Source organism: Methanobrevibacter smithii ATCC 35061, assembly GCF_000016525.1.
Lineage (GTDB): Archaea > Methanobacteriota > Methanobacteria > Methanobacteriales > Methanobacteriaceae > Methanocatella > Methanocatella smithii.
On record NC_009515.1, the window covers coordinates 1675929 to 1732073 of the forward strand.

At 30.4% G+C, this 56145-nt stretch carries 79 protein-coding genes and 1 tRNA gene (1 of these 80 cut by a window edge); 75 read left to right on the forward strand and 5 right to left on the reverse strand.

Features of this window, described 5'->3' with window-relative positions:
* The 3 genes in view from MSM_RS08090 to MSM_RS08100 are tightly spaced (at most 22 nt apart) and all read left to right on the forward strand, a layout consistent with a single transcriptional unit that may run on beyond the window.
* Positions 1-413, forward strand: the 3' portion of a protein-coding gene (locus MSM_RS08090) for a CBS domain-containing protein (protein WP_004033598.1). The gene continues 490 nt to the left of window position 1, outside the view; 413 of the gene's 903 nt are visible here — the last part of the coding sequence; its start codon lies beyond the left edge, outside the window; its stop codon occupies positions 411-413.
* Positions 414-434: 21 nt separating this feature from the next.
* Positions 435-1349: a deoxyhypusine synthase gene (locus MSM_RS08095; protein ID WP_004033600.1), complete on the forward strand. Its 915-nt coding sequence runs from the start codon at positions 435-437 to the stop codon at positions 1347-1349.
* 22 nt (positions 1350-1371) lie between these two features.
* A complete protein-coding gene (locus tag MSM_RS08100; protein ID WP_011954636.1) occupies positions 1372-1917 on the forward strand; it encodes a hypothetical protein in 546 nt (181 codons plus the stop codon).
* 10 nt (positions 1918-1927) lie between these two features.
* On the opposite strand, the gene pyrF is transcribed toward MSM_RS08100, so the two are convergent.
* Positions 1928-2569 (reverse strand): orotidine-5'-phosphate decarboxylase, encoded by a 642-nt coding sequence (pyrF, locus tag MSM_RS08105; RefSeq protein WP_004033605.1) that lies wholly within the window; start codon positions 2567-2569, stop codon positions 1928-1930.
* Between the two features lie 310 nt (positions 2570-2879).
* Between pyrF and MSM_RS08110 the strand changes: the two genes are divergently transcribed.
* From MSM_RS08110 to MSM_RS08150, 9 genes are all read left to right on the forward strand, one after another.
* Positions 2880-3545, forward strand: a complete 666-nt coding sequence (locus tag MSM_RS08110; protein WP_011954637.1) for an energy-coupling factor ABC transporter permease — start codon at positions 2880-2882, stop codon at positions 3543-3545.
* 9 nt (positions 3546-3554) lie between these two features.
* Entirely contained in the window at positions 3555-3845 is a 291-nt protein-coding gene (locus MSM_RS08115) for an energy-coupling factor ABC transporter substrate-binding protein (protein WP_011954638.1), read from the forward strand.
* A gap of 32 nt (positions 3846-3877) precedes the next feature.
* On the forward strand, positions 3878-4576 hold the full coding sequence (gene cbiQ, locus MSM_RS08120) for a cobalt ECF transporter T component CbiQ (RefSeq protein ID WP_004033611.1): 699 nt from the start codon (positions 3878-3880) through the stop codon (positions 4574-4576).
* Positions 4576-5412, forward strand: coding sequence for an ATP-binding cassette domain-containing protein (locus MSM_RS08125; RefSeq protein WP_011954639.1), 837 nt, complete (start codon positions 4576-4578; stop codon positions 5410-5412). The genes cbiQ and MSM_RS08125 overlap by 1 nt, the downstream gene beginning before the upstream one ends.
* Positions 5413-5460: 48 nt before the next feature.
* The gene (gene ribC, locus MSM_RS08130) at positions 5461-5919 is read left to right on the forward strand and encodes a riboflavin synthase (RefSeq protein WP_004033615.1); all 459 of its coding nucleotides are present in this window, start codon (positions 5461-5463) and stop codon (positions 5917-5919) included.
* A gap of 13 nt (positions 5920-5932) precedes the next feature.
* On the forward strand, positions 5933-6655 hold the full coding sequence (locus MSM_RS08135; RefSeq protein ID WP_011954640.1) for a glycosyltransferase family 2 protein: 723 nt from the start codon (positions 5933-5935) through the stop codon (positions 6653-6655).
* A gap of 14 nt (positions 6656-6669) precedes the next feature.
* The gene (locus MSM_RS08140; protein WP_004033622.1) at positions 6670-7017 is read left to right on the forward strand and encodes a DUF2304 domain-containing protein; all 348 of its coding nucleotides are present in this window, start codon (positions 6670-6672) and stop codon (positions 7015-7017) included.
* 119 nt (positions 7018-7136) lie between these two features.
* Complete coding sequence (locus tag MSM_RS08145) at positions 7137-7796, forward strand: (Fe-S)-binding protein (RefSeq protein ID WP_004033623.1); 660 nt, start codon at positions 7137-7139, stop codon at positions 7794-7796.
* Positions 7796-8989 carry an LUD domain-containing protein gene (locus tag MSM_RS08150; RefSeq protein WP_011954641.1) on the forward strand — a complete coding sequence of 398 codons (1194 nt, stop codon included), beginning with the start codon at positions 7796-7798 and terminating at the stop codon, positions 8987-8989. The genes MSM_RS08145 and MSM_RS08150 overlap by 1 nt, the downstream gene beginning before the upstream one ends.
* Here MSM_RS08150 and MSM_RS08155 read toward each other — a convergent pair.
* On the reverse strand, positions 8986-9897 hold the full coding sequence (locus MSM_RS08155) for a glycosyltransferase family 2 protein (protein ID WP_011954642.1): 912 nt from the start codon (positions 9895-9897) through the stop codon (positions 8986-8988). The two genes, MSM_RS08150 and MSM_RS08155, sit on opposite strands and share 4 nt — an antisense overlap.
* Before the next feature lie 144 nt (positions 9898-10041).
* On the opposite strand from MSM_RS08155, the gene MSM_RS08160 reads away from it, so the two are divergent.
* The 10 genes from MSM_RS08160 to MSM_RS08205 all read left to right on the forward strand — a co-directional run bounded on the left by MSM_RS08160 (position 10042) and on the right by MSM_RS08205 (position 16148).
* A complete protein-coding gene (locus MSM_RS08160) occupies positions 10042-10755 on the forward strand; it encodes a (5-formylfuran-3-yl)methyl phosphate synthase (protein WP_011954643.1) in 714 nt (237 codons plus the stop codon).
* Between the two features lie 18 nt (positions 10756-10773).
* Complete coding sequence (gene guaB, locus MSM_RS08165; RefSeq protein WP_004033627.1) at positions 10774-12255, forward strand: IMP dehydrogenase; 1482 nt, start codon at positions 10774-10776, stop codon at positions 12253-12255.
* A gap of 207 nt (positions 12256-12462) precedes the next feature.
* On the forward strand, positions 12463-12732 hold the full coding sequence (rpl37A, locus tag MSM_RS08170) for a 50S ribosomal protein L37Ae (RefSeq protein ID WP_004033629.1): 270 nt from the start codon (positions 12463-12465) through the stop codon (positions 12730-12732).
* Between the two features lie 3 nt (positions 12733-12735).
* The gene (locus MSM_RS08175; protein ID WP_011954644.1) at positions 12736-12867 is read left to right on the forward strand and encodes a DNA-directed RNA polymerase subunit P; all 132 of its coding nucleotides are present in this window, start codon (positions 12736-12738) and stop codon (positions 12865-12867) included.
* A 51-nt stretch (positions 12868-12918) separates the two neighbouring features.
* The gene (locus MSM_RS08180; RefSeq protein ID WP_004035195.1) at positions 12919-13401 is read left to right on the forward strand and encodes a Brix domain-containing protein; all 483 of its coding nucleotides are present in this window, start codon (positions 12919-12921) and stop codon (positions 13399-13401) included.
* Positions 13398-13664 carry a KEOPS complex subunit Pcc1 gene (locus tag MSM_RS08185; protein ID WP_011954645.1) on the forward strand — a complete coding sequence of 89 codons (267 nt, stop codon included), beginning with the start codon at positions 13398-13400 and terminating at the stop codon, positions 13662-13664. Before MSM_RS08180 ends, MSM_RS08185 begins: the two co-directional genes overlap by 4 nt.
* 62 nt (positions 13665-13726) lie before the next feature.
* Positions 13727-14077, forward strand: coding sequence for a prefoldin subunit beta (locus MSM_RS08190; protein ID WP_004033636.1), 351 nt, complete (start codon positions 13727-13729; stop codon positions 14075-14077).
* Between the two features lie 34 nt (positions 14078-14111).
* Positions 14112-14396, forward strand: coding sequence for a DUF3194 domain-containing protein (locus MSM_RS08195; protein WP_011954646.1), 285 nt, complete (start codon positions 14112-14114; stop codon positions 14394-14396).
* Between the two features lie 648 nt (positions 14397-15044).
* Positions 15045-15734 (forward strand): HisA/HisF family protein, encoded by a 690-nt coding sequence (locus MSM_RS08200; protein ID WP_011954647.1) that lies wholly within the window; start codon positions 15045-15047, stop codon positions 15732-15734.
* Positions 15735-15752: 18 nt separating this feature from the next.
* A complete protein-coding gene (locus MSM_RS08205) occupies positions 15753-16148 on the forward strand; it encodes a hypothetical protein (protein WP_011954648.1) in 396 nt (131 codons plus the stop codon).
* A 53-nt stretch (positions 16149-16201) separates the two neighbouring features.
* On the opposite strand, the gene MSM_RS08210 is transcribed toward MSM_RS08205, so the two are convergent.
* On the reverse strand, positions 16202-16384 hold the full coding sequence (locus tag MSM_RS08210) for a hypothetical protein (RefSeq protein WP_004035192.1): 183 nt from the start codon (positions 16382-16384) through the stop codon (positions 16202-16204).
* 97 nt (positions 16385-16481) lie between these two features.
* Between MSM_RS08210 and MSM_RS08215 the strand changes: the two genes are divergently transcribed.
* The 5 genes from MSM_RS08215 to MSM_RS08235 all read left to right on the forward strand — a co-directional run bounded on the left by MSM_RS08215 (position 16482) and on the right by MSM_RS08235 (position 19701).
* Entirely contained in the window at positions 16482-17381 is a 900-nt protein-coding gene (locus MSM_RS08215) for a cation diffusion facilitator family transporter (RefSeq protein WP_011954649.1), read from the forward strand.
* Positions 17382-17392: 11 nt separating this feature from the next.
* Positions 17393-18547, forward strand: coding sequence for a tyrosine-type recombinase/integrase (locus tag MSM_RS08220; protein ID WP_011954650.1), 1155 nt, complete (start codon positions 17393-17395; stop codon positions 18545-18547).
* A gap of 69 nt (positions 18548-18616) precedes the next feature.
* Complete coding sequence (locus tag MSM_RS08225; protein WP_011954651.1) at positions 18617-18892, forward strand: hypothetical protein; 276 nt, start codon at positions 18617-18619, stop codon at positions 18890-18892.
* Positions 18893-18911: 19 nt separating this feature from the next.
* Positions 18912-19271: a hypothetical protein gene (locus tag MSM_RS08230; RefSeq protein WP_011954652.1), complete on the forward strand. Its 360-nt coding sequence runs from the start codon at positions 18912-18914 to the stop codon at positions 19269-19271.
* Positions 19272-19392: 121 nt separating this feature from the next.
* Positions 19393-19701: a hypothetical protein gene (locus tag MSM_RS08235; protein WP_187146473.1), complete on the forward strand. Its 309-nt coding sequence runs from the start codon at positions 19393-19395 to the stop codon at positions 19699-19701.
* Between the two features lie 41 nt (positions 19702-19742).
* On the opposite strand, the gene MSM_RS08240 is transcribed toward MSM_RS08235, so the two are convergent.
* Positions 19743-20075 (reverse strand): hypothetical protein, encoded by a 333-nt coding sequence (locus tag MSM_RS08240; RefSeq protein ID WP_011954654.1) that lies wholly within the window; start codon positions 20073-20075, stop codon positions 19743-19745.
* A 725-nt stretch (positions 20076-20800) separates the two neighbouring features.
* On the opposite strand from MSM_RS08240, the gene rhuM reads away from it, so the two are divergent.
* Both rhuM and MSM_RS08250 read left to right on the forward strand, forming a co-directional pair.
* Positions 20801-21232 (forward strand): RhuM family protein, encoded by a 432-nt coding sequence (gene rhuM / locus MSM_RS08245; protein ID WP_011954655.1) that lies wholly within the window; start codon positions 20801-20803, stop codon positions 21230-21232.
* Between the two features lie 60 nt (positions 21233-21292).
* Entirely contained in the window at positions 21293-22516 is a 1224-nt protein-coding gene (locus tag MSM_RS08250; protein WP_011954656.1) for an AAA family ATPase, read from the forward strand.
* A gap of 178 nt (positions 22517-22694) precedes the next feature.
* Here MSM_RS08250 and MSM_RS09240 read toward each other — a convergent pair whose 3' ends face one another.
* The gene (locus MSM_RS09240; RefSeq protein WP_011954657.1) at positions 22695-22868 is read right to left on the reverse strand and encodes a hypothetical protein; all 174 of its coding nucleotides are present in this window, start codon (positions 22866-22868) and stop codon (positions 22695-22697) included.
* Positions 22869-23046: 178 nt separating this feature from the next.
* Here MSM_RS09240 and MSM_RS09245 point away from each other — a divergent pair, with 178 nt between their 5' ends.
* The 46 genes from MSM_RS09245 (at position 23047) to MSM_RS08460 (ending at position 56006) form a co-directional block, all read left to right on the forward strand.
* Complete coding sequence (locus tag MSM_RS09245; protein ID WP_011954658.1) at positions 23047-23190, forward strand: hypothetical protein; 144 nt, start codon at positions 23047-23049, stop codon at positions 23188-23190.
* The gene (locus MSM_RS08255) at positions 23187-23411 is read left to right on the forward strand and encodes a hypothetical protein (RefSeq protein ID WP_011954659.1); all 225 of its coding nucleotides are present in this window, start codon (positions 23187-23189) and stop codon (positions 23409-23411) included. Before MSM_RS09245 ends, MSM_RS08255 begins: the two co-directional genes overlap by 4 nt.
* Positions 23412-23687, forward strand: a complete 276-nt coding sequence (locus MSM_RS08260; protein ID WP_011954660.1) for a hypothetical protein — start codon at positions 23412-23414, stop codon at positions 23685-23687.
* Entirely contained in the window at positions 23684-23863 is a 180-nt protein-coding gene (locus MSM_RS08265) for a hypothetical protein (RefSeq protein WP_011954661.1), read from the forward strand. The genes MSM_RS08260 and MSM_RS08265 overlap by 4 nt, the downstream gene beginning before the upstream one ends.
* Positions 23860-24159, forward strand: a complete 300-nt coding sequence (locus tag MSM_RS08270; RefSeq protein WP_011954662.1) for a hypothetical protein — start codon at positions 23860-23862, stop codon at positions 24157-24159. The genes MSM_RS08265 and MSM_RS08270 overlap by 4 nt, the downstream gene beginning before the upstream one ends.
* Positions 24159-24476 (forward strand): hypothetical protein, encoded by a 318-nt coding sequence (locus MSM_RS09250; protein ID WP_011954663.1) that lies wholly within the window; start codon positions 24159-24161, stop codon positions 24474-24476. Before MSM_RS08270 ends, MSM_RS09250 begins: the two co-directional genes overlap by 1 nt.
* 19 nt (positions 24477-24495) lie before the next feature.
* Positions 24496-25107 (forward strand): ERF family protein, encoded by a 612-nt coding sequence (locus MSM_RS08280; RefSeq protein WP_011954664.1) that lies wholly within the window; start codon positions 24496-24498, stop codon positions 25105-25107.
* A 2-nt stretch (positions 25108-25109) separates the two neighbouring features.
* Complete coding sequence (locus MSM_RS08285) at positions 25110-25304, forward strand: hypothetical protein (RefSeq protein WP_011954665.1); 195 nt, start codon at positions 25110-25112, stop codon at positions 25302-25304.
* Positions 25301-25555 (forward strand): hypothetical protein, encoded by a 255-nt coding sequence (locus MSM_RS08290; protein ID WP_011954666.1) that lies wholly within the window; start codon positions 25301-25303, stop codon positions 25553-25555. The genes MSM_RS08285 and MSM_RS08290 overlap by 4 nt, the downstream gene beginning before the upstream one ends.
* Positions 25552-25971, forward strand: a complete 420-nt coding sequence (locus MSM_RS08295) for a hypothetical protein (protein ID WP_011954667.1) — start codon at positions 25552-25554, stop codon at positions 25969-25971. Before MSM_RS08290 ends, MSM_RS08295 begins: the two co-directional genes overlap by 4 nt.
* A 151-nt stretch (positions 25972-26122) precedes the next feature.
* Complete coding sequence (locus MSM_RS08300; protein ID WP_011954668.1) at positions 26123-26368, forward strand: hypothetical protein; 246 nt, start codon at positions 26123-26125, stop codon at positions 26366-26368.
* A 41-nt stretch (positions 26369-26409) separates the two neighbouring features.
* The gene (locus MSM_RS09405; RefSeq protein ID WP_255359953.1) at positions 26410-26538 is read left to right on the forward strand and encodes a hypothetical protein; all 129 of its coding nucleotides are present in this window, start codon (positions 26410-26412) and stop codon (positions 26536-26538) included.
* Positions 26535-26720, forward strand: a complete 186-nt coding sequence (locus MSM_RS08305) for a hypothetical protein (protein WP_011954670.1) — start codon at positions 26535-26537, stop codon at positions 26718-26720. The genes MSM_RS09405 and MSM_RS08305 overlap by 4 nt, the downstream gene beginning before the upstream one ends.
* A gap of 5 nt (positions 26721-26725) precedes the next feature.
* Positions 26726-27067, forward strand: coding sequence for an ASCH domain-containing protein (locus tag MSM_RS08310; protein ID WP_011954671.1), 342 nt, complete (start codon positions 26726-26728; stop codon positions 27065-27067).
* A 13-nt stretch (positions 27068-27080) separates the two neighbouring features.
* Positions 27081-27227, forward strand: a complete 147-nt coding sequence (locus tag MSM_RS09255; protein WP_011954672.1) for a hypothetical protein — start codon at positions 27081-27083, stop codon at positions 27225-27227.
* A 171-nt stretch (positions 27228-27398) separates the two neighbouring features.
* Entirely contained in the window at positions 27399-27662 is a 264-nt protein-coding gene (locus tag MSM_RS08315; RefSeq protein WP_011954673.1) for a hypothetical protein, read from the forward strand.
* Positions 27649-27879 carry a hypothetical protein gene (locus tag MSM_RS08320; protein WP_011954674.1) on the forward strand — a complete coding sequence of 77 codons (231 nt, stop codon included), beginning with the start codon at positions 27649-27651 and terminating at the stop codon, positions 27877-27879. Before MSM_RS08315 ends, MSM_RS08320 begins: the two co-directional genes overlap by 14 nt.
* 4 nt (positions 27880-27883) lie before the next feature.
* Complete coding sequence (locus MSM_RS08325; protein WP_011954675.1) at positions 27884-28198, forward strand: hypothetical protein; 315 nt, start codon at positions 27884-27886, stop codon at positions 28196-28198.
* Positions 28195-28539, forward strand: coding sequence for a hypothetical protein (locus tag MSM_RS08330; protein ID WP_011954676.1), 345 nt, complete (start codon positions 28195-28197; stop codon positions 28537-28539). The genes MSM_RS08325 and MSM_RS08330 overlap by 4 nt, the downstream gene beginning before the upstream one ends.
* Before the next feature lie 858 nt (positions 28540-29397).
* Positions 29398-29483 (forward strand) — tRNA-Ser (locus MSM_RS08340).
* Between the two features lie 41 nt (positions 29484-29524).
* On the forward strand, positions 29525-29698 hold the full coding sequence (locus MSM_RS09260) for a hypothetical protein (RefSeq protein ID WP_011954678.1): 174 nt from the start codon (positions 29525-29527) through the stop codon (positions 29696-29698).
* Positions 29688-29987 (forward strand): hypothetical protein, encoded by a 300-nt coding sequence (locus MSM_RS08345; protein ID WP_011954679.1) that lies wholly within the window; start codon positions 29688-29690, stop codon positions 29985-29987. Before MSM_RS09260 ends, MSM_RS08345 begins: the two co-directional genes overlap by 11 nt.
* Before the next feature lie 158 nt (positions 29988-30145).
* The gene (locus MSM_RS08350) at positions 30146-30739 is read left to right on the forward strand and encodes a hypothetical protein (RefSeq protein ID WP_011954680.1); all 594 of its coding nucleotides are present in this window, start codon (positions 30146-30148) and stop codon (positions 30737-30739) included.
* Positions 30736-32094, forward strand: coding sequence for a phage terminase large subunit family protein (locus tag MSM_RS08355; RefSeq protein WP_011954681.1), 1359 nt, complete (start codon positions 30736-30738; stop codon positions 32092-32094). The genes MSM_RS08350 and MSM_RS08355 overlap by 4 nt, the downstream gene beginning before the upstream one ends.
* Positions 32095-32096: 2 nt before the next feature.
* Entirely contained in the window at positions 32097-33503 is a 1407-nt protein-coding gene (locus MSM_RS08360; protein WP_011954682.1) for a phage portal family protein, read from the forward strand.
* An 86-nt stretch (positions 33504-33589) separates the two neighbouring features.
* A complete protein-coding gene (locus MSM_RS08995) occupies positions 33590-35128 on the forward strand; it encodes an ADP-ribosyltransferase (protein ID WP_187146474.1) in 1539 nt (512 codons plus the stop codon).
* A 56-nt stretch (positions 35129-35184) separates the two neighbouring features.
* Entirely contained in the window at positions 35185-35511 is a 327-nt protein-coding gene (locus MSM_RS08375; RefSeq protein ID WP_011954684.1) for a hypothetical protein, read from the forward strand.
* Between the two features lie 190 nt (positions 35512-35701).
* The gene (locus MSM_RS08380; RefSeq protein WP_011954685.1) at positions 35702-36049 is read left to right on the forward strand and encodes an XkdF-like putative serine protease domain-containing protein; all 348 of its coding nucleotides are present in this window, start codon (positions 35702-35704) and stop codon (positions 36047-36049) included.
* A gap of 2 nt (positions 36050-36051) precedes the next feature.
* Positions 36052-36666, forward strand: a complete 615-nt coding sequence (locus tag MSM_RS08385; protein WP_011954686.1) for a hypothetical protein — start codon at positions 36052-36054, stop codon at positions 36664-36666.
* A 58-nt stretch (positions 36667-36724) separates the two neighbouring features.
* Positions 36725-37735 carry a phage major capsid protein gene (locus MSM_RS08390; protein WP_011954687.1) on the forward strand — a complete coding sequence of 337 codons (1011 nt, stop codon included), beginning with the start codon at positions 36725-36727 and terminating at the stop codon, positions 37733-37735.
* Between the two features lie 92 nt (positions 37736-37827).
* Positions 37828-38016, forward strand: coding sequence for a hypothetical protein (locus MSM_RS09470; RefSeq protein WP_394295871.1), 189 nt, complete (start codon positions 37828-37830; stop codon positions 38014-38016).
* A 9-nt stretch (positions 38017-38025) separates the two neighbouring features.
* On the forward strand, positions 38026-38391 hold the full coding sequence (locus tag MSM_RS08395) for a hypothetical protein (RefSeq protein ID WP_011954688.1): 366 nt from the start codon (positions 38026-38028) through the stop codon (positions 38389-38391).
* Positions 38392-38430: 39 nt separating this feature from the next.
* Positions 38431-38874: a hypothetical protein gene (locus tag MSM_RS08400; protein WP_011954689.1), complete on the forward strand. Its 444-nt coding sequence runs from the start codon at positions 38431-38433 to the stop codon at positions 38872-38874.
* On the forward strand, positions 38871-39332 hold the full coding sequence (locus MSM_RS08405; protein WP_011954690.1) for a hypothetical protein: 462 nt from the start codon (positions 38871-38873) through the stop codon (positions 39330-39332). The genes MSM_RS08400 and MSM_RS08405 overlap by 4 nt, the downstream gene beginning before the upstream one ends.
* Before the next feature lie 5 nt (positions 39333-39337).
* Entirely contained in the window at positions 39338-40579 is a 1242-nt protein-coding gene (locus MSM_RS08410) for a hypothetical protein (protein WP_011954691.1), read from the forward strand.
* An 82-nt stretch (positions 40580-40661) separates the two neighbouring features.
* Positions 40662-41096: a hypothetical protein gene (locus MSM_RS08415; protein WP_011954692.1), complete on the forward strand. Its 435-nt coding sequence runs from the start codon at positions 40662-40664 to the stop codon at positions 41094-41096.
* Positions 41083-41316: a hypothetical protein gene (locus MSM_RS08420; RefSeq protein WP_011954693.1), complete on the forward strand. Its 234-nt coding sequence runs from the start codon at positions 41083-41085 to the stop codon at positions 41314-41316. The genes MSM_RS08415 and MSM_RS08420 overlap by 14 nt, the downstream gene beginning before the upstream one ends.
* Positions 41316-45797 carry a phage tail protein gene (locus tag MSM_RS08425; protein ID WP_011954694.1) on the forward strand — a complete coding sequence of 1494 codons (4482 nt, stop codon included), beginning with the start codon at positions 41316-41318 and terminating at the stop codon, positions 45795-45797. Before MSM_RS08420 ends, MSM_RS08425 begins: the two co-directional genes overlap by 1 nt.
* A gap of 6 nt (positions 45798-45803) precedes the next feature.
* Positions 45804-46541 (forward strand): hypothetical protein, encoded by a 738-nt coding sequence (locus tag MSM_RS08430; RefSeq protein ID WP_011954695.1) that lies wholly within the window; start codon positions 45804-45806, stop codon positions 46539-46541.
* A gap of 25 nt (positions 46542-46566) precedes the next feature.
* Positions 46567-49389, forward strand: coding sequence for a phage tail family protein (locus MSM_RS08435; RefSeq protein WP_233144506.1), 2823 nt, complete (start codon positions 46567-46569; stop codon positions 49387-49389).
* 5 nt (positions 49390-49394) lie between these two features.
* Positions 49395-51938 carry a hypothetical protein gene (locus MSM_RS08440; protein WP_011954697.1) on the forward strand — a complete coding sequence of 848 codons (2544 nt, stop codon included), beginning with the start codon at positions 49395-49397 and terminating at the stop codon, positions 51936-51938.
* Positions 51935-53584: a phage tail fiber repeat family protein gene (locus MSM_RS09265; RefSeq protein WP_011954698.1), complete on the forward strand. Its 1650-nt coding sequence runs from the start codon at positions 51935-51937 to the stop codon at positions 53582-53584. The genes MSM_RS08440 and MSM_RS09265 overlap by 4 nt, the downstream gene beginning before the upstream one ends.
* 26 nt (positions 53585-53610) lie before the next feature.
* Entirely contained in the window at positions 53611-54204 is a 594-nt protein-coding gene (locus MSM_RS09410) for a collagen-like triple helix repeat-containing protein (RefSeq protein ID WP_048058649.1), read from the forward strand.
* Positions 54205-54229: 25 nt separating this feature from the next.
* Positions 54230-54382 (forward strand): hypothetical protein, encoded by a 153-nt coding sequence (locus tag MSM_RS09270; protein ID WP_011954700.1) that lies wholly within the window; start codon positions 54230-54232, stop codon positions 54380-54382.
* Entirely contained in the window at positions 54375-55193 is an 819-nt protein-coding gene (locus MSM_RS08455) for a PeiW-related protein (phage psiM100) (protein WP_011954701.1), read from the forward strand. Before MSM_RS09270 ends, MSM_RS08455 begins: the two co-directional genes overlap by 8 nt.
* A 471-nt stretch (positions 55194-55664) precedes the next feature.
* On the forward strand, positions 55665-56006 hold the full coding sequence (locus MSM_RS08460) for a hypothetical protein (RefSeq protein WP_011954702.1): 342 nt from the start codon (positions 55665-55667) through the stop codon (positions 56004-56006).
* Positions 56007-56145 lie beyond the last annotated feature (139 nt).

A 56145-nucleotide genomic window follows, 5' to 3' on the forward strand; every position in this document is an offset into this window, starting at 1 on the left:
CAATTAGAAGTATTCCTAAAAATACTGTTGGCGATATAGCCAGCCGTGATGTAGTATCTTTAAAAGTCAGTTCTACTTTAAAGGAAGCTGCAGAAGTTTTTGCGTTTAATGATATTAAAGGAGCTCCTGTAATGGAGGATGGTAAAGCAGTAGGAGTATTTACTGTAACTGACCTTGTTAGAGCAATAGCTAATAATAAAGAGGATTTGCTTGTTGGAGATTTAATGACTACGAATATTGTAATCGTTAATGAAGACATGAGAATAGCTAATGCTATTGAAATAATGCTTAAAAAAGCAATAAGTAGGGTGCTTATTGCTGATAACGATAATAATTTACTTGGAATTGTTACAAGAACAGATTTAATTAATTCCATAACAAATTTAAGTCAATTCCCTATTATTACCCAATAATTATTTTTTACAAGTGATTTAATGAAAGTAAATCAGATAGACATTTCTAAAGATATGAAAGTAAGTGATTTGGTGGCTCAATTTGAAGCATCAGATGTTTTAGGTGCTGGCAGAGTTGCAAGGGCTACTAATATTCTGGCAAATATGATTAAAGATGAAGATACAAATGTATTTATGAGCCTTGGAGGTCCTTTAATTCCTGGGGGGATGAGAAATATTGTTTCTCAAATGATAAGGGAAGGTCATGTGGATTTAATCGTATCAAGCGGAGCTAATCTTACTCATGATTTACTTGAAGCATTTGGTGGAGCTCATTACAGGGATGAAGGAAAAGATGATGAGGAACTTAATGCTGAAGGAATTGGCAGAATAGCTGATATTAATGTGGGATCCAATGATTTTGAAGTTTTTGAAAAGGAAATAAATAGATTATTTGAAATAATATCTGCTAAAAAACCTGTAATATCTATTCAGGAATTAATTTATGAAATTGGAATGTTGATTGATGATGAAAATTCTTTTATAGCTACTGCAGCAAGAAATAATGTTCCAATTTTCGCTCCAGGTATTATTGATTGTATGATTGGTTTGCAGTTATGGATTTTTTCACAGGACCATGATTTTACAATAAGTGCAGCTGGAGATATGCCTTATTTGTCAGATATTGTATTTGGCAGCGAAAAGGTAGGTGGAATCTTACTTGGAGGAGGCCTTACAAAACATTATACTTTAGCTTCAAATATTTTAAACGGTGGTCTTGACTGTGCAGTTCAGATAACAATGGATAGGCCGGAAGCAGGTAGTTTAGGTGGAGCTCCATTAGAAGAAGCTAAATCATGGTCAAAAGCAAAATGCGGATCTAATTTAGCTACTGTTGTTGGAGATGTTACAATTATCTTCCCGTTAATCTATGCTGCTGCATTAGATAAGATCTGATTTATTTTTATGGTGATTTTAAGTGAGTTATATTATTTTGGCTGTTTTATTTTTCTTAAGTGGATTTTTCATGAAATTGTCCGATGATGCCTGTGATGTAGGTGATGACAAGTCATTAGCTATTGCACTGGGACTGTTATGTGCAATAACTTCAGCATTTGCAACAGTATCAAGTGCATCTGCAGCATACATATTTATCGGAATTTTAATTGGTAATTTGCTTGCCTTAAAAGTTGACGGAATTCATCATATTATAACTTTGGTATTGTTTGTATTGATTTCATTAGTTATGGGCATTCCGGAGTTAAGTGTGGTTATTTTATTAATATGTATATTTTCAGCACTTTTAGATGAAATAGGACATGAATTAATAAGTAATTTAACTGAAAACAAATTTTTAAATTACTTTTTTGAATATAGGTGTGCAATGAAAGTAGCAATATTCTTACTGGCTGTTTGCGGTGTATTCAATATATTTTTCTTTGTATTGTTTATATTATTTGAGTTCGCATACCTAGTTGCAGGTTCAATATCTGAAAATGGTTTATTTAAAAAAAGTAGAATTTAAAAAGGATTTTTTAATCCTTTATTATTTTTTCACAGGCCAGTGCAGGATTATCTGATTCATAAATGCTTCTTCCAACAATAATGGCACTTGCAAATTCAAGAGTTTTTTTAGCATCTCCACCCTGTTTTCCGACACCTGGAGAAATAATGCAGGCATCATCACCTACAATGTTTCTTATTTCACTTAATCTGTCTAATCTTGTAGCCGGTGCAACATAATTGGTAATTCCCATATCAACTCCCATTTTAGCTATAGCTTCAGCATCTTTTTGTAAAAACATTTTAGCTCCCGGATGTGACATTTCAGTAAGTAAAAATATTTCTTTTTCGTGTTTATTTGCACTGTCTAGACAAGCCTGAACACTGTCGGAACCTACAAAACCGTGACAGATTATTGCATCTGCTCCTGCATCAAATGTTAAATCGCAGATTTTGGAATTGGTAGCGTCAATGTCTGCAACTTTATAATCGCAGATTATATTTGCACCAAATTCATCTTTTATAATTTTAATGATTTCTAATCCTTCAGCTAATGTCAATGGATATCCTATTTTTATTGTATTGATATAGGGGCTTACTTCTTTACATATTTCAATTGCTTTGTCTTTATTGGTTACATCAAGTGCTAATATTAAGTTATTTTTAATATTCATTTGGAATCGCCTTTAGTAATTTGTAGTTGGTTTATATTTATTGTATTTTAACAGTTATATAAATTAGGAATTATTTTTTGGTGTACTTAATTTAGTAATACTTTTCATACTATCTTTGTCTAATTCGAATTTTATTTTTAATTTTATTATATTTTTTTTATTTTTTGCCTTGAATTTTTATAATTAGTTCATTATTCAAGTAAAATTTATATATGATAAACATAAAAATAATGTAATACCAATTTGATTTTTTGTTGGATTGGTTAAAGAGAATGAGTATGTTTTTGGCTTATTTTGGAGGAATATAATTATGCATATTATGGAAGGTTTTTTACCTGCAGAGTGGTGTGCTGTTTGGTTTATTATATCAATACCAATAGTGCTCTACGGTGTATATCAGATAAAGAAGATTACAGAAACCACACCGGAATCTAAAGCTTTGATTGCTGTAAGTGGTGCATTTATGTTTATTTTATCTTCATTGAAATTACCGTCTGTTACTGGAAGTTGTTCACATCCGACTGGTAACGGATTTGGCGCAGTATTATTTGGACCTGCAGTTACTGCAGTGTTAGCTTCAATTGTTTTAATTTTCCAAGCATTATTACTTGCTCATGGTGGAATTACAACTTTAGGAGCAAATATATTTTCAATGGGTATTGTAGGTCCTGTTGTCGCATGGATTGTATATAAAGCTTTAATAAAAGCAGATGTTCCATCTATTGTTGGAGTTTTCTTTGCAGCATTTTTAGGAGATTTATTAACTTATGTTGCTACATCATTCCAGTTAGCTCTTGCTTTCCCACTTCCTACTTTTGGAGCAGCTTTATACAAATTTTTAATAATATTTGCTGTTACTCAAATTCCTTTGGCAATTGGTGAAGGTATTTTGACTGTGATTATTTGGGATAGATTGAAAGCATATAAACCAAAATTGTTGAAAAAACTTGATGTATTAAGTGCTAAGGAAAACTAGGTGGTTATTATGAAAAAATCAACATCAATCATTTTATTAGCAGTTGTAATTATTTTGTTTATTGCACCGTTAGTAATGTATAACGGCTATGGTGAAGACGAAGGATACTTTGGCGGAGCTGATGACCAAGCTGGAGAAGCTATTGAAGAAACAGGTTATGAACCATGGTTCTCATCTATATGGGAACCACCAAGCGGTGAAATTGAAAGTTTACTTTTCGCACTTCAAGCAGCTATCGGGGCATTGATAATCGGATATGCCTTTGGTTATTGGAGAGGCCAATCTAAAAAAGAGGATTAATTTCCTCATTTTATTTTTTTTTAGTGATTTTTATGAAATTTGACATGGACTACATTGCTCATCATAACAGATTAACTTTAATGAATTCCTATTATAAGATAGCTATAGCTATGGGATTAATGATAATTACATTAATTTTGAATAATTTATATTTTGATGTTATTATCTTTGCTTTAATGTTAATTTTAATAGTGGCAGTAGCTGGAATTTCATTTAAATCCTATTTAAAGTTTATTTCAATTCCTGCAGTTTTTACAATACTGACATGCGTATTTTTATTATTTTTCTTTGGAACTGGAAATATTGTTTGGGACAGTCATTTTTATGGAATTGCAATAAGGCAGGATGCAGTTGATTTGGCAATTTATACTTTTTTTAGAATTTTTGCATGTTTTTCATGTTTGGGATTTTTAGGTTTAACTACCCCAATAGCAGAGGTTTTACATTCTTTGGAAGTTATAAAAGTACCTAAAATAGTAATAGAAATTGCATTGCTTATGTATAATACAATATTCATATTTTTAAATGAAATTGATATAATGAAAAAAGCACAGGAAACAAGATTAGGTTATAATGGATATAAAACTTCATTTAAATCTGTAGCAATGTTGGGGAGCAATATATTTTTAAGATCTATGGATAAAGCAGAATCACTGCAGCATTCTCTAGATTCTAGAGGATATGATGGTGAGATTCCAATGTACAAACCTCAAAATAGGAGTGATGATTAGTGTTAGAAGCAAGAAATATTAGTTATTCTTATGATGATGATTCACAAGCTCTGAAAAATGTGAGCCTAAAAATAAACGATGGAGAAATGGCGGCAATACTTGGTAAAAATGGGGCAGGAAAATCAACATTATTCTTGCATTTCAATGGAATTCACGAACCTGATGACGGTGAAATTTTAATTGATGGTGAAAAATTAAAGTATAACAAAAAAGCATTAATTAAATGCAGGCAGAAAGTAGGAATAGTTTTTCAAAATCCTGACAACCAGATATTTGCACCAAGTGTAGAGGAAGATGTTGCATTCGGACCGTTAAATTTGAAATTGCCGATGGATGAAGTTCAAAACAGGGTAGAAGAAGCTTTAAAAAGAGTTGGAATGGAAGGATTTGAGAAAAAAGCACCACATCATTTAAGTGGCGGACAGAAAAAAAGAGTAGCTATTGCAGGAATATTGGCTATGAGGCCTGAAATAATGATTTTGGATGAACCTACAGCAGGTTTGGATCCTCAGGGTGCGATAAAAATCATGAATTTATTATCTGAACTTAACAGGGAAGGAATTACAATTGTAATTTCAACTCATGATGTTGACTTGGTTTCCAAATATGTAAATAAAATATTTGTCATGGCTGACGGTGAAATCATAGGTGAGGGAACACCTAAGGAAATATTTTCCAATGAAGATTTAATTGAAAAAGCTAATTTGAAGCTTCCAATAATATCTGAACTTTTTAAAGCATTGAATGATGAAAATCAGATAAATATTGAAAATAATGATTATCCTTTAACAATCAGTGAAGCCAAAGATAAAATTTTTGAACTGATGAAAAATTAATAAAAAGTTATATATTAAAAATAACAGATTTTAGCTTAAGGTGAACTTATGAGGATTGGAATTTGTGATACAACTTTTGCTCGTTTTGATATGGGAGCTGCGGCTATTGATGAATTAAAGAATAATGCTACAGATTTAACTATTATTCGCCAAACAGTTCCTGGAGTTAAAGATTTGCCTGTTACAGCTAAAATTCTAATTGAAGAAGAAAATTGTGATATTGTAATGGCACTTGGAATGCCCGGGCCTATGGAAAAAGATAAAGTGTGTGCCCATGAAGCATCTACAGGTCTTATTAATGCACAGTTGATGACTAATAAACATATTTTAGAAGTATTTGTCCATGAAGATGAAGAGGACAATCCTGAAGATCTTAAGGTATTGGCTGAAAACAGAGCACGTGAACATGCAAAAAATCTTATTAAAATGATGTATCATCCAAAAGCTATGAGAAAAGAAGCTGGAACAGGGGTCCGTGAAGGAAAGCCTAATGTAGGTCCATTATAAAAAGTGTATTTAGATGACTGCTAAAAGTGAATTTAAAGTATCAATGGAAGATAGAAAACAAACTTATGTTATTATTCCAGCATATAATGAAGAAACAAGAGTTAGGCCAGTAATTGAAGCAATAGCTGATATGGGGTTTAAAATAATTCTTGTTAATGACGGATCCAGTGATTGTACTTTGGATGTTTTAAAGGATGTTCAAATGAAATATCCTGAAAATATTTTTATTTATTCTCATGTTATTAATCGTGGCGTTGGATTAGCTATGCAGACTGGTTTTGAAGCTGTTTTAAAATATAATCCAAAATATATTGTAAATATTGATGCGGATGGACAGCATTCTGTTGATGATTTGGAACGGGTTCTTGAACCCTTGATTGCTGGCAGGGCTGAAGCAGTTATTGGTGTACGTTCTTTAAGTGATATGCCTAAATCTAAAAATTTCGGAAATTCTGTAATGAATATATTAACACATATTTTCTATGGAGTTAATGTTTCTGATTCCCAAACCGGATTTAGGGCATTGACCAGAAGTGCATTGGATAAAATATCAATCAATGCTCAGGGTTATTTAATTTCTTCAGAATTTATAAGGGAAATTAATGACAATAATATTCCTTTTGAAGAAGTGACAATTGAGACTATTTACACTCCTGAAACACAGGCAAAAGGAACTAACTACAAAGTTGGAATTAAAATATTGTTTACAATGATTAGACATAAATTATTCGATTAAAAAAGGTGATTTTAATGTTTTTTTATTCTTTCTTATTTCCTGTAATTGCAGTATTGGCTATTTTATGGTTTGCTGTACGTGTTAGAAAGGGAAAAAATACAATTAGCACATTAATACTTTGGATTATATTGTGGATTTTCTTAGTGTTATTTGCACTGGTTCCAGATATCAGTATGGTCTTTGCTAATTTATTTGGAATAACAAGAGGGCTGGATTTTATTGTTATTGTGGTATTTGCTGTAATGGCTTATATTATAGTTAGATTATATTACAAGCTGGATAAATTAGAAAATGACATCAATAAAATGGTTAAAGAAATAGCATTATCTAATGAAATTTCCTTATCTGATGATGAGGATTAGACAACTTATTTTTTTATTTTAACTTTATTCAATTCTTTTTTTTTCTAAAAAACATATTTTTAAATTAAATTTTAAAATCCATCATATATATTAGTAATAACACCATATTAATAATTGCAATGTTATATTTTAGAGGATGTACTGCAAGACAAAAAGAAACAGGTATTGCTGATGCTACAGAAAAGCTGTTGAAATTAGCTGATGTTGATTATCATGTATTGGATGATGAAAAATGTTGTGGTTCAGTCTTGCTTAGAACAGGTTTTGAAAAGGAAGCTAAAAAACAAATAGCTAAAAATACTGAAGTTTTTGGTGATGAAACAATACTGACTTCATGTGCGGGATGTTATAAAACTCTGCTTCAGGATTATGAAGGTTTGGATGTTATTCATATTTCAGAACTGTTGGCTATTCTGATTGATGAGGGCAGGCTGAAATTTGATAAAAAAGATTTGAACGTTACTTATCATGATTCATGTCATCTGGGAAGGCACTGTAAAGTATTTGATGAACCAAGGAAAGTTATCAAATCAGCAGCTAATTTGATTGAAATGAAAAATATTAAAGAAGACAGCCTATGCTGTGGAGCTGGGGGTGGAGTAAAATCAGCTTATCCTCAAATTGCATCGGAACTTGCAGATGCCAAAATCAGCCAGGCAAAAGATACAAAATGTAAGGCACTTATTACTGCATGTCCTTTTTGTAAACTTAATTTAAAAGGTCATGATTTGGAAGTTTTGGATTTAACTGAATTTTTAATTAAATATGGGGGAGAATAATGAAAGAAAGTGAACTTGAAACAATGAGAAAGTCATTTAAAACAGTTAAGGATAGGTCTTCTAAGATTAAAAATTCGTCTTCCATTAAAAGATTGGAAAAAAGAGTCAGGGAAATTGAAAAGGAGTCAATTGCCAATAAGGAGGAACTGATGGACATAGCTGTTGAATCATTCAGGAGAAATGGCATTGATGTGGAATATGCTAAAACTAAAGATGATGCATTAAATATTATTTATGATCTGTTGGATGAAAGCGATTCTAAAGTAATAGCTAAAGCAAAATCCAATACTTTAGGTGAAATTGAACTTAAAAGTAATTTAGCAGCTAAAGGATATGATGTTGTTGAAACTGATTTGGGAGATAGGATTTTACAACTGAAAAAAGAAGATAATAAACCTGTTCATCCAACTGGTCCGGCATCCCATTTAAATGTAGATGAGATAGCCAGTATTGTCAATGAATCAATGAAAACCAATGTCGGAAGGGTTCCACGTGAAATTATGGAAGTTGTCAGAGCAGATGTGTTAAAACGTCTTGAAAACTCAACTGTAGGTATAAGTGGAGCTAATGTTGTAGCGGCTGAAGAGGGGTCTATTGTTTTAGTTCATAATGAGGGTAATATTTCATTGGTTTCCCTAAAAGATTTGCATATTATTGTAGCTGGAATTGATAAATTTGTACCTGTTCTGGAAGATGCGATGTCTGTTGCAAAACTTGAAACAGTTTATGCAACTGGAAATTATGTAACTTCCTATATCAATGTAATTTCAGGACCTTCCAAAACAGCAGATATTGAGAAAAAACTTCTTAAAAATATGTATGGTGCAGAAAGGGTGGTTGTTATCTTACTGGACAATGGAAGAAGTGAAGCCAGGGAAGAATGTCTGTGGTGTATTGGCTGCGGAAACTGTATAGTCAACTGCCCTGTATATAATGCTGTTGGGAATGAATTCGGATTTAACAATTATTTGGGCGGTCGCGGAGTGGCTATGAGTAAATTCATTGAAAATGATGAAAAATGCTTTGAATCAGGATTATATAAATGTACTTTGTGTGGTTTATGCACTATCAATTGCCCGGTTTCTATTCCTACAAATGACATAATTGAAAAAATGAGAAAATCTTCACAGCTTCGTCCAAAAGCTCATGAAAAAATAAGTAAATCGGTTATAGAAAAAGATTCTCCTTACTAATCTTTTTCTTTTATAATATAAAGAGGTCTTTTTTTGCTTTCCAAATAAATTTTAGCTAAATATTCTCCAATTATTCCTGCTGCAAACAGTTGAATTCCACTTAAAAATAGGATAATTGAAATAGTTGAAGGCCAACCTTCTACAGGATCTCCAAATAAAAGGGTTTTTATAACAATGACTATAATGGATAGAAATGCAATAATTGAAAAGAAAATTCCTATAATTGTAGCTATGTGAAGAGGAGCTGTTGTAAAAGAAACAATTCCTTCAATGGAATATTTGAACAGTTCCCAAAATGACCAGCTGGTTTCTCCTTTTTGCCTTTCAATGTTTTCATATTCTAACCATTTTGTTTCAAATCCGACCCACTGGAAAATTCCTTTTGAAAAACGGTTATACTCTTTCAAATCAAGGATTGCATTTACAACTTCTCTTTTCATTAATCTGAAATCTCTTGCACCATCAACAAGCTCTATTTTAGTTATTTTATTAGCTATTTTATAGAATAATCTTGCAAAAAATGATCTGATTGGAGGTTCTCCTTTTCTTGTGACTCTACGTGTTCCTACAATATCATATTTAGAAATATATTTTAGCATTTCTGGAATTAATGATGGAGGGTCTTGTAAATCAGCATCCATTAATACGATGTAATCTCCGGTAGAATAGTCTAATCCTGCATATATTGCAGATTCTTTACCGAAGTTTCTTGAAAATGAGATGTATTTAACATTGCCATAGCTGTTTTTAAGTTTTTTGATAACTTCTAAAGTGTTGTCATTTGATCCGTCATTTATAAAAATAACATTCCAGTTTATATTTTTCAGATTATTTGAAAGTTCCCTGTAAAATATTGGAAGCATTTCCTCTTCATTATAACACGGAACAACTATATCCAATGTTTTCATATTAAATATTTTTTTAATATTACTATTTTAAATAATTTATTATCAACTTTTAATTTTTTTTTGATTTTTAAATAATAAATATTTATAAGTAAGGTTATACAATATTTAATTATTATATTTAAAATGTAAAAACGGAGGAAATACATGCTTCTATTAATAAGTCCTATAAATCATGAAGAAGCTCTTGAATCTATTAAAGGTGGAGCAGATATTGTCGATGTAAAAAATCCTAAAGAAGGATCTTTAGGTGCTAATTTCCCTTGGGTTATTAGGGATATTAGGGAGATAACCCCTGAAGATAAATTGGTTAGTGCAACTTTAGGTGATGTGCCTTATAAACCGGGTACTGTTTCTCTTGCGGCAATGGGAGCTCATGTTTCTGGAGCAGATTATATTAAAGTAGGATTATATGGAACAAAAGATTATGATGAAGCAGTTGAAGTTATGGAAAATGTGGCTAAAACAATTAAAGATGTTGATAATGATACTATTGTTGTAGCTTCAGGTTATGCAGATGCACACCGTGTTGGTGCAGTTGACCCTATGGAAATTCCAAAAGTAGCTAAAGATGCTGGATGCGACTTGGCTATGCTTGATACTGCTGTTAAAGATGGTCATACATTATTTGATTATTTAAGTATTGAAGATTTAGAAAAATTTGTTAATGAAGCTCATAGTTATGGTTTGAAAACAGCTCTTGCAGGTTCAGTTAAAAAAGAACAGTTAAAACCTTTAAACGATATTGGATGTGATGTTGTAGGTATTAGAGGAGCTGCTTGCGTAGGTGGTGATCGTAACACTGGTAAAATACATCACACCGCTGTAGCTGAGCTTAAAGAATTATGTGATTCATTTTAGATAGGTGTGGTTTTTTAAATGTTTTCAAAAAAAGTTCAAGAAGCAAAAGTAGCTTATACTTTTGATGATTTTTTATTAACTCCTAATGCAAGTTATGTGGAACCAAAAGACATTGATACTAAAATTAAATTAGGAAAAGATATTAAATTGAATATACCAATTTTAAGTGCTGCTATGGATACTGTTACTGAATCAGATTTGGCAATAGCTATGGCACAAGAAGGTGGTGTTGGAGTAATTCACAGAAATATTACTCAGGAAAAACAAGTGGAAGAAGTTAAAAAAGTTAAATCAGCTGAAGATTTAACAATACGTGATGTTATAACAATTACCCCTGATTCTACAATTGCCGATGTTCAGGCAAAAATGAATGATGAGTTAATCAGTGGTCTTCCGGTTGTAGACAATGATGAAATTATTGGTATCATTTCTAAAAGAGATATTAGGCCTGTGTTGAAAAAAGGTGTTGACAAAACTGTAAAAGACATTATGACATCTGATGTTGTAACTGTTGAAGAGCCAATCACTGCAGAAGAAGCTTTAAACATTGCTTATGAAAATAAAGTTGAAAGACTTCCTGTACTTCGTGACGGCAAATTGGTTGGAATCATCACTATTAAAGATATTTTAAACCAAGCTCAATATCCTAATGCTGCTCGTGATAAAGACGGTAATTATTTAGTGGCTGCTGCATCAGGGCCTTTTGATTTAGACAGAGCAATGGCTTTAGACCAAGCTGGTGCGGATATTATTTCTATTGACTGTGCTCATGCTCATAATATGAATGTGGTTAAGTTCACTGAAACCATTAAGGACAATATTGATGCTGATTTGTGCGTAGGTAATATAGCTACTGCAGAAGCTGCTGAAGATTTGGCATCTATGGGTGTAGATGGCCTTAAAGTAGGTATAGGTCCAGGTTCAATGTGTACTACCCGTATTGTGGCTGGTGTTGGTGTGCCACAACTTACAGCTATTTCAGAAGTTGCTGATGTAGCTAAGGAATATGGTATTCCAGTAATAGCTGACGGTGGAATCAGATACTCCGGAGATATTGCAAAAGCTATCGGTGCCGGTGCAGATGCAGTAATGCTGGGTAATTTACTTGCAGCATCTTACGAAGCTCCTGGTGAAATTGTTGTTATGAATGGAAAACAATACAAAAAATACCGTGGAATGGGTTCCATGGGAGCAATGACCAGTGAGTACGACGGAGGAGCAGACAGATACTTCCAAGGATCTAAAAGTAAGATGAATCATACAAAATATGTTCCTGAAGGAATTGAAGGTGCTGTACCTTACAGAGGAACTGTTAATGAGATTTTATTCCAACTTGTTGGAGGTTTAAAATCTTCTATGGGTTACTGTGGTGCTAAAGATATTGCAGCTATGCAAGAAAAAGCAAGATTTGTTAGAATCACAAGTAGTGGTATAAAAGAATCCCACCCTCATGATTTATTAATTACTAATGAAAGTCCTAATTATCCAACTCTTGACTAATTAGGATTTCCTGATTCACAAAAATGATTGGATTTTTTTCTCATTTTTGTGTTATAATCCTTTTTTAAGTTAAAATACCATTAACTTTAAATATTAGTATCTATAATATTATTATATTAGATAATTTTAAGATTATTTTATAATCTGTGTAAATAATTTTAAATATTTACATTATTACATATTTATTTTGATGTGGAGAGAATTTAAATGGCAAGAACAAAAAAAGTGGGTATTACAGGTAGGTTCGGTGCAAGATACGGAAGAAAAGCAAAAAGATCTGTAAAAATGATCGAAGAAAACATGAAAAAAAATCATGTTTGTCCTAGATGTGATAGACCTTATGTAAAAAGACAAGCTGCTGGAATTTGGAAATGTAGAAAATGTGGCGCAGTATTTACCGGAGGAGCATATGTACCAGAAACTCCTATGGCAAAATCTGCAGCACGTAACATAAGAAATGTTAATGTGGAGGAATAATCCTTGTATAGATGTCCACGTTGTGGAACTGAAGTAGATCACAAAAGCTACATGGAAAATAAATGTCCTAAATGTAGATATAGGATTTTATTTAAAAATGTTCCAGAAGTAACAAGAATTATAAAAGCAAGATAATCATTTTTGCTTTTATCTACATATTTTTTAAAACTATTTTTTATGATTTAAATGTTAATTTCAACTTCTAGAAAACCTTCTCAAAAAACAAGAAAGTTTTGTAAAAATCTCGCTCATGCAACTGGTTCCACTAGCGTAAACCGGGGAAAAAGTAATATGCGTGAGTTACTTTTAAAAGCTCTGGAATTAGATGAGCATAATTTAGCTATTGTTAATGAGATTAAGGGTAATCCTAGCAGAGTAACTTTTTATTCAAATAAAGGGGAAATTTTACTTATAATATTAATTGGAGTTACTACTTCTAATGAAAGATGTCATATTTTACCTAAAAATTTGAAAATAGTTTCTAAAGTTGAAAAGCTCAATGTTTTAAGTGAAATTTTAGGTTTTGAATTGGTAGATAAAGCTAGTGAAAATTATATTCTTATTTCTAAAGAGGATGATTTAATAGCTAAAATTAATTTTGTAAATAAATTCGGAGATAAAACCGATTTACAGATTAATGTTAAAAAGATTTTAGATGGGGAATTATGAACGTAGACAGTCCTCTTGAATCTATTAAAAGTGATATAGCTATTGAATTTGAAAATCAAAAGCAGGCTAAAATAATTTATGAATCCATTATTTTAGAATTTGAAACTGCTCCTGATTATAGGTCATCTATGAGTTTAACTTTAGATGAATATAGAATTCTAATTAGAATTGATGCAGAAGATTCTACTTCTTTTAGAGCTTCTGTTAACTCTGCAATTAAATGGATTAAGTTGTCTTTAGAGATTAATAATTTAACTATTTAATACAATATTTTTAAATATTATAAAAAACAACTTTTAGTTATTAAAATAAAATAGGTGGTAAAATGGAAATCCCAGAAAATATACAACATCAATTAAATCAATTCCAACAATTACAACAACAAGCTCAAGCTGTAACCATGCAGATTCAAAATGTTGAAGTTCAAATTCAAGAAAGTGAAACTGCTCTTGAAGAACTTAACAAAACTGATGAAAATGCTGAAGTTTTCAAACAAGCTGGAAACTTACTTATTAAAGTTGATTATGCACAAGCAGTTGAAGATATGAATGAAAAATTAGAAACTCTCAAGTTAAGAAAACAAACCATGGCTCGTCAAGAAGAAAGAGTTATGAAAAAACTTGAAGAAATGCAAACTAATATCCAAGCTGCTATGCAAGGGTTACAAGGAGAATAATTCTCCTATAACATTCTTTTTTTTATAGATTTTCATGTCTAAACTTAAAAAATTATCATCTGTTGATTTAGCTACTATTTCTGATGATTTTGGTGAAATTTTAGAAATTGAAGTTTCAAAAGCTATTTCTACTAAAGAACTGGATGATTTGGATTTGGATATTATCGTCAGCTATGAAAATAATCAGCTTGATGTTGATGTAGATGTTGGAGTTACCTTTGACAAACTTTCAGAGATTACCCAGGATCAGGTAGCCGGTGCTATTGATGAAGCTTATTTAAAATTTGATTCATATATTGATGAGAATTATAGACAATAATTTTATTTTTTTAATTTTAGTTAATACTTTTTTTATTTTATATATTAATATAGTAATACTTTTTTATAAAAAAATATTTATACTGTGGGATTTAATGTATAATATACAGTTTGAAGTGATGTTTTGTATTATTCATTAAGTCATCCTATTTAAGATACATAATGTATTTGTTTTTCAGTTCTCCTCTTTCATACATTACTTCAAGCTAATTTTTATTGATATTTTGCTTGGATGTTTTTAAGGGGTGTTGTGTATTGGGAAACATCTTTAATTTTAATTTTCAAGCTTAATTTAGCATATTTTGAAATTTTAGCAGGTTAAAAATTACATATATTCAAATTTTTATTAATTTTTATATTTTTGTTTAATTTCAAAATTAAATATTTTAATTCTATTTAATATTTGATCTATTTTATTGTATAATTTAATTATCAAATATACTTTAATTTTTATAAAATAAAGTAAAGTTTATATACTACGAAGTTAAATCTATGTGTAAGGTTCATAACATATTTTTTGTTAAACCCTTATAATTGATCATTATTTTTTTTATTTAGGAATTAGGTGCCCTTACCTAATTTCACCTCCTTATATTTAGCAACTTTTTTTCAAAAATATTAATAGTCAGACATTATCAAATAATTAATCATGATTAAAAAAGTTCCAGTTTTAGATTTAAAAGATAATATTGCAGTTAGTGGAAAATCTGGATTAAGGGACACATATACTCCATTACAAACAGTTTTCGCACCATCAGCTAATCCTGTTGATATAGCTAATGGATTATCAATTAATGGGGCAGATGAGTTATATATTGCTGATTTGGATTTAATTGAAGGTAATGGTCATAATATTCATGATGTTAAAATGGTAAACTCAATTTTGCCGGTTATGCTGGATGCAGGTGTTAAGGATTTTGAATCATTTACTTTCTTTTTAGACTATGCATATAAGATAATTGTCCCAACAGAAACCATAAAAAGCATTGGTGAGATTAAAAAGATTTTTGAAAAATATCCTAAAGAAAGGATTGTTGTAAGTGTAGATGTTAAGGACAATGAATTATATTCAAAGAATTTAAATATTTCATTAGCTGAATTTAAAGAAATTTTGGAAGAATTGGATCCTGATGAAATAATTCTTTTAGACATTACAGGTGTCGGAACACAAAAAGGTTATAATCAGGAATTACTGGATGATTTTAAAGATTTAAAAGATAAACTGATTATAGCTGGAGGTTTAAATAACAAATCAGTTAGTGAACTTGAAGACATGGGTATAAAAAAGGTTTTAGTAGGAACAGCTTTGCATTCAGGTGAAATGAAATTACTTGATTAGTTACACTATGGTGATGATATGTTTAATAAAAATACTATAATCATTGTATTGGCTATTATTTGTTTGGCTGTTATAATTGGGGGAACAATACTTGTCTTTGGAAATGCTCATGAAGCATACAACGGCACAACAATTAATAATACTAACAATACTTCAGTATCTGTAGATAATGTAACTTCACAATCCTCTTCATCTGGGTCTGCAGATGATGGTTATAAAAGACCTACAAGAACTTATGGTGGTGAAGAACACTTAACTGCTCATGAGTCTGATGTTTTAGATGACGGGTGGGATCCAAAACAGCACGAAGTTTCCCGTAGTGATATAGGAAACGGATATCATAGAATCAATTATGATGACGGCTACTTTAGGGTCTGTGATGACCACGGTTATGTTGTAAGTTATGGTTATTGATAATTCATAACCATCTTTTTTTTTAAAAATTATAAAAATAGTAAAGTGTTATTTTATAATAACAAAAATCTTAAGATTATATACGGTAATACAGCTGCTAAGACAAACAATATTGTTCCTACAACAAATTTGTATTTATTTTCATCTAATGTTCCAGCTATTATTAGTAAAACTCCGAAAAATCCGAATATTACCGGTAAAATATGTGAAAATAAAGTAATTCCTGTAAAAGCCATTTTTTATCACTATTATACATATTGTCTATTTAATTATATAAAGATATTTGTGGTGTTATCATAACCTTTTTTAATTTAATCAAACTTATTATATTATATGAAAATAGAACACAATCATGAACATCATGAAAAAGCTAAAGGTAACCTCCTTTTTGTTTTCATTTTAAATATTACTTTTAATGTTATAGTTATTCTTGGAGGATTAATTACAAACAGTGTAGCTATTCTTGCTGATTGTTTACATGATTTGTCAGATACTATATCTATTGGTTTGGCTGGGGTGCTGGAGCATGTATCTCAGAAAAATCCAAATGAAAATTATACTTATGGTTATCAAAGGTTTTCTATTTTAGGAGCAGTCATAACTTCAATTTTTGTGATTATTGTTTCTGTTGTTGTAGTTTATGAATCAATTTCACGTTTATTATGTCCTGTAGCACCGGAAGCAGGATGGATGCTTTTAGTAGCTATTGTTGGAATTATATTTAAGGGAGTTTCTGTTTTTAAACTTCATAAAGGAGAAACTATTAATGAAAAAGTTATTTTATTCCATCTTTTGGGAGATGTATTCGGATGGATAGCTATTTTGGTTATTAGTGTAATCTTAATGTTTTGGAATGTATCATTTTTAGATCCGTTGCTTTCATTAATAATCAGCTTATGGTTATTATATAATATGGGTAAGGCATTACATGAGTCTGTCTGTGTTTTACTTCAAAAATCACCTAAAAATGTTGATGTTGATGAAATCAAATCCCAAATAGAAGGTTTAAATCATATTAATAATGTTTTAGATATTCATTTATGGTCTTTAGATGGTATTGATTCTATTTTAACTTTAAAAATAAATATTGATGATGTTAATAATGGTGATGAAGTTAAAAAAGAGATTTATACTATTGCTTCTAAATATCATATAGTAGACACGACAGTAGACATATTATCACATACTTATCAAATGCACTCTACATCAAACAATATAAAAAGAGAAAAATAGATTTGATAAATATGAGAACCAATGAAGAAATCCTAAATGAGATCCATTCTGTTAAAAATCATAAAAAAACAACACAGCATATTTACAAACATTCAATAAATAAATATTGTGAATTGAATAAGTTATCATTAGCCGAATTAATCGAAGAAGCAGAAAAAGAAGAAGAACAGGGTATACGATGGAAACATCGTACATTAAAAAGAAGATTATTAAATTTTCGCAAGTATTTGATGGATAATTATTATTATAACACTGTATCAAATACTTTCACACCAGTTCTTGTTGTATATAAATATTTTGAAATTGAAATACATGATCTGCCACGAATTGATAAAAAAAGTTATAATAATCCCAAACCGATCAGTTTTAAAGATTTACCTGATAAAGAAATTATTCGTGAAGCAGTTAATATATGTACTTCTACCATGAAAGCTATTATATTATTCATGAGTAGTTCAGGTTGTGCCAGAAGAGAAACATTAAATTTAACTGTAATGGACTATATGAACGCAACTAAAGAATACCATAATACAGATAATATTATGGAAATGATAGATGTGTTAAATAATATTGATAATGTTGTCCCTACTTTTAATATTTTAAGGCAAAAAACACAGAAATATTATATTACCTATTGCAGTCCAGAAGCAGTCACAGCTATAAATCATCACTTACTATCAAGACAAAATTTAACACCAGAATCCCAACTATTCAAAATACATGAAGACTACCTAAACCAACAATTCATTAAAATAAACAATGAATTAGGATTAGGAAAAGCAGGAAACTACAACAGATTCCGCAGCCACATGCTCAGAAAATTCCACGCCTCAACACTATATAATGATGGTATGAGTCTGGACAAAGTAAATGACCTGCAAGGCAAATCAAAAAACAGTACTGATGAAGTATATTTCATGACCAATCCTGCTGATTTAAAACAGGAATATATTCAACATTTACCAGCATTATCAATTAGTAAAGAAGTTGAAAAGATCACTGTTAAATCTCCAGAATTTTTAAAATTAGAAAATACAATTGTTGAAAAAGATGAAAAAATCAAAGATTATGAAAAATTAATCTATGATATTGATGAAAGATTACGAAATATTGAGAAAAAAGAAGAAAATTTCAAAGAAAATGACTTTGAAGATTTATTAATTTAAAAATTTTTTGACAAGGTTTATATGTTTAATAAAAGATATTTATTAAATAACTATTTTGGAGGAAGTTAAATGAAAAAGGATGCAAGAAGCTTAAGAGTGCTTCAAGAGGGGATTTCCCTTAAAGAAGTTTTTAATGTTGATTTTTTAAAAAAACTTGAAGAAAACTTTGAAAATCTTGAAGTTATACCTATAAATGCAGCTTTTGTTTTAAAAGATGGGGAAATAAATAAGGATATTCTTACTTTATCTTATAGGAATGATGAAGAAATAAAAAGTAATACAGTTCTTATTGATGTTCAAAATAATCCTGAAACATTGGATATTATTAGAAAAACTTTAGAATAAACATTTATAGGTGGTGTCTATGGTGTATTCAGTTGATAAAAATTATGGATATAATAAACCTTCTAATATTGTAGGGGATTTTTTTAAAAATAAGTTTTTTAAAAAATCATCCACAGAGTCTTTTGAAAGTAAAATCACTGAATTTTATGATGAACTTATAAAAATTTCTGACAATTTAGGATTAGGAAAAAATATATCTATTGATACAGTGTATGATGGATCATATCCTGAAAAAGTATTTACAATTAATGTTCCATTTCATATTGATAGGAAAGAAAAATATTCTCTGTTAGACCAAATTATTAATGATATGGTTATCTTTTCAAAGGAAAATAATATGTTTGATTTCTATAAAGATACCTATATTTTAATTAAATAATTTATTGGGGGTTTTATACATTAATATTGAAAAATACCCTCAATATGAATTATATAAATTCACTAAGCAGTTATATGAAAATAAAGAAGAATTAATCCCTGAAAATTGCGATAATCGTTGTGTGTTTAGTACTATTATCAATAGGTGCTATTACAGTGCTTATTTATATGTTAGTTTGTGGCTTCAGGAAGTTTATAAATTTAAACCATTGTCTAAAGAAGACTTTGGTGAAAATGAGTTTATTACAGAACATGGGCAAGTTCAATATGAACTTCTTGAGGTCAATCAGTATTCTGTTAGGAATAAACTATATGATTTATTTAATTTAAGAAAAAAAGCAGATTATGATCCTTTTTATAATATCTCTGAAGGTGAATTGGATGATGCTATGTACCTTATGGAACAAATTTTTAAAACTTTAAAAATTTGAGGTTTTATGGATTTATTTTTAATATTAAAAAAAGAATGGTTTTAGATGAAGTGGTAGTATTCTAAGAATACTTCATCTTCATCATTGAATCTTATAAATGCTCCTTGTTTATCTTTAAATACTATTGTTGCGTTTTGTTTTTCATTTCCCCATGTTTTGCCTGTATTGTTGTTTTTCAGGTCTGTGAATGTTATGGGTTTGTTGTTTATTGTGAATATTGGTTGTTCTTTTATGAACTCGTAGTTTTCGTTTACTGTTCGGGGTATTAGTTGTTCTAGTGTTTCGTTTAGTGATTTGCAGTTGTTTTGTATTTTTATTAATTGTATTTTTTCAGCTATTTCTTTTTTTATTCTTATGCTGGTGTAGTCAGTCATTTTTTATCATCTTCCTTTTTTTTGGCTTATAATATAAAAAAAATATGGGGGGGTTAGATTAATGTTTCGTAGATGAAACTTATTAAAATAACCAACCATATTATTAAACTTATCCAAGTATATTTTTGGTTTCTATTAATGTAGATTAATATTGCTAATATGATTAATAATATTAGTATTATGATGCTTGTTATTGTCATTTTGTTTTTCACCTCCTTTTTAAGAAAAATTTATATAAGAAGCAATAAAAAATATAATAATTGTAAGAGGGGGTTAACCTCCTACTTGTGTTTTTGTCTTTTGAGTATTTCTAGGATTATACTCAAAGACAATATTATGATTTTTATTGCCTCTGATTCTGACAACTTTTCACCTCCATGTATTTCTATTATTATATTGTACTACATAGTATATAAAGGTTTCTATTTTTTTAATTAAAAATATCAATACATTTTAATAACAAAAAAAGATAAAAAATATTCATTATAAAAATGAACAATAACCTAACAGTTCACAAAACTAATTAAACACCAAAATTTAGAACACAATGCGTTTCATTTTTTCATACTGAATAATGTTTAGTGTTTCATTATTTTCATTGAATATACTGTATTTTTAAGGTTTATTTTTTGAATAGAAACATTTATATTAACTTATAACATAAATATAAAAACAAGAATAAAAAAACTTTTTTGAAGAGTAAAATTGTAGAGGTTATATAAATCATGGTGGAAAGTAATCTTATTGAAACATTTTTATATAAAAGTGAAGATGGGCCAGTATCAATTAAAGTTATCATTGATCAAGAAAACGAAACATTATGGGCAACACAAAAAACAATGGCTAATTTATTTAATAAAACACCAAAAAACATTAGTAAACATTTAAATAATATCTTTGATAGTGGAGAACTTGTTAAAGATGAAGTAACTGTTAATCCAAACGATTCCACTATTAGTGGAATCGTTATTAAAATTAATCCTGAAGCAAATACTCAACCCATACTCTATAATTTAGATGCTATGATTTCCGTAGGCTATCGCGTCAATAGTAAAGAAGCTACACAGTTCAGTAAATGGTCCAATACTATTTTAAATCAAAAAAAGAAACGGAATGTTACACCAGATTTTCTAGCTGATACAGTAATAAAAATTTGATAAGACAGTTAAATACAAAATGTAAATTGTAATAAATGAGTATTGAGGGGTAAAAATATCATGTCACAAGATTTCCCAGAAAGTCCTTTTGAACCAGGGAGACCAGTATCTCCAGATAATTTTAAAGGAAGAAAAGAAGATATCAACAAAATTATAAAATATTTACCTAAAGTTAAAAATCAAGGAGCTCCCGAACATTTTTTCATAACTGGAAAGAGAGGAATGGGTAAAACATCATTTATAAATTATGTTTCAAGAAAAGCAGAAGATGATTTTCAAATGATTCCAATCCATATTAACAATGGTGGTGGAAAAACTATTGATGAATTAATACAAAAGTTACTTGATGGATTATTAAAAGAATTTAAAAAGGATTATTTAGGTAAAAGTGTAATTGATAAAATTTTGAATAATATTAATGAATTTAAAGTTGCAGGGACTGGAGTATCTTTAAAAGATAATGATACTAATTTAATTCATAATATTAAAAAACATTTTGCAGATTTTTTGATTACTACTTGTAAAGAATTACCTGAAGATTATGGAATATTTATTGTTGTTGATGATCTTAATGGTTTATCTGATAATGAAGAGTTTACAGATTGGTATAAAGGATTATCTGAAACATTATTGGTTAATGAATATCATATGCCTGTTGTTTTCACATTAATAAGTTACCCTCATGAATTTGAAAAATTATGTTCAATTAATGAATCATTTTCTAGAATGTTTAATTTAATTGAAATTGATAATTTAGAGGATAATGATATTGAAGATTTCTTCACAACTTCATTTAATAATGTAGGCATTGAGTTTGAAGATGGATATAATTCTATAGAACCTATGGTTTATTTTTCATGGGGTATGCCTTTAATAATGCAACAAATTGGTGATTCAATTTTTTGGAATGCTCAAGATAATTTAAAAATAAATGAATCTATAGTATTTTCTGGTATTACTGATGCAACAGATGAATTAGCTAAAAAACAATTAAAATCCAAATTAAATAAAATTAGAAGCGATACATATATTGATATTTTTCTTAAATTAGGGGAAAATAGATTAATGGATTTTAAAAAATCAGATGTGAAAAATATTTTGACAAATGGGGAGAAGAGAGCTTTTAATGATTTTTTAAAGAGAGCTAAAGACCTTGGGATTATAGAGTCTATTGGGAGAGAAAATAGTGGGGAATATGGTTTTGTAAATAGATTATACTTTACATATTTTATGATGTTATCAGAACAAAAAAAGGTTGAAAAAGAACAATTAAATGCAAAATAAGTAAATGTAATTCCTAGTTGATGAGGGGGTCTGTGATGCGGCAACATCTCGCCTCTCAAAAACTAGAGGCTACAAAAAATAGATACCACGAGTTGATAAAAATTTTAGTAACCAATACTATTTATTATAAAAAAAGATATTTAATATTTACTAAAAATATTTGTGAAGGATTAACTGATTATTTTTCAGCTTTTTCAATAGATACAGTTATTCCTTCATCAATATTTACAATCCAATGTAATGAATCCCCCAGTTCTAATTCTAATAATTTTATCACATCTTGGGGGACTATTGACCTAATAGAATTAGGTCCGCCTTTACTTAATTTTGTTGTATATTCTAAAATAGGCATACCTCCATTTTTATATTTCTTATATAATATATTCTGTTTTGCAGTATATATATTTACCTTTAATAAAGGTAAATATAATAACCTTTATATAGTATTAAGTATAATAGTTATTTGAAGAAGAAAAAATCAGAGCGGCAACTCTGAAGAAGATCTTCTAAAAAATCCACGAGTTGGTAATATGGATAATAATAAGATTGAAGTTTTTGGAAGGTTAACTTCCAAAGAAGAAATTGAACATGTATTTTTAAAAGCAAAAAGGCTTCAGGCTCAAAACAGAGTCTATGAAGAAGAACTCCAAAAATTCAGGAGTGTGGGCGTATGAGTTGCAGATACAACAACTCAATGTATACGATTACTCCACCTGAAGATGAGGTCGAGTTTGATTATCTTGAACAGATATTATTGTCTGAGGATTATGAAACACAGGAAGAAATAGATCATAGGTTGGCTGATGAATATAAGCAATTTCAAATCTATGAATTGTCTGATGATCAAATGTTGGAGTTTGCTCGTGCAGGTGAACTAGCTTACGGGGGTAAATGAATGTTCACTCCTGAATTTTGGAAAAATGAAAACAAGATTGGTAATGCGTTATATCGTATAAACCAGTCACAGTACAAAGATTACTGTGAAATAGATGAACTGTTCGTATTTCTAGCACAGGAATATCCTGAACAAAGAGAATTGTTCGAAACATTATACGGGGAGTATGCAGAGTATGTTGAAGAACAAACCAGATTAAGGGAATTGAAAGATTTCCTTAATACTCCTGGTATGAAAAAAGAAGTTAAGTATAAAGTGTTGGAGGCTCAATTATGAGTCTCTTCAACAATAAACCTACTCCAGTTAGACTTCATAAAAAAGTGTCCTGGAGAGAAAAGTATGAAGTTGAAATAATCTTTGCAAAAGGAATAATTTTAATAATTTTATTATTCATTTTTGCATTCCTTGTAGTAGGGCCTATGGATCCTTATAATAATGGGTGTTTAGTATGATTACTTATGATCAGCAAAACAGGTTTTACAATCAATTATTAGGAATTGTTGAAAAAATGGGCGGACGTATTTCTGCTCATGGAAACTTACATGGTATTTTCTTATCTGTAATTGTTTTTCATGACAGTACTTATGAGAACACACGTGATATTATGAATACTTTACAGGAACTGTGTGGTGGTGAAATCCAGTATCATGACTACTGGGTGTCAAAAAGTTTCATTCCACACTCTCAAGCATCTTTGGAAAATATTGATGAAAACAAAGTATTGGAGATTATTGAGGAGGAATTTTAATGGAGAAAGAACTATTTACTGAAGAAATCATAAACAAAAAAGAGTTAAAGGAGAAATTAACTAATGCAATCCACTTTTTAGACCATAATGTAGATGCTAAAAATCCTGCAGAATTGAATTCATTTTTTGATATGATCTTTAAACATATTGTACAGAAAAATCAAGTTAGAATAGTTAAAGCACTGATGGAAGAGTTATGTGCTGAAAAAAATATAGATTACGATGAATATATTCTGAACACCATGTTTAGAAAAATAAGTGAAAATGAACAGTTAAAAGAAATTAGGGATTTGATGAAAAAGTCGATGAATATGTAAAAAGGGGGATTATTTTTTTATGACTATATATCAGAAAATTGCAGGAATTCAAAAGAATCTCCTGCATAAAAAATTACCTAAAAGTGGGTACAATAAATTTGGGAAATTTAAGTACTATGAATTAGAAGATATTTTGCCTGCAATCTTTTGTGAATGTTATGAACAGGAGTTATTCATTGAGTTTTCATTTACAAATGAATTGGCTCAATTGAAAATCAGAAATTGGAATGAACCTGGGGAATCTGTCATCACCAGTGTTCCTATGCCTGAAATAGTTGCTTTAAATAAAGGTATGAATGTAATGCAAAGTGAAGGCAGTTACATTACTTACTTAAAAAGATATTTATTAGCAAACATGTTTCTAATTGTTGAAAAAGATGTTGTGGATTCTGATAAAATTAATGTTAAAACTGCTAAGGGTAGTTCTGCAAGAACTGAGAAAGTTGAGGCTACTGGTGCTGTGCAGAAAATCCGCGAGTATATTCATAAAAAGGACAGTTCACTGGAAATAACTCCATCTATGATTAATACTCATAGAATGAAGTTATTCAAAGATGGTGAACTGACCAAAGCTGAAAACAAAGAAGCATATAACTGGTTTAAAAATCAAGAAAAAGAGGTTGCTGTTTAATTATGGAACCTAAGGTAGAAATAATATTCATACAATTCAAGGCATCAGGAAATACTGGATCCAATACTGTGAACTGGGACAGTATAGATGGATGGTGGTGTAGTTGTGAAGATTATTTCTACCGACATCAAAAAGTAGAACATTATAAATGCAAACATATTAAAAAAGCAGAAAAAATGTTAGGTGTAAGAGTATGAATACTCAGGATAATTTCCCTGAAGTGGTATCTGGTAGGATTACTACAAGGGCAAAAAAGTTAATGGAAAAGTATGGTTTAACTGTACGTTTCTGCGTGGAACATTGCATTGATATGTATGTGAGTAAACAAAATCAAAGGTTAATTGAAAAGGACCAGTTAAAAGAGGAAATCAGGTCTTTAAAATTAGATTTAATTGCAAAGGAAATGCAATTAGAAACTGTCATGAAAGAGTTAGGTGATGATGTATGAGTGAAAAAATACAGGTTTCATTCATGGTTGATTCTGAAGTATGGAGGGAAGCTAAAAACAAACTGGGGACAACCAGAAGTGAGTTTTTAGAAGAGCAGTTAAGATTAGCTATTGATTTATCTGAAGATGAGGAAAATAGTTTGAGAAAAGAGATAGCTGAGTTGCAAAATGAGATTAATGCTCGTGAATCAAGATTATGTAAGATTCGTGCTGAGCGTTTAGAACATGAAAGAAGTGTAAATGTCTTTGATGGGGTGATGGGTACAGTTAATAGGATTGTTGATAATGCTGGTTTTATTGGTAAAGATCAGCTGAAGAATATTAGTAAGCAGCAAGAAGTTCCGTATAAGTCATTATTGGATCATGTGTATGATTTGGGTTATGATGTTCGGAATTATGGTTTGGTGATAAAATGATTTGTAAACATTTATGTTTACATTTTTCCGAAGAACCTGTAGGAAACCACGTACGTGCACGTACGTACGTACGTATACGTACGTAATTCACTATAAATATTTTTTAAATTGTAAACATTTATGTTTACATTTTTTTAAGGAGAGATAAAAAATGAATAAACCAGTTTTTAATATTGTTGAAACGGATTATGATGTTTCTAAAGGTGAAGAAACATATTTGAAATTCAGGAGAGATTATAAACATGAATTAAATATCTCTGTTGATGAGTTGCAGAAAAGGTATGGATTAACTCGACATCAAAAAGATTCCTTTGTGAAAAGAATCATTTGTGAAGATCATGTTAGGCGTTATGGGGGAAATAACTTCCAAACTAGGTTAAAAAAGGTGGAATCATGAAGAAAGAAGATGAGGAACATATTATATTAAGGTGGCAGTTGATGTGGTTTAGAATAAGTTTATTTGCAGATGAGTTTGTTAAGTTTGCTGAAAAGGTACGTATGAGGTGTGGTGTTCCTGAACCAAGTCAAAGACAACCAGTCCGGAATAAAAAGGAGATCCAAAAATGAGTTGTAATGATATACTTGAAAAATTAGAAAAAGAAGGAATAATATCTGCTGAAGGAGTAATTGATTCTTATCTGTTATGTAAACATGCTGAAGAATTATTTGGAAAATCATACCTAAAAGAACATAATATAGTGTTGGATGATGATAAAAAAGAAGCAAAGATATGTAAAAAAGGAAGTTGATAAAAATGAAAACATTGAAGTTTAAACCGTATTTCTTTGAACCTTTAAGAAGTAGGAAAAAAATGTCTACAATAAGAAAATCTGATAAAGGATTGAAAAAAGGTGACCTTGTAGAATGTTGGTTTGAGGGGACGGGTTTTTGTCTGCTTCGGGTAGTACGGAGAGTTGAACAGGTTAAATTTAAAGATTTGAAACATAATCATGCTTGGTTTGAAGGTTATAGGCATGTTGATTTGTTGAAACATGAGTTAAAAAGTATTTATCCAGATATATGTGGGGATACTGTTTTGTTTCAGATTATATTTGAAAGACCAACACTACCATTACAACCTTTCAAAATTAAATAGGAGGATATTGAAAATGAATAAGGAAGAAATTAATGAATTAACTGCCAAGATTGAGTCTTGTTGGGATGAGAATAATCCTGGAGATGTAAGAAGTTTTGATGAAAGGTTAAAACAGAAGTTAACTCATGAGGAGTATGAGTTAATAACAAGTTGGAGATAATGGGGGGAGAATATAGTATGATGGATGGTTGGGTAGTTTTTAGTGTAAGTGTAATTATTAGTTGTTGTTTAGTGTTATGTCTTACTGATTTTTTTGATGATTAAGATAGGTTATATTGTAATCAGGAGTTTTTATGAAAGAAGTTAAAAAATACATGGAGGATAAATATGTATGATTGATGAGAAATTATTACTATATTTTATTAAAACAAGAAGCAGGGAATTTGAAGAACAATCTTTTACTATTCATAAAGAATGCACAGGTAGTTTGAGAGACATGGAGTATGATGATGTTATAATTCATAGTATTAATCTTCATACTTTGATGCATGTTACTCGTATTCTTAATGAGTTGATTGAAATGATTGAAGATGGTAAATTCAACACTTCTGAAAATTCAGTTTCTTGTTGTGGTGGAGAATGTGAAAAACAATAACCTTAATCTATATGAAAGAGTATACATTAGTTTAAGTAGAACAGTCTCCAATTTTGAATGCATAAATGAAGAATTAAAACAAGAAACTATAACTGAAGCATTAAAAAAATCACAAGTAATTAATGAATATGTGAAATATCAGGGTAAACTTTTACCTTTTCACATGTTTGTTTTTGAAGTGAAGAAAAACTTACTATCTAAAAATTTAGAAAGATGATAGGATGTTATTGAAGAAAACATTAAATGATCCACAAACAAGATTCTACATCAGCAAATGCAAATACTGTGGCAGAGTATTTATTAAGTTTGAGAATAAAACAGGTTATTGCAGGGAAGCTTGCAGGACCTGGGCGGTACGTGAGCAGAAAGCAAAGTATCAACAAAAACGTAGGAAATTAATTAATGATGGGGAGTTAATTAGTAATGAGTTAAGGGAGCCTGGTACAACATTTCTTTCACAGCATGCTTTGAGTGATTTTGGTTTGGAGGAAAGAACTGTGAAAAGAGAATTAAAAAGAATAGGAGTAAAAATATGAATTTTATCAAGTATCTTAAATTATTAAGAAATCCTAATGAGAAGTATTATTGGTATGATGTTGATAAGGAATGTATTTATATTTCTGGTGAAGATATTGCATTGTATTTAACTATTGATGAAATTGACAGTATTATTTTTCATAGAAAAAAATTTAAAAAGACATCTAAAGAACTTTTTGAAAGGATAATTTTTAATGAAAAGGTTACTTTTTGGACATTGAATTATTTTATTAAAGAATATGAAAAAGGTTTGATGGATCCCATGATTAAATGGATTGTAAGTAAGGGACATATCAGTCGTGGTGAGCATTTTCTTGATAGTTATTTATTAAGTGATTAAATTTTTTTTATTTTTAATCTTTTTTTCTATTTTTCCACTCCTATATATTGAAGGGGATAAAATATTTTATAATTTTATCTTTTTTTATGAAAAAAAAATAAAAGACATTATTATAATTATATATGGGAGGATAATATTATTTGGATGCTAATACATTTTTTAAAAACATGAAACATGCAGAAATAGAGTGTCCTGTTTGTAACTGGAAGTGGAAACAAAGGAAAAAACAAGAAAAACATTATAGAAATCATAAGACATCTTGTTATATTAAGTTTCCTGAATCCCCTTTAACTGTTTTGGATGAATCTCGTGCAGAATATAATTGCACAAACTGCGGGTGTGTATTTCCCTTAAAAAATGAAACATGCAGAAATAGAGTGTCCTGTTTGTGAAAAACTGAAAAAAGATTGCAAAAAGGTTTACTATGATGAGTGGCATGATGAGTATGTTTGTAAAAAATGTGGTCTTGTAATAAAACACTTATAAAAAATATTTTATCATATGTTATTGTACAATTAGCTTCGCATTATCATTATTTGACAATTTAAAAATAATATTCTTATCCGTTTATTATTCGCTTTTCATTTATTATTATTCTTAAAAATTATTATGGGAATGGTAGCAAATTTTTAATGAATAATAGAATGATTGGATTTTTTTCTTCATTAAAATATATAGGTATCCTCCAAAGATTAAATAATTAATATCACATATCTTAAAAAAAAATATTCTTCCCATAAATATAATATAAATATTTATCTCCTTTAATACATGTTCATGATGTTGGTAATAGCTTATTTTTTATTGTAACTTAGTAACCACTCAAAAGTTGAGGGTGCAATTCCCTCCACCAACAATGTTGGGGTAGCCTAGCCTGGTAGGGCGTTAGACTGCTAATCTAATGATACACTAGTATCGCAGGGGTTCAAATCCCTTCCCCAATGTTTTTTTTAAAAACAAATTTTTTTTAGGAGTGAAAATAATAATGACTAACTTCAACAACACAACATTAGCAATAATTGGAATAATAATTATAGGAATTCTAAGCACCTATATTGGAAACAACGAACTAGCAGCAGTAGCATTAGGGGGGATAGTTGGATGGATTTCAAGAACTTACACCTCCACTAACAATGGAGGAAACAATAATGACCCATAATCAAGTTCAAGATTTACATGAGAAATATTGTAAACAGGAATCTCGTATAAGTAAACTGGAAGCAAGTGATCAGTTTCAAAATAAGCAATTAGAAAAACTGATAAAGAAAATGGATAAAAGTATTGAAATTCAAACAAAACAGTTGGCTATTCAGGAAGAACAAGCTAATGATGATAATCGATTATTCACAATAAAAAGTGGAGTATTCATAGCAATTGTTGGTGCTTTGATTGTATTTTTGATTGATGGATTTCAGTTTGTTATTGTGAATTTCCTAAAACTATTATAAAAAACTAATAAAACTTTTTTTTGTTCAAAATTCAAAACTAAACAATATTATATTGTTCACTATGAAAATAAAAAATCCCGTATTTTAAAATTTCGTGTTCAACAAAAAAGAATAAACATTACAATAATGTTCAAAAAAAATATAAGGATGGGGGGATTATGACTGAAGCATGGGAAAGACAAAAAGGAGAACCAAGTAAAAGCTATTCACTATTCAAAGAATACAGAGATTTAGGTTCCAAAAGAACATTCCCACAGATAATAAAATTGAAGAAATCGAAGCATACTGAAGAAAAAAACATACCTTCACTAAGTCAACTAAAAACACTCTCTTCAAGATGGAATTGGGTGGAAAGATGCAGATTATATGATAATCATATGGATCAAAAAGAAAGAGAGTGGAACTATGAATTATTCAAACAAGGAAATGCTAAGTTTCAAGAATTCTTCAATGATGATTTTGAATTACTAAAAGAAATACAAAAAGAACTAAAAGAAAATAGTAATGAGAATGCTCCAACTACACGAGCAAATAGTTTTCTAAATCTAAATAAATCTGCGGAAATAATCTATAGAAATTTCAGACTAGCTCATGGTCAACCAACAGATATTAAAGATAATAATACTCAAATACAAGGAAGTATTGAAACATCCACCAAAGAAAATGATAATGTAATCCATATGAACGACAAAGAATTAGAAGAATTACTAACCATTAACGATGATTTAGAAAAATTCACTGATGAATTATGAGAGTAGATTACAAGAAAATACACTTAGATCAACAACAAAAAAAGTTGATTAGAAGAACAATACTTGAAAACCCATACATTCCAGTAACACCATACGACCGACAATTATATGCAATTGCAGACCGCCACACAAGAAAACTAATTGGAGGTTCCGCATATTCTGGTAAAAGTATGCTTGGAGCAGTATTAGCCTTACAACATTATGAAGTACCATACTACCGCTGCTTAATTCTACGGTCTACTTATGATAATGTAATAGCGACTGGAGGAATAGTAGATTACCTGGACCATTGGACAGAACCATTCGATTACATAGAACACAATCAAAGTAAAAGATGTTTCATTAACCATGAAAATGATGCACGGATTTATTATTCATATATGCTTCTGGAAAAAGACAAAGAGAAATTCAAAAGTCGTGCTTATCATAAAATCATTGTTGATGAAGCTTCAGAATTTGAAAAAGTAAACCTGCAATTCCTGAATCGTAGTCTCAGAGGAACTGATAAGTTAATGACTTTCCCATTAGCAATTTACTATATTAGTAATCCTGCTGATGCAGATGGATCAACATACTTAAATGAAAAATTTGTTAAAGGACAATACCCTTTTTTTGAAATGAATTTCTGGCATAATCCATATATTGACAAAGAAAAATACTTAGCTAATTTACGTGAATTATCAAAAGCAGATTATCAGTATCAGATTGGTAATTGGGATTATGAAATAAGAGCTGGAGATGTATTTGATTATGATACAATTGAAGCAGCAACAATTAGCAAACAAGAGTTTAATGAATTATTAACTGAAAAGGATATTCTTCAAGAAGTAATTACATGGGATATTGCAGCAACAGAAAAAAGTACTTCTGATTATACAGCATGTAGTTTTTCAACAGTATTACAAGGAAAAGTAGGTGTAGTGCATAATCAGAAAAGCACACAAAAAAAGCCAGGTAAGTTAGAACAATACATGACAAGGATTATGGATGAACATTCAGAGTATGATAATTGGATTGAGTATCAGCCTGCAGCTGCAGGTAAAATAGTTAAAAGATACTGGGAAAACGAATTCGAAGACTATCATCCTAATTTTATTCGTGTTCCTAAATCAAAATTAATAAGAGCAAGTAGAACTATACGGGGGATGAATAATGGACGGATATTATTTGTTCGTGGTAAATGGTTGAAAGATTTCATGAAACAAGCTGTGAAATTCCCATCAGAGAAAATAATAGCTGATGATGAAACAACACATGATGACCGTGTAGATAGTGTATCATTGTTACATGAAGGTTTATATCCTCAAACAAAACCTACAGTTTTAAGAAAAAGAAATCGTAGAAGGAGAAATTAATAATGGTTAAAATAGTTAAAAGTAACTTTTTAAGAGATTCAGTGATTAAAAGTGTTTTAAATGAATATGAGATTAAATCTCAAGAAATGAGTAAAGATGAATTAACATATGGTACAGAAGTAATTGACCCAGCGTATGACCCGTTCCAATTAGATAAGTTGCGTGATATTAGTGGTTTGCATGATATTTGTATTACTGTTAAATGTGAAGATGCAATTTTCACAGGTAAAAAAATAATCTCTAAAGAAGGAGAAGAAATACCTGAAGGATTAGATGATTTTTTAAATGATTTTAATTTTGATGAGGAAATAGAATCATTCCTAGAAGATTTAGAAGCTTTTGGTTTTGCAGGATTAGAACTACTTAGGGAAAAAGGGGAGTTGAAAAGTGTTAATCATGTAAGCAGTTTATACCTGAGAATGTGTCGTGATAAAAAACGTGTTGTACAAAAGATAGGGCATAAAGAAAATTATTTCAAATTATATGATCCTGACAATATTAAGCAATTGAATCGTGAAACTGGTTTGTGGGATGATAATATTACAGATGAAAATCGTGCAAATGATTTAATCTGGTTTAATCTTAAAAGTAATGAAAGTCTTGTTTATGGTAGACCGAAATATTTGTCCGAGTTGGATGCTATTTTAACTGATAATGCTATTATTGAGTATCAGCAAGGGCATTTTAAAGCACATGGTATTCCGAATTATATTATTACTGTTACAGGTAATGTTGAGGAAAAAGAAGATTATACTTTTGATGATTTTGAAGAGGATTTGGAACATGAGTTTCGTGAAGTGTCCAATGAGCCTGGAACTGCTTTAGTTTTCACTATTCCCAGTGAAGAAAATAATGTTAGTGTTAATGTTACTAAAATTGCTGATGAGAAAAAAGAAGGCAGTTTTTTAGAACTGTCAGGTAGTGTGGCTGATCGTATTCGTCGTATTCATCGTGTACCTCGTGAACGTTTAGGTGATTCTGAGTCTACAGGTATTGCTAGTAATCGTACTGAAACTTTGCTTAAAAATTATAGTAAATCTACAGTAGCTACATTGCAAAAGAGGATGGCTAATTTGATTAATAAGACTATTATTCAAAAGGAATTTGGAATATTTACACATAAACTTGAGTATTTGCCTGTTAATTTTGATGAGGAAGATAAAGTATTGGATCGTGGAATTAAATTACTGCAAAATGGTGCAGTGACTTTAGGGGAGTTTGTTAATCGTTTTGGTGAATCTTTTGATTTGAAAATGAGTGAAGATGATGAGTATTATAATTGTAGGTTTATGAATAATCAGTCTTTGGATAAGGTTTTGTATGGTGATGCTCCAATGGATGCTGAAGGTAAATTGGATAGTATGATTGATGCTTTGAATTCTGATTTTAATAAGAATGGTTTATTATGATTTCTAAAAAGAAACTTCAGTATCTGCTTTTAACTCAAAGATTGCATCAGCTTTATGTGGTTAAAAGAGATATAAGTTTTAATCATTTGTTTAAACATACGAATAAAGCTGATAAAAGTATTGATTCTTATAAAGATAAATTATTAAATAATATTATTGATGGAAATAAAATTGGGAATAGTAAAAAGATTGCAGAGAACATAATTGATACTGCTTTGCAAGGTCAAGCTAATACTTTAATGAAAAAGCGTTCTAAGATTATTCAAGGTAGTGTTGATCAAACTGTTGGGGATTATTCTAAGATTTTATCTTCACGTTTTGATAGTGATGCTTATAAGTTAAAAGCTAAGATTGAAGCTGAAAGTAAGTTGTCTGATAGTGAGATTAAAAAGAAGTATGGGGAGTTGTATCGTAAGAATGCTAAGAATATTGTTCGTGATGCTTTGCATACTAATCAGTCTAGGATGAGTTTTTTACATGCTTTGGATAAGGGGTATAAGTATAAGGTTTGGATGAATGGTCGTGCTAGACAACATAGAATTTGGCATCGTGCTAACTTTATTGAGAGTGTTCCTATTGATGATTATTTTATTATTACTGGTAGTTATCGTACTGAGATGATGTATCCTGGGGATTTAGCTGGAGGTGCTGAGAATGTTGCTAATTGCAGATGTTGGTTAAGCTATACTAATAGTACTCCAAGTAATCTTAAAAGTAAAAGTTCTTTTAATATTCCTTCTAATTCTTACTTACATGGTAAGAATAAAAGTAGCAGTAATCAAAATTCTTTGAAGATAACTTCTAAGATTAAGAATAAGATAATTAGAACCATATCGAATATAGGTAACAAGATTAAAAATACAGGAAGTAAAATCACTGAAAATGTTAAAAGAAAAACAGTAATGATTAATATTTCTTCAAAACCAAAACAAAATTCAAAAAGAGATTTCAGTAAATTTAAATTAAATGAATCTATCACTAAATTTAGTAAAGCTAAAAATAAAGCAGTGAAAATTGGTAATAAAACAGTTTATGGTGTTGGTGAATCATCTAAAGATAAATTGGCATTTGAATATAAATATGGAATTAAAAAAGAAGATTTGACTTCTGAAGAGTATAAATTCATAAAAGCATATTCTGATGAAGGATATTATAGTTTGAATAATTATTTCAGAGAAATAAAAGGGGAGCTCAACCCAGTTAAGAGGTGGCGTATTAAAAGAAAATATTCTAAATTATGGGAGCAGGATTTAGCTAATTCAAAATATTATATCTCTTTTAATAAAGCAATTAAATCTTCAAAATCAGTATTTAAGAAAGGTAAAATATTAGAAGAAAGTCTTGTTGTAGTTAGAAGACAAAAAAGTCCAATGACTAAATTTGTAGAAGGAGATAATTATCATTCAGATTCATTTTTATCAACTTCTATTTCCGAAAATGTTAAACCTGAAGAATATGGGGAGTATATTAATTATATTGTCATTCCAAAAGGAATTAAAATTCTGTATATTGAAGGAATAACTGAAACTCCTCAGGAGTTTGAAATTTTGTTTGATAAAAATGTTGATTTAAGATTAATACGTGAAAAATCAGAGTTTATTGCTCATTGGGAAATGATATCGTAATTTTTATATAGGAAGTTTTATATATAATATACTAACAAATACTGGGGTTCATTATCATGGTTGAAAAATTGATTCCTAATTATGAATTTGTTAAAAATTGGTCTGAGGATCAATTAAGAGATTTCATTACAACACCTTCAGGTTTACCTCATAGATTAATGAGTATTGTACGTGAAGTTATTCCTAATATTAATCGATTAAGATTAATTCAGTGTATTGAACATCCGGAGTTTGAATCTTTGGATCAGAATGAACGGGCTGTAACTCATAGATTAAAATATGAAGGGAAACACAAAGAAGCTAGGGAATATCATATACAATATGCTTTAGATTTTCTTGATAAATATCCTCAATTTAAACCTATGGTCAAAATTGTTGAATAAATTTATTTAACTTTTCGTTTTTTTCTATTTTTCCACTCCTATATATTGAAGGGGGATAAAAAAATATTTTTATTTTAGTAACTTAACATCATTTATCTTTTTTTAAAATCCTCCTTTCTTTTTTACTAAAAAAAACTCCAACAAAACTAATTTTTTTCCAATATAAAAAAATGGGGAGTCAAAAAAAACTATGATTGTGAAAGGTGCAGTCTGCATACCAGGAATCCCTGATGCAACAGGAGACATACTGGATGAAGAAACAATAAGACAAGCATCATTAATATACAATCGCCTGGGATTAGGAGTTGATGTACAGCACACACTCCAACCTGTAGGAAGAATTTTAGAATCATATATTCTTGAATCACCAACCACTTTCAGGGGAAACACTTACCCCAAAGGATCCTGGTTTATTTCTGTTGATGTAACTGATGAGGAAATACAACAAGCAATCCGAGATGGGGAATACAATGGTTTCAGCATACTGGCTGCACCATATAAAAGTGTTGCTCAAATGAGTAGAGGATTAGGAGGTTAAATATGGCTTTGAAATTTAAAGACATTAAAGATTGGAAACCATCAACAATCAGTATTGTTGATCAACCATCACATCCTATGGCGGTTTTTGAAGTATATGAAGATGATGAAGAATTTGTGAAAAAATATATCACACCAGAAGAGGTGGAAGTTATGACAAAAGAAGACAATGGAAAAAATAATGTGCAGGTTTCAGAAGGTATTCTTGAAAAATTAATTAATGGTTTAGTTGCTAAATCTGAACCTCAAGAACCAACTGAACCTCCAGCACAAAATAATGAACCTGTGGAAGATGAAAATAAAATTTTAGAAGCACTAGGTAAAATCGATAAAAGATTAGATACTATGGATGCAAGGATAACTAAACTTGAAGGTGGGGAAAAACCACCAGAACCTCCAAAAGAGGATCCTGTTCCTGGAGCTGTTAAAAAATCAGAACCTCCAAAAGATGATGATGGAGGAGAAGTTAAAGTGGATACTACTATTACTGCTGATGGTGCTGTTAATCCAGATGCTACTGTTAGTAAAAGTATTGATCCTGACCTTGCAAAAGGCAATGCTTCTGAAAAATCATTCCTTGAGAGAATGGGTAGGAATTCAAATGGAATGACCTGGTAGAAAAAAAGAAGATATTATACTTAATAATTAAATTTTTTATGAGAAGGTTTGATATAAAATGACAATTAAACAAGTAGAACAAGCGTTAGCTGATAAAATCATGCATAATGAAGATTTTATCCTTAAATTTGTAGATATTGGAGAAGGAAGTGGGAAACTCGGTAAAGGAGTTCTTCAAGCGGAAAAAGCAGATAAATACATGCAAGCTGTTCAAGAAGAAACAGCATTTTTAAACAAGACTAAAGTTGTTCCAACTCACAATCATAAAAGAGAATTGGACATGATGAGTTTTGATATTGAATTGGAAGCTGGAAGAATCAGTGGTACACCACAAACTTTAAGCAATGAACAGGACCCAACATTCACTAATAGGGCTTTTGATGCAGAAGAATATCGTGCTTTAACTGGTGTTCACAGAACTGTATTATATGACAGTATTGAGCAAAAGAATTTCATGAATACTTTAACTGGTCAATTTGGTAGTGCAAATGGTAGAGCATTAGAAAGAACATTAATCTATGGGAATACTGCAAGTACTGAATCTAATGTTGCAACTTCATATAAAGTAAATGATGGTATCTTGAAAAAATTAGAAGATGATTCTGATATAGATCAAGAAACAATAGATTTAACTGCAACAGATTCCAATCCGTTAAAAGAATTCCGTAGAATGTTGGATTTATTCCCTGATAAATATAAAAATGATGGTGGGGTAGCTGCATTTGTACCATACAGTTTTAAAAGAGCAGTATGGAGATATGTAGCAGATAATCATGACAAGTATGCTGTTAATGATGTAGTTATTACTAAAGATGGGGACATCATTATTGAGGAAGTACCATTAGTACCAATTCCAGCTTTCAGTACTCTTCGTAATGGTTTCACTAAAAAACCAGTAATTTTAACTCATAAAGAAAACATTCAATGGTTGGCGGATCCTGATAATATTATTGTTGAATCTGAATTTGATTTAAAATCTAACAAGTATTATATTGCTTCTACAATGTATGCTGATATTCAGTTTGCATGGTCTGATGCATCTGCTCTTGCATACATAAAGGAAGCATAAACTCCAGCACAACAACTAGTACTAAAAATATTGGTGTAAGTGTTGATGATGGAACAAATCCTGTTGAAGGAGCTATTGTAACTTTAACAAATATTACTGATGGTAAAACTTACACTTGTAACGGTACTGGTAGTGCTGGAGGCTGTACAATAAGTAATGTTCCTTATGGAGTTTATTCATATGGTGCAACATGTACTGGTTATGAAAACTTTGAAAGCACAGGTAATTATACTGTAGGTGATGATTCAACTACATTAACCATTACAATGACTAAAACATAGGAATAATTTATGTTGGATGAAAACACCTTAAAAAAAATCAAACAGTACAGTGGAGCTAATAAAAATACTGAAGAATTATTTAATTTAGAAACTACTGAATTAGATAATTATATTAATGATTATTACACTGCAATGGAATCATGGGTTAAAAAGAAATATGATATACCAGATAAAATTCCTGATGATGTAATACAAATCATTATTGAATTAACCAGTAACATTATTAGAAGCCATGCTGTAAGACAGGACTTGGGAATTACTGATCATGAAAATTTTGATTTTGATGAGGCAGTAAACAATATTTTCACAGAAGACATTGAAAAAAGAATGAAGCCTTACATTAAAAAATCTAAGATTCATGTTTTCTCAATCTAAACATTTTTTTTAATTTTTTATAAGAGTTGATGATTTTTTATGATACATTTTGATTTTGATTATGCGGGATGGGAAAGACTGCAAGAAAAAATATTACGGGTACCTCCAAGATTAGGTAAAAAGGTAAGTTATGGAGCAAGTAAAGATGCTAAAACTTACCTTCAAAGTAGGATAAAATACAATCGTTACAATCTTTTAACTGCAATAACTGCAAGAAGGGAAACAGATGAAATGTATGTTATAAAAGCAAGAGGAAAACCTTCAGGTTATGAAAAATATGTTCATGATGGTCGTGGAAGTTTCTCAGCTAAAAATAAAAAAGCCCTGCATTGGGTGGATAAATCTGGTAAAGATGTTTTTGTCCCTAAACCTAAAAAAGTAGCAGCATTCAGGGGATACCATTATTATCCTCATGCAGTTAAAACTACTGAATCAAAAATTAACAAATATGTGTCTGAAACATTAAAAGAGGTGGGATTATGAAAGATTTCATAGAAGCTTATGATAAACTAATGGAAGGTTTCCAACTGGTCTTATCTGAAATGATTGAAGATGGCACTATTAAACATTTATCTCTTATGGGTGTAAGTCTGGGAACACCAGAATTACCTTATCTGGAATTATGGGTAGATGAACCATTTAAAAATATTACTGATACTGGTTTAAGTGAAACCTTTGAAGGAGAAATAATATTATCCTCACAGGTGCTTAACAATAAAAATCCTAAGATAGGTATTCATGAAGCTACAAGTATAGTTTCACAGGCAGAACGTAGAATAATAAGTTCAAGATTACTTGGAGACTTAGAATTTTTCAATATTAAAACCAAGGATTTCGGATGGGTTCCATATGGTCTGGGTAAAAAGAAAAATGTGTATAGTGCAGGTGTAACATTCCAAATAAGATTTAAAATTAAGAATTCAAAATGTGATGGAGGCTAAAGAATATGGTAACAGCCGCAGAAGAACTAAAATATTTAAGATTAGTAAAAGAAGGAGAATTTGCAAAAAAAGACCTTAGTGGAGAATCTATTGATATTGAAATATCAGAGATGGATGTATCTCCACCAGAGCAATTTACAAAATATGATTCAGTAGTAAGTAGGGATTATCAATCTGGTGTAGCTGCTTACTATGTACCTGAAAACAGTTTCAGTTGCAACTTACAAATGGAAACATTAGAATACCTTCTTGAAGCAGTATTGGGAAGAAGAGAAGGAGATATTATCTACGGTACAAATAGTAGTATCTTACCTTCTTATACTGTGATGGCAGGATGTGCAACCTACGAGATGGAAATTTTAGGTATGGTGATGGACAGTTTAAGTATTGAAGTAGAATCAGAATTCTTAACTGCATCAGCAGAAATCAAATCAAAAATCAATAGTAAACAACCATTAAAAAAATTATCAGAGTTTAACTTTGGAAAATTACCATTATCATTTTACCATATAGACAGTGTTAAAATGAGAAGATTTGGTGAAGATGAATGGACTGAAATGAGATGTAAAACCAATAAAATAAGTCTTGAAATCAAAAACAATGTTAATACTGATGATGCAAGAGGAATGGGCTCAAGGTTTATGTGTAAAATACCAAGAGCAGCTAAAAGAGAAATTGGTTTAAACTTAACAGTAGATGATACTGATGAAAAATACTTGGAAATGTACTGGGGAAGTGAGGAAGGACCAAGAAGATACCTTGCAGGAGAATACTTTGAATTAATGTTCTACATTAGAAATGGTGATAAAAAATTCGAATTATATTGTCCAATGTGTATTATCAACCAACCATCTGCAACAATGAATGCAGACCCAGTTAAATATGAATTAAGTATTGTTTGTTTATCAAAAACAGTTGAATCAACAATGGACCATTATAAAAATTTAGCTGGAGCATTATTTGCAAGAAAAGCAGACAGTGATCCCAACCCAACTTATGATGCAACAATAAAACTTGTTGATAAGGAAGGTGCTAAATTAACAACTGATTACACAGTATCATTAATGAAAGGATCCACAACTGTTGATGCTGAATCTTCAAGTAATGGTGAAGTAACACTTACTGCTGAAGATGGAGTGTATGATATAGAGTTGACTGGTGAACCAACTGCAACTAAAGTAGAACCAGCACATATTTTAATTGATGGTGCAAGTAAAACAAAAACAATCACTGTTTACACAGATTAAATGAAATGAGAATATGATTATTCTCATTCAATTACTTTATTTAAAATTCAAAAAAAAATTATTATATAAAAATGTGATATTTATGCTTACAAAAGAAATGATCATCGGCGGAATCAAAAACACAAAAATAATCGAACTACCAATGTACGATAATGAAGTAGCAATAAGAGAAATAAGCGACCTTGAATACAACCAATTCACATCAGCATACCGTGATGTAGGAAACTTCGACATGATTTCCACCATCAAAGCAAAACAAACCAGCCTTGCAGAAGACACCACAAAATTCAAAACCAGTCTCGCAGCAATGGAAAAAAAGAAATATGATGCAAAAATGAACCTTGCATTAAAAGTATTAGACAATGCAGACAATCCTGATAAATTCACCAAAAAAGACCTTGAACAATTAAAAGCAGGAACATTAGACTTAATTGTAAATGAAGCATTAATTTTCAGTGGTTTAGATAACCTTAAATCAATGGATAATAATATAGCAGAATTTCGTGAAGAAGAATGAAAACATAGCTATTGAAGTAGTAACTCTTCAAGACATCGGTTATATGTTAGCAGAAAACCAAGCAGATTTAACTATTAGGCAGAAATTATTCTTGAATCATGCAGTACCCTTAGTTCGTGATAAACAGGATAAACAATCTTCAGGTACAAATCATGCTTCACATTCTCTAAAAGACCGTGTCAGAAGAAAAAAACAAGAAATTAGCAGAGGAATAGAATAATGAGCAATAATATTGTAAAGTTAATAATTGAACTGGAAAACCGTGTTAAAGCTCAATTAAAAGAGATACAAGCACAAATGGAGCAAGTTCAAAAAGCAGCACAACAAGCTCAAAATGCAATGCGACAATTTGATTCCTCAAGTATGGATAAAGCCAAAAACTCTGCTAATCAGTTAGATAAAGAATTAACTGAAGTTACAAATCGCACTAATTCTACAAAAACAGCATTAAATTCAATCAATCCCAATACAATTAATCAATTATCTAATTCTGCAAAACTATTAACCACTTCAATGGATACATCGATGAATAGTGCATATAGACTTAACACTTCAATCAACACAATTAATTCAGGTAATTTACTCACAGCATCATCTAGTGCTACAAGATTATCTTCCTCGATGAATAGTTCAAATAATAGTACCAGATTATTATCTTCAAGTTTAAAACAAGCTTCATCCAGTGCACTTAGTTTAAGCAGTGGAATAAATAGTATAACTGGATACACATTAACAGCAACTTCATCAAGTGCAGCACAATTAGACATGGCATTAGATCGAGCTAGAACAAGTGCACATTCAACAGATGCAGCCTTAGATTCAATTGATGGTTCGGGATTCAGTAGAACAACAGCATCAGCAGAACTACTAAAAGCAATATTATTAGTTTTAATTGGTATACTTCAACAAGTAAATTCATTGCTAAACTTCCATACTACTGGTTTAGATAATGTTACAAGAGATGCAAGAGAAGCACAATTAGCTTTAGAAGGTTTAAGAACAAGTTCACAAAAAACAGGAACTGGTTTCGGAGGACTTGAAAACGGAGCTAAAACTGCAGGTGGAGGTCTTGGATTTCTTAGAACAGCAGCAAGTATGACTGTAGGAATGATTGGTTTTGACCTTGTAAACAGTATGGTTCAAGGAGCAAGAGAATCAATAAATGCAGCTGCAAGTTTTGAAAGATTCGGTCAAAGATTAGGAATGACTGAAGGAGAACTACAACAATTCCATGGGGCTGTTGACAAAATGCAAGATAGCTTCAGAAAAGTAGATATGAATGCAGTAGGTGCAGCCGCATTAGAAATGGGAGTGAAATTAAAACTTCCTAAAGCTTCAATGGATGAACTTACTAAAACAACTGCAGTAATGAGTTCAGCTTTCGTAAAAGAAGGAAGAACACAAGAAGATGCAATACTTGCAGTATCAGATGCAATGGATGGCCAATTCAGAAGACTGCAGGAAATAGGCATATCTCAAGACATGCTCATGAAAAATGGATGGGATGGAGATATAAATAATAAAACTGGATTACTCCAAGCAATGAACAAAACACTTAGCGATATGGGTTTTGAACAGTCCGCACAAGAAATTGTAACATTAGATGATGCTTGGGCAGCATTAACAGTAACTGGAAGCAAATTAATACAATCTATCCTTGTCCCAATAACTCCCATAATTATAACAGTTGTTGAAATGATTACTTGGATGGTTGAAGCATTACAATCAGCATGGTCAAGCATGCCCGATTGGGCTAAAGCAGCAGTAACTATTGGTGTACTTTCAACAGCTTTAGTTGGGTTGGGTATTGTAATTCTTGGTTCAGTAATTCCCGCAATAGCTGCTAGTGCGACTAGTTTTGTAACTTATATTGCTGGAGCATTAGGTGTTGAAATAGCAAATATGGGTTTGGCGGCTAGTTTTTTAGCAGTTGCAGGAGCAATTTTATCAAATCCATTAACATGGGTTGTTGTGGCATTAGTTGCAATAGCAGTAGCAATATATGAAGTAGGTAAAGCTTTTGGTTGGTGGAAAGATGTAGGAACCATGCTCGAAGCCATAAAGAATAATATTGGTAGATTATGGGATGCATTCATAAATCATCCTGATGTAAAAGCAACTATCAAAGCAATTCAAGATGCATGGTCTGATTTGAATGAATCTCTCAAACCAGTTGTAGATTGGTTGAAAGGAATATGGGATGAAATATTCCCAGAAAGTGCAAAAGGTAAAGTTGATGGAACAAGAGCAGTTATCGATGCAATAGGAGCAGTATTTGAAAGTTTCAAAGTTAGAGTTCAACTTGCAATAGACATACTCACCATAATATGGGATGTTTTCAATGGAATTGCATCATTCTTATTAAGTGTATTTGGTCCAGCATGGCAACTTGTACTTGATATTGTAACTCCATTATTCAATTTATTCATGCAACTGGCAACAATTTTTAGCCAGTTAATTACTGGTCAAATAAGTCTTCAACAAGCAATTGCTTGGGCTTGGGCAGCTATTCAATCAACAATCAGCACAATATTATCAAATGTGATTAATCGTGTTGTTAGTTGGGCTCAGTCAATGTGGAATAATGCAGTTAATACTGGTAGAAACTTCCTTACAGGAGTAGTTCAATTTATCCGACAATTGCCAGATAAAATAAAAATGTATCTTTTAGCAGTTGCTGTAAGAGTAATAACTGCAGGAGCACAATGGGTAAGTAATGCTAAAACAAAAGCATCACAAGTAGTATCTGGAGTAATGTCCTGGATAAAGCAATTACCTCAAAAAGTATACCAGGAATTCCTAAACATAGGCTCAAGAATACTATCTGCAGGTTCACAATTAGTTGAAAATGCAAAGCAAATCGGTAAAAAAATTGTAGACGGAATGCTTTCCGCAATGGGAATACATTCACCAGGAATAATCCAAGAAAAAGTAGTACTAGAATTCTTTAACATGCTACAAAGAGTTAAAGACAAAGGAAAATCAGCATATGAAGCAGGTAAAAATGTTGGAAAAAACATTGTAAATGGATTCAATACTGCTGATGTTGAAAATGCATTAAATAATATTTCAACAACTATCACAACTCCAGTAACAACAAACACTGAAGTTGAAACAGATAGTGCAAATGTTGATTTAAGCAATAATAATTCAGGTACAGAAGAAACTGGAGACCAATATAATGGTCTTGTTGAAGAAGTATCATTAGCTAGTGAAAGCATCACTGCAAGCAACAATATGATCGGAACAAGCTTTTCAACATTAACTGCAGGAATAGCATTAAATGCAGGAGCTATTCAAATGAGAGTTGCAGGAGTAGTAACAAGCTTCCAAACAACACGTAATGGAGTAACCACTGCATTAACAAGCATGAGTAATTCAAATACTCAAGCATGGAACAATATTAAATCAACAACAACCCAGAACTTAAATCAAGTACGTAACTCCACAATAGATGTAACAAATAAAATGACTAATGCATGGGGAGTAATGAAAGACAATATTGTTTCAGCTGCAGGAAGCATACAAACACAATCATACAATAAATTCAGCAGCCTTCATAGAAGTATTGCAAGTTTCTATAATCAATTAGCCAATGCACATTTCAGTAGTGGACTGCCTGCAGGCCCAGCAACTAATTCAACAAGAGGATTAATTGGAGGCAGAACATTACCTGGTGGAAGCATTAACTTTGGAAAATCCACAAAAGGCACAATAGCAAGTTATGCTGCTGGAGGATTAGGACAAGGAAAAGGCAGAGTAATTGACACTAATTCTAAAGTAAAACATCCTCAAAACAATAAAAGCAAATCATGGTTAAATCTTTTAGATTATAATTTACCAACAAGCGTAATTAATGATTTGGCAAGAGTTAATGGTTGTGTTAATCCAAATACTTGTTTTGCAGGAATTCCTGATACTAATGTGAATAAAATAATGAATACTGCATACAAATGGAGGATAGCAGACCCATGGTTCCTTGGAATTCAAATACCTTCAGATTATCATGTGGAAGATTTCCGTGATGGAAAACAACCGCAATTAAATCCTGGAAACTTTGAAAATCTTCTAAGAAAAATCTTAACTGCAAGAGGATTCCAAAACCCTGGAACTTATGAATTTTATTATAATTCAAGATATAGTAATCAGCAAGTTTGGGATCAAGTAAGATGCAACTGTTTTGATGGTGCAGAAATGATAATTGAAATAGCATCTATGTTGGGATTATCAGGACACATGATTCATGGATCATGGAATGGAATAGGCCATGTAGCAGCTATGGTTAATGGTCAAATATATGATATGACACAATTCCAAAAACGTGGAGGAATATTCCGCGGAGGTTCTGGAGTTAGTTTTGGTTCAGCAAGTCCTGGAGGAAGTTCTAAAGATGTATTCGGAATCATTACAGATGGAATATATAATATTATTGATTTAATGAAAACAAATCAAAATGCATACTTCCAGAATATTGAACATAATAGGAATAATACTACTGCTGATAATTTAGTGTCTTATACATCTGATGATGTGCATTTAACAATAGATCATAATCTTAATGTTACTGTTGAAGGAGAAGATATTGATGAAAAATCAATAATCACAACTTTAAAAGAAGTGATAACTGATTCCAAATTAATTGACCGCATTGCTGAAGCTTTAATTAAAAGAGACAATCGTATTAAAAGAATGAGAGGTTAAAAGATAATGGAAACTATAAAAATTAATCCTGAAGAATGTGAAATCTTCGGTAATATCATAAGTAACAAACATGGATATCTGGAAGATAAAAACGATTTTGAATCACATAAATGTATGGTTTCATTAAATAATGTAAAACCTGATGAATGGGAATCTTACAATGTATATTCATTTAAATTAAGTAAAGATGTTTCATTAACTAACAGATTTAGTGAAGATATTCAATATTGTATGGAATCTAGTTTATCTAGTTTGTTTGTTTGTGAACATTTTGATTTTAATTTCAACCCATATAGTGATTTTTTTGAAGTTGTTCCTTTTAGAAATGGTTATACTTTGAAAGTTAAAGAAACATATCTCTCGGAGAATGTTGATTTAACTTCTCCTTTTTTTCTTTTAATCCATCAGAACAATCAAGGAGTACACATACCTGATGATGCTTCCAGTATTGTGTTTTCATCTAATTATGATGCAAAAAACACTATTGAAAGCATACTTGTTGGGTTTGTATTTTTCGATAAAGATGGTAAATTAATTGAAAATCAGGAAATTATGGATATTGCTAATGAAGGTATGGGTAATAAAGGAAGATGTGCTATTAAAACATCAAAAATACCTGCTGGTGCTAAATATGTGAGTGTTGAATTTGCTTTTCCTGATGGGGTAAGTAAAGGAGATTACATTAGCTTTCAATTAAACTGTTTATTGTTTAATTCAGAGTATGATGGTTTTATTAAAAATTAAAAAAAATGATGGAGGGATTATTAAATTGCCTAGTATTTTAAGATATCCTAGTAAAGTTCAAAATATAGAAGGAAACAACATACCTTATCGTTCATGTGATCATATTGAAAATATTACAAATGATTTAAATACTGTGGGACATTGGGGTTATGCAGATCCTGGAGCAAAATATAAAAATGCGATTGCTGGAAGAAATGGTTCAAGAAAACATCCATCAACCATACGTGGATATGATTTTAAATATGATGGATTAATTCCAGATTCAGCTAAAGTAACGAGTATAATAGTACAATATTCATATAGAAAATTAGCATACTCTGCACAGATAAGTCAAACTGCACATGGAAGTTTTTCAAATCCAGAAATCATATTAAGTAGTTTAAACCTGTCAAAAACAGGTAATGCCCCACCTAGAAATAATTTTGGAGAATATGAAGTTCAATTTAATAATTTGAATCTAAAAGGAAAAGACATTAACACTCCAAATTTTGATGTTAAATTTGATTTACCACAAAATACATCTACAAACCCATGTTACATTGAAATGAAATACTTAAGAGTAATTGTAGTGTATACAACTGGAAATTATATTCCAAGCATTAGCATTGAACCAAATATTGTTAGTTACGGTGAAAAAGTAGCTGTAAAATGCACAATGGTTGAAACCAGTGGAACAAAACCTTCAGAAGAAATATCGGCAAACATAAAGATAATCACAAATGGAGACTGTGAAATCACATATGATTCACCATATTATGACTGGACCACAGGCATATGGAGACAAGCAACAACAAATGGTAAAGCAGAATTAATATTCTATGTAACTCCAACATCTGAAGGATTGTTTACAATCACACTTGATGAAAACAATAGTGGCCATTCAACAAAAACAACATTTGTAGTAGAAAAACCCCAATTGGAAGTATGGGATTTCTATGCAAATAACAAAGAAATTGAAATTAGTACAGATACAGTTACAGATTTAACATACTTAAACATAACTTTAAAAACTGATGCTCCATTAGATTTAACACTAAATCTGAATTTTGGAGGATTAACTGTAAAAGAACCTGTTCCAGGATTATCAAATAATATTTTACAAATTTCAAAATCACAATGGCAAAAAGATGATAGTGGAAACATTGTTTTTGATACAAATATTCCTTTATACTCTAAAAGTAGTGGAGAGCATAATATTGAAATGACCAGTCCATTATTATTAGGTGTTTTCACAGATAAAGTGAAAGTAAACATTCCTGATTCATATAAATCCTATTATTCAATATTGAATTTATCAGAATTCACATTATCAAACCTTGAACATGGTGAAACTTATGTTTTCTCAGCATTAGGAAGACTGTTAAATGCTTCTAAAATTGAAAAAGGTTTGAAAAACTTAAGAGTTTGTGTTGTAAATGGAACAACAAATTCATACACCAATCAAATCAGTGTTAAGGACATATGGGAAGAGTTATCCTGTGAGTTTACATATGATGCAAGTAAACCAATCTATCTAATTTTTTATGGGAATTTCATAGATTTTGACTATGGAACTGTAGAATTTGGTAATTTATCTTTAATACTTAAAGAAAGATATGCAGGTTATGAATATCCAGTATTGGCTTTATCTCCAAAAAGATATTTGTTAGGTGATGTAGGCAGCACTGCAAATTTATTACTTGAACCTCCAGAGTTAGCTTTATCTACAAAACATTTCTTTGAAGGTTTCAACTGGCAAGGATTAGAAAACAATAATGTACTGATTCATGGAATAGAAATAACTGGAGACATAAGTGTTGAAGAATCAATTAATCTAATTTGTGGTGTTGGAACATTAGATGATGATGAATTAGATTACTATTTAGACAGCATAAACATCACTAGAAATGACACTAACTTTAAATTCGGTGGAAAATTCCATAATTTCGGCATTCCATTTCCAGAAATCAACACAATATTAAATGATTTAAGGTTTTTCTTACAAATTGATGATGCATTTGACAATGTCACTCAAGTCCAAGTCGAAATGAAAAATGTGCAAATCACAGTATATTATTCAAAAAATAGTGGAGAAGACTGCGATTTCTATATTAATGGTGTTAGTTGCAAATATTTCCTTATAAGTATGAGTCCTGAAACAGAAATACCTCGTGGAGCTAATTTTGATACAGAAAAATATAAAATTGAAGGAGCAGATGGGAAATACCCTATAAGAGTCAATGTTGATGATAAAAAAATCAAATTAAAATTCAGAGTTTACGGAGATGATTTTGAAGAATCAACAGAAATCATGAAATATGTAAGTGACTACCTGTATCCTGAAAGAGACACATTAGATTCACCAATTCTAAAAAGTATTAGTTTCTTTTTCGCACCTGAAGAATGTTTTGATTACTATATAGAAGATTCAATTGATGCAGAAGCAATGGTTGGAGGTTATGATTGTGAAGTGAACTTAATAATCCCTAGTGGTTTAAGTAGAAATATTAACCCATTAAGAAAAAGTTTCGCAGGAACAATAACCACAATTGGAAAAGTAAAACCAGACATTATTTTGTATAAATTAAGTGAAGATGAATCAACAAGCATACAAATAATTGAATCAGAATCTGGACAACTAATGAAACTTGAAGGAGAGTTTATAACAAACTTACCTGAAACAACAAAGATTAAAATTGATTGTGAAAATAGAAATGTATTCTATGAAAAATATAGTGAATGGTTCAAGATAGATCCTAATTGTATTAGTGTAGATTCTAGTTTTTTCATATTGGATCATCATTTTAATTTTGAAAACAGTATCAATTGTAAAGTGACTGATGTAATTTACTATGAAAAAGGAGGATAAAAAGTATGGTTGTTGTTTTAGATAATCAAGAAAATATTCTTCAATTTTTAGATACTGAATTATCAGAAATACATATTACTGATGAATATCAAGGATATGAAACATTAAAACTATCACATAAACTTACAAATGTTAAAAGAGACAAGCAATTATTCAAACAAGGAAACAAAATCTTTGTTGATAATTGTTTGTTTGTTATTAATAGTGAATGCACCTTTGATTATATAGACAAATCTATTGATGTAGATGCAGAAGAAATAATTGTAGAATTAAACAATTGTAAACCATTCTATATCCGAGATCCCAATTATGCTTCACATGTAAATGGAAATACAATCATTATCAGTAAATTATTCCTAAACAAATTACTGAAAGGATTTTTCAATGTTACAAAAACAGATATTGACAGTATTGATTATAGTAAAAGATTAATCAATGTTCAAGGCTCAATAACAAAATACAACTTATTAAAAGCTATTGAAAAACAATCAGGATTAGTATTTAAAACAAATTATTCTTTAAAAAATAATAACATTATAAAAGAAATACAATTACTAAAACCTGCAAATTATGGAGTAACACACAATAAAATTGTAGAAAGTGTTGTAATTGGAGAAAATACTAATGAATTATCATATAGTAGTGATGAAACCAAAAATGCATTAGGTATAATGCCAGTAATTTCTTCAGAAAATACTGATGAAGTAGATTATTCAAAAATACTTAGACAATTTTACAATCTTGACGTAAACAATAATATTCCACCAACATTATTTGAATATGATTTTTACATACAAGACATTATTGATTGTGCTGAAAAACTATTAGTACTTCTTGATGTTCAAAAATACTTCCCAAACAAGTTTGAAATATCACATAGTGAAATATATGAAGATTCATCAAAAAACAAAGTCTACAATGTTAAAATAGGCATGGGACAAATGATACTTCTACTTGCAGAAGCAATAATCAACACTGAAGACAATAACTCTGAAAACATTTCACTTAAAATTGTAGATTGTGCAGATTTACCATCACACAGCCATATTGACTGCATCATAAAACAGGATGAAATAATACAATTAGCAAGAATAATCAAATCGTACTGCATAACTCAAACAAAAGCACCAAACAGCTTATCAATTACAGGTGGAAGACTAAGCTTCCAATATTTGATATATGTTCTTGCAAAATATTTAACAACAAAAAAAGATGTTTTCTTTAATTCTAATGAACTAAAAATAATAGACACTGTTTCTTTAACATTTGTACAAGAAAATATTCACTATATAAAAGATTATGAAAACTACGAATACATGCCATTCATGTACACACAAAATACAACCTCTTCAAATAAAATCCCAACCATTACACCACGTCAAATCCCAGGATGTACTATTTTAGATGTTGAAAAATATATCAGCGAATCATACCCTATTCTCAAAATTAAAAAAATAAAAGGAGCATCCACACTAGGAATTGAAATAACTAATCAGGGAATAGCAGATGATGATCCCAATACTTCAATGATATATTTCCAACAACCGAATCTAATTCAGGATGAAAGCGAAATAACTATTGACTACAAAAATAAGTCAATAAAATTCATGAAATATGTTGAAAAAGAAGTAGAAAAACAGGTAACTGAAAATGTCACAACAGGAGATCCCAACACAATAACCGTAAACATGATGCCATCATGTGGCTGTTGTGCAGGAACAGCATATAAAAGATACACAAAAACCTGGAAAAACTACTGCCCAAACTGTGGCAAAACTGGAACATTAACCGACAATCCTAAAAAAGTGTACGAAGGCGAAATAACTTGCAGCATGAAAAAAGGAGGATGTGACGCAGATTACTGCGGATACTGTGGAGGAGACAAATGGGGTCATGGTAAATGTAAAAAAGTTAAATTAACTCCTGGAGAAGCAGAAACAACAACCACTGCAACAAAAACAGTCAAAGAAAAAGTAGGAGAATATAAAGAAATAACTGCAGAATATACTGGTGATGAAAGTGATTCAAAACAAAATATAGTAAATGTAATCACAAAACAATCAAAATTCAACTACTGGTACGGCAACGTAACTTTCAAACTAAAAGGATGTGATTTTGTATCATTAACATGTGATACAACAAAACTTTTTGAATTTTCAAGATTCCCCTATGTAAAACCAAGAGGAGAATTATATATTCATGCTTTACCAACACTTGTAGATTTCAATTATCTCACAGTATGTGATTGTAATCCAAAATTAGAACCATTTGAAACTAGCGAACAATCAGTAGAAGAAGTATTGATTGGGTGCTGGCAAAAATTAAACGGTTCGGGAGATAACACAAAATGGTTAGAGAAAAATGAAAGCATAAAAGTAGACCTTGTAGAAACACCAGGACACAATTATAATGTAGGGGATTTTGTATATGTAAGATTCCCAGATTCAGAGGTGTTCAAAGCACAAATAACAGAAATAAGTTATAATCCTTATCTAAATGGTGATAAAGAGATTAAAATAGGTAATGTTAAACGAGAGAGTGTAATATGACTAAACTAACTGAAAATGAAAGAAAAGCATTAAATAATGCATGTGCAAGATTAAGAGAAACAAACCTAGGCACAAAAATAGGAAACATTGAAGATTTCCTAGACATCGACATATTAAAGACAGATGCCAATACAGTAAGTAAAGCCATTGATGAATTGTTCGACAAATGGGCAAACCCATTATTAAATATTACAGTACCTCCACCAGGTTTTTTCACTTTAGCAGGAGATGCTGAAGGAAATCTATGGTGTTATTGTAATGATGAAACCAACCCTCCAATATTTGAACATGATGAAACTACTGGTGATTTATATTTAAATATAGCTAGTGAAGATGGAGCAAATAGTTATCAGGTACATGTTGGCAATTATATTGCTGTTAAACATTTAAATGATTATTATAAGAAAACAGAAATTGATTCAAAATTAGGTGGAAAATCAAATGTTGGACATAATCATGATGAAAGGTATTATACTGAAACTGAAATAGATGCGAAAGTAAATAATATTAATTCTCAGATAAATTCATTAATTGGTTTTACAGCAACAATAGTAAATTCATTACCATCTACAGGGGAAGTTGGAGTAATGTATTTAAAATTAAATACTTCAGCTTCTGTTGAGGGTAATATTTATGATGAGTATATTTGGGTTAATAATAAATTTGAAAAAATTGGTTCAACTGAAACAACAGTTGACTTATCAGGGTATGTTACACAAACAGAAATGAATACTCAATTAGCAAATAAAGCAAATGTTAACCACAGCCATACAAGTGATAGTATAGACCTTGATCAGGATAGTGATGATGGCATGTGGGTGTATGAATATGGAATTAATAGACAGTCAAGTGTAAATGGTTTTGTTTATGATCATGACAAAAAATTGGAAAATATTGATGATGGTGCTAATAAAACAGTTGTTGATTCATCATTAAGTAGTTCTTCTATTAATCCTGTACAGAATAAAATCGTGACTAATGCGTTGAACGGTAAAGCTAACAATAGTCACAGTCACAGTATCAGCAATATTACTGATCTTCAATCAAGCTTGGATGGTAAAACCAATATTAATACAAGAGATTTTAGTTTCTTTTTATCTGATGTTATATTGCCTGAAGGAAGCAGTATTGCAGATAAAAGTATTACTCACTCACATGTTCACGATACCATACAAATACCCTACAAGCAGAGCACTCAAGAAGGGTATCGTACAGATACTTTTAATCTTGAAAACTTTGACTTATTTTTATCATGGAGTCCTAACAGCTTAGGAACTAACTCTAATATACAATTTATCTTATTGAACCCAGAAACAAACGAAAAAATAAGTGTAGTATGCACCCCTCAGCAAGGCCGTACATGGGTTGATATAGTTTGTGATGGTGGAACAAATAGAACTTACGACCAAAAGGGCACATATGGGAATGTTGCAGGAAAATATTTTGGTTTAATTTTCAAAGTAAGACATGATAAGTTAAGTTATGTATTATGTGATGATTCTCAAACAATTAACACAGCCAATAAGAGTCGAGGAGCAGAAATTAATCCTAATAGGTGGAGATTAATTACAAAAGCAGGTGCATGGAGTAGCGGTACAAGTATGAGTTATAATGTGTCTGGTGTGAAAATGAAAATAGGAGTATAATTAAATAAATGAAGAGGTTTTTTTTAATGGTTAAAAAAATATTACTGGGGAATTTCAAAGGCCCTAAAGGCAATACTGGACCAACAGGACCAACAGGTCCTAAAGGTGATAAAGGAAGTAAAGGTGATACTGGACCTGCAGGAAAAGATGGTAAAGATGGAAACATTGAAACACCCACCACTATTTTAAATAAATTAAAAGAAGTGGATGGAGCAGGTTCAGGTTTAAATGCAGATTTGGTGGATGATGAACATTCTGAAACATTTGCAAGACAAGAAATATTAGAAACCACAATGGATGATTTAAAAAACACTAGATTAGTAATGGGTCGCTTATCAGACCTTGCTGGAGAAGATGGAGTTAAACTAGAATTAAATTATGGAAATTCTGTTTACGGTAAAATTATTTCTTCCAATCCTGAAATTAACACAGGGGAAAATGTGGTAATTAATTTTATTGTAAATGGTGTTTCTTATGAAAGAACAACTGATGCTAATGGTAGAGCAATACTGCCGATTAGATTAGACCCTGGAAGTTATATGTTGGAAGGTATTGTAAAAAGAGGAGCTGCTGGAGAGAATCCTCGTTTAGAACAAACAAGATTACTGATTGTACATTAAAAATTGATAGGAGGATTATTTTGGAATGATTAGTGAAGAATGTGAAAAATGTGCATTTTATGATCCTTGTGATAAAGAGGTTCCTTGTTGTTTTGAAGATGCAATAATAAAATGCAGTATTTTAAAGGAATATTTAGATGATTTAAAATTTAAAAAGGAGATGAAAATAAATGGTTAATGAACATATTAGTTTTACAAAATACACTTATTTGATGAATAGAATTGCTTATTGGTTAGTGAATAATAATAAAAAGTTTAATACAAGACAAGTGTATAGTTACATGAATCGTGTAGCTGATTATGGCACAATTATAAAAGCAATTAAAGAGAGAGGTACGAATTATCAACAAGACAGTCTTATTGCAGAGTTTGTTGAATGTGCAATATTTGATAATAAAGATTTAAGTTTCCTCCCAAATTATGTGTCTGATACTGATGGAACAAAGTATTATAAGAATTGTTATGTTAGTATGGCTAATCGTGTATCAGCTTATGAAGTATTAAATGGTGTTAGTCCAGCTATTGTTTATCTTGAAGACCCACATGGCAACGGAACAACCAGCGACACCACAGACATCACATTAAAAAGGTTCACCGACAAATTTGGTGGTGTAACAGATATAGACTCTTGCTTGAACAAAATCCGAGGAAGAGGATATGGATATTATTATAACTCCAAATATAATACTCAGGAAACTATTAATAAGATATATAATAAGCAAGGAGTTAATTGTACTGATTCAAGTCAATTATTTTACCGTTTAGGACTTGCATTAGGTTATAATGTACAATTCATTCATGTACGATGTAGAAGTGGGACTGGGCATGTAAGGCTCAGATTGAAACATTCTAAGTATACTGGGGGTTCTTGGATTTATCGTGACCCTGCAGCAGTTTTAGATGGAAACAGTGTTTCAAGTAATTGGTGTATGAATGGTACGATTTTAGCGTATGATCCAGCTTGGATTTTCTCAGATTTGTATCAATAAGATTGTTGTTTTATCAACAATTCTTTTATTTTTTTATAAAAATAAGTAGTAAAAAATAGAAACCTTTATATAGTATAGTAACCAATATAATAATAGAACTACAAGGAGGTGAAAAACATTGATAAAAATGACATATATTTTCTAATAAATATGGTTATGGGGATAATATCAATAATATTATCCCTAATGGGGGATTAAAATTAATCCCTCTTTAAAATAATTTATAATAAATTATATGTCATTACTAATATTTAAATAAAAGGGATGGGGAATTATGATAACCACAGTATTAACATTAATTCAAATAATTTTAATAATACTTGCAGTAGTATTATTATATTCAATGAAAAATGAAGAAAACAGGACACGAAACGCAATAATGCTTATAATAAATATTATAGTCATCATTATAATCCATTTAATATAAAGACTATAATTTTTTTATTATTTTTTTAAAGGAGGAATTAAATAATGGAAAGAAGTACTATAAAACTTGAAGTAAATTTAATTAACAAGATAAAAGAAATACAGGAAATCAACGGATACAAATCAGTTAATGAAACAGTAAAACATTTATTACCTGATGGAACATCAACACCTGAAGAATACATACAAGAACAACCAGCATTCACACTAATAAACAAAAAAACAGTTTTAAATGTATCATGGAATGAATTAAAACAATCGGAAGTAGGCACACAATGGAGTAATGGGGAAAAAGCAACATTAATCTATAAAGATAACCTTGGAGCATTAATCAGATTTGAAGATGAATACGGAGAAATTTATCTTAATTACTTCCATTTTTTATAAACGCAGTACGAGGATAAGGGTTTAATTTTGGGGGATAAAATTTAAAACCTATTTTTGATATAATATTTTAATAGATTAGAATGTTTTAAGTATGTTATAATTAACTCGTTGTAGACACGACTGTTGAATTTAGGTAAAC

Excerpts from the sequence above, each read along its gene's own strand:
- MSM_RS08225 (WP_011954651.1), top strand. The coding sequence starts at position 18,617 with ATGAAAAAGGATGCAAGAAGCTTAAGAGTGCTTCAAGAGGGGATTTCC.
- MSM_RS08330 (WP_011954676.1), top strand. The coding sequence starts at position 28,195 with ATGAATTTTATCAAGTATCTTAAATTATTAAGAAATCCTAATGAGAAG.
- MSM_RS08300 (WP_011954668.1), top strand. The coding sequence starts at position 26,123 with ATGAATAAACCAGTTTTTAATATTGTTGAAACGGATTATGATGTTTCT.
- ribC (WP_004033615.1), top strand. The coding sequence starts at position 5,461 with ATGAGGATTGGAATTTGTGATACAACTTTTGCTCGTTTTGATATGGGA.
- MSM_RS08250 (WP_011954656.1), top strand. The coding sequence starts at position 21,293 with ATGTCACAAGATTTCCCAGAAAGTCCTTTTGAACCAGGGAGACCAGTA.
- MSM_RS08155 (WP_011954642.1), bottom strand. The coding sequence starts at position 9,897 with ATGAAAACATTGGATATAGTTGTTCCGTGTTATAATGAAGAGGAAATG.
- MSM_RS08145 (WP_004033623.1), top strand. The coding sequence starts at position 7,137 with ATGTTATATTTTAGAGGATGTACTGCAAGACAAAAAGAAACAGGTATT.
- MSM_RS09270 (WP_011954700.1), top strand. The coding sequence starts at position 54,230 with ATGATTAGTGAAGAATGTGAAAAATGTGCATTTTATGATCCTTGTGAT.
- MSM_RS08390 (WP_011954687.1), top strand. The coding sequence starts at position 36,725 with ATGACAATTAAACAAGTAGAACAAGCGTTAGCTGATAAAATCATGCAT.
- MSM_RS08210 (WP_004035192.1), bottom strand. The coding sequence starts at position 16,384 with ATGGCTTTTACAGGAATTACTTTATTTTCACATATTTTACCGGTAATA.
- MSM_RS08380 (WP_011954685.1), top strand. The coding sequence starts at position 35,702 with ATGATTGTGAAAGGTGCAGTCTGCATACCAGGAATCCCTGATGCAACA.
- MSM_RS08260 (WP_011954660.1), top strand. The coding sequence starts at position 23,412 with ATGTTCACTCCTGAATTTTGGAAAAATGAAAACAAGATTGGTAATGCG.
- MSM_RS09240 (WP_011954657.1), bottom strand. The coding sequence starts at position 22,868 with ATGCCTATTTTAGAATATACAACAAAATTAAGTAAAGGCGGACCTAAT.
- MSM_RS08360 (WP_011954682.1), top strand. The coding sequence starts at position 32,097 with ATGGTTAAAATAGTTAAAAGTAACTTTTTAAGAGATTCAGTGATTAAA.
- MSM_RS08255 (WP_011954659.1), top strand. The coding sequence starts at position 23,187 with ATGAGTTGCAGATACAACAACTCAATGTATACGATTACTCCACCTGAA.
- MSM_RS08115 (WP_011954638.1), top strand. The coding sequence starts at position 3,555 with ATGAAAAAATCAACATCAATCATTTTATTAGCAGTTGTAATTATTTTG.
- MSM_RS08350 (WP_011954680.1), top strand. The coding sequence starts at position 30,146 with ATGACTGAAGCATGGGAAAGACAAAAAGGAGAACCAAGTAAAAGCTAT.
- MSM_RS08110 (WP_011954637.1), top strand. The coding sequence starts at position 2,880 with ATGCATATTATGGAAGGTTTTTTACCTGCAGAGTGGTGTGCTGTTTGG.
- MSM_RS08140 (WP_004033622.1), top strand. The coding sequence starts at position 6,670 with ATGTTTTTTTATTCTTTCTTATTTCCTGTAATTGCAGTATTGGCTATT.
- MSM_RS08405 (WP_011954690.1), top strand. The coding sequence starts at position 38,871 with ATGAAAGATTTCATAGAAGCTTATGATAAACTAATGGAAGGTTTCCAA.
- MSM_RS08195 (WP_011954646.1), top strand. The coding sequence starts at position 14,112 with ATGTCTAAACTTAAAAAATTATCATCTGTTGATTTAGCTACTATTTCT.
- MSM_RS08305 (WP_011954670.1), top strand. The coding sequence starts at position 26,535 with ATGAGTTGTAATGATATACTTGAAAAATTAGAAAAAGAAGGAATAATA.
- MSM_RS08410 (WP_011954691.1), top strand. The coding sequence starts at position 39,338 with ATGGTAACAGCCGCAGAAGAACTAAAATATTTAAGATTAGTAAAAGAA.
- MSM_RS08160 (WP_011954643.1), top strand. The coding sequence starts at position 10,042 with ATGCTTCTATTAATAAGTCCTATAAATCATGAAGAAGCTCTTGAATCT.
- MSM_RS08190 (WP_004033636.1), top strand. The coding sequence starts at position 13,727 with ATGGAAATCCCAGAAAATATACAACATCAATTAAATCAATTCCAACAA.
- MSM_RS08375 (WP_011954684.1), top strand. The coding sequence starts at position 35,185 with ATGGTTGAAAAATTGATTCCTAATTATGAATTTGTTAAAAATTGGTCT.
- MSM_RS08270 (WP_011954662.1), top strand. The coding sequence starts at position 23,860 with ATGATTACTTATGATCAGCAAAACAGGTTTTACAATCAATTATTAGGA.
- MSM_RS08455 (WP_011954701.1), top strand. The coding sequence starts at position 54,375 with ATGGTTAATGAACATATTAGTTTTACAAAATACACTTATTTGATGAAT.
- MSM_RS08385 (WP_011954686.1), top strand. The coding sequence starts at position 36,052 with ATGGCTTTGAAATTTAAAGACATTAAAGATTGGAAACCATCAACAATC.
- MSM_RS09265 (WP_011954698.1), top strand. The coding sequence starts at position 51,935 with ATGACTAAACTAACTGAAAATGAAAGAAAAGCATTAAATAATGCATGT.
- guaB (WP_004033627.1), top strand. The coding sequence starts at position 10,774 with ATGTTTTCAAAAAAAGTTCAAGAAGCAAAAGTAGCTTATACTTTTGAT.
- rpl37A (WP_004033629.1), top strand. The coding sequence starts at position 12,463 with ATGGCAAGAACAAAAAAAGTGGGTATTACAGGTAGGTTCGGTGCAAGA.
- MSM_RS08310 (WP_011954671.1), top strand. The coding sequence starts at position 26,726 with ATGAAAACATTGAAGTTTAAACCGTATTTCTTTGAACCTTTAAGAAGT.
- MSM_RS08290 (WP_011954666.1), top strand. The coding sequence starts at position 25,301 with ATGAATACTCAGGATAATTTCCCTGAAGTGGTATCTGGTAGGATTACT.
- MSM_RS08240 (WP_011954654.1), bottom strand. The coding sequence starts at position 20,075 with ATGACTGACTACACCAGCATAAGAATAAAAAAAGAAATAGCTGAAAAA.
- MSM_RS08150 (WP_011954641.1), top strand. The coding sequence starts at position 7,796 with ATGAAAGAAAGTGAACTTGAAACAATGAGAAAGTCATTTAAAACAGTT.
- MSM_RS08285 (WP_011954665.1), top strand. The coding sequence starts at position 25,110 with ATGGAACCTAAGGTAGAAATAATATTCATACAATTCAAGGCATCAGGA.
- MSM_RS08265 (WP_011954661.1), top strand. The coding sequence starts at position 23,684 with ATGAGTCTCTTCAACAATAAACCTACTCCAGTTAGACTTCATAAAAAA.
- pyrF (WP_004033605.1), bottom strand. The coding sequence starts at position 2,569 with ATGAATATTAAAAATAACTTAATATTAGCACTTGATGTAACCAATAAA.
- MSM_RS08220 (WP_011954650.1), top strand. The coding sequence starts at position 17,393 with ATGAGAACCAATGAAGAAATCCTAAATGAGATCCATTCTGTTAAAAAT.
- MSM_RS08425 (WP_011954694.1), top strand. The coding sequence starts at position 41,316 with ATGAGCAATAATATTGTAAAGTTAATAATTGAACTGGAAAACCGTGTT.
- MSM_RS08205 (WP_011954648.1), top strand. The coding sequence starts at position 15,753 with ATGTTTAATAAAAATACTATAATCATTGTATTGGCTATTATTTGTTTG.
- MSM_RS08200 (WP_011954647.1), top strand. The coding sequence starts at position 15,045 with ATGATTAAAAAAGTTCCAGTTTTAGATTTAAAAGATAATATTGCAGTT.
- MSM_RS09405 (WP_255359953.1), top strand. The coding sequence starts at position 26,410 with ATGTGGTTTAGAATAAGTTTATTTGCAGATGAGTTTGTTAAGTTTGCT.
- MSM_RS08095 (WP_004033600.1), top strand. The coding sequence starts at position 435 with ATGAAAGTAAATCAGATAGACATTTCTAAAGATATGAAAGTAAGTGAT.
- MSM_RS08355 (WP_011954681.1), top strand. The coding sequence starts at position 30,736 with ATGAGAGTAGATTACAAGAAAATACACTTAGATCAACAACAAAAAAAG.
- MSM_RS08395 (WP_011954688.1), top strand. The coding sequence starts at position 38,026 with ATGTTGGATGAAAACACCTTAAAAAAAATCAAACAGTACAGTGGAGCT.
- MSM_RS09245 (WP_011954658.1), top strand. The coding sequence starts at position 23,047 with ATGGATAATAATAAGATTGAAGTTTTTGGAAGGTTAACTTCCAAAGAA.
- MSM_RS09410 (WP_048058649.1), top strand. The coding sequence starts at position 53,611 with ATGGTTAAAAAAATATTACTGGGGAATTTCAAAGGCCCTAAAGGCAAT.
- MSM_RS08415 (WP_011954692.1), top strand. The coding sequence starts at position 40,662 with ATGCTTACAAAAGAAATGATCATCGGCGGAATCAAAAACACAAAAATA.
- rhuM (WP_011954655.1), top strand. The coding sequence starts at position 20,801 with ATGGTGGAAAGTAATCTTATTGAAACATTTTTATATAAAAGTGAAGAT.
- MSM_RS08400 (WP_011954689.1), top strand. The coding sequence starts at position 38,431 with ATGATACATTTTGATTTTGATTATGCGGGATGGGAAAGACTGCAAGAA.
- MSM_RS08345 (WP_011954679.1), top strand. The coding sequence starts at position 29,688 with ATGACCCATAATCAAGTTCAAGATTTACATGAGAAATATTGTAAACAG.
- MSM_RS08215 (WP_011954649.1), top strand. The coding sequence starts at position 16,482 with ATGAAAATAGAACACAATCATGAACATCATGAAAAAGCTAAAGGTAAC.
- MSM_RS08440 (WP_011954697.1), top strand. The coding sequence starts at position 49,395 with ATGGTTGTTGTTTTAGATAATCAAGAAAATATTCTTCAATTTTTAGAT.
- MSM_RS08460 (WP_011954702.1), top strand. The coding sequence starts at position 55,665 with ATGGAAAGAAGTACTATAAAACTTGAAGTAAATTTAATTAACAAGATA.
- MSM_RS08280 (WP_011954664.1), top strand. The coding sequence starts at position 24,496 with ATGACTATATATCAGAAAATTGCAGGAATTCAAAAGAATCTCCTGCAT.
- MSM_RS08295 (WP_011954667.1), top strand. The coding sequence starts at position 25,552 with ATGAGTGAAAAAATACAGGTTTCATTCATGGTTGATTCTGAAGTATGG.
- MSM_RS08135 (WP_011954640.1), top strand. The coding sequence starts at position 5,933 with ATGACTGCTAAAAGTGAATTTAAAGTATCAATGGAAGATAGAAAACAA.
- cbiQ (WP_004033611.1), top strand. The coding sequence starts at position 3,878 with ATGAAATTTGACATGGACTACATTGCTCATCATAACAGATTAACTTTA.
- MSM_RS09255 (WP_011954672.1), top strand. The coding sequence starts at position 27,081 with ATGAATAAGGAAGAAATTAATGAATTAACTGCCAAGATTGAGTCTTGT.
- MSM_RS09250 (WP_011954663.1), top strand. The coding sequence starts at position 24,159 with ATGGAGAAAGAACTATTTACTGAAGAAATCATAAACAAAAAAGAGTTA.
- MSM_RS08185 (WP_011954645.1), top strand. The coding sequence starts at position 13,398 with ATGAACGTAGACAGTCCTCTTGAATCTATTAAAAGTGATATAGCTATT.
- MSM_RS08230 (WP_011954652.1), top strand. The coding sequence starts at position 18,912 with ATGGTGTATTCAGTTGATAAAAATTATGGATATAATAAACCTTCTAAT.
- MSM_RS08430 (WP_011954695.1), top strand. The coding sequence starts at position 45,804 with ATGGAAACTATAAAAATTAATCCTGAAGAATGTGAAATCTTCGGTAAT.
- MSM_RS08180 (WP_004035195.1), top strand. The coding sequence starts at position 12,919 with ATGTTAATTTCAACTTCTAGAAAACCTTCTCAAAAAACAAGAAAGTTT.
- MSM_RS08325 (WP_011954675.1), top strand. The coding sequence starts at position 27,884 with ATGTTATTGAAGAAAACATTAAATGATCCACAAACAAGATTCTACATC.
- MSM_RS08315 (WP_011954673.1), top strand. The coding sequence starts at position 27,399 with ATGATTGATGAGAAATTATTACTATATTTTATTAAAACAAGAAGCAGG.
- MSM_RS09260 (WP_011954678.1), top strand. The coding sequence starts at position 29,525 with ATGACTAACTTCAACAACACAACATTAGCAATAATTGGAATAATAATT.